Source organism: Paenibacillus nanchangensis (assembly GCF_046543445.1).
In the GTDB taxonomy this organism is placed as follows: Bacteria; Bacillota; Bacilli; order Paenibacillales; family Paenibacillaceae; genus Paenibacillus_AQ; species Paenibacillus_AQ nanchangensis.
This window is the reverse complement of the sequence record NZ_JBHOFD010000005.1, coordinates 1-56910: the sequence shown is the minus strand read 5'-3', so window position 1 is coordinate 56910 and position 56910 is coordinate 1. Positions and strand designations below refer to the sequence as shown.

At 55.7% G+C, this 56910-nt stretch carries 60 protein-coding genes, 1 pseudogene and 1 other annotated feature (1 of these 62 only partly in view); of the genes and pseudogenes, 57 read left to right on the top strand and 4 right to left on the bottom strand.

Annotated elements, in window-relative coordinates:
- The 11 genes from ACE6ED_RS04985 to glpK form a co-directional block, all read left to right on the top strand.
- Positions 1-912 carry the 3' portion of a D-alanyl-D-alanine carboxypeptidase family protein gene (locus ACE6ED_RS04985; protein WP_410826148.1) on the top strand. 279 nt of this gene lie to the left of the window's left edge, so only the last 912 of its 1191 coding nucleotides appear in the window; the start codon falls outside the window, past its left edge; it ends in the stop codon at positions 910-912.
- A 64-nt stretch (positions 913-976) separates the two neighbouring features.
- Complete coding sequence (locus tag ACE6ED_RS04980; RefSeq protein WP_410825956.1) at positions 977-1720, top strand: nucleoside recognition domain-containing protein; 744 nt, start codon at positions 977-979, stop codon at positions 1718-1720.
- Positions 1721-1722: 2 nt separating this feature from the next.
- Positions 1723-2256: a spore maturation protein gene (locus ACE6ED_RS04975; RefSeq protein WP_410825954.1), complete on the top strand. Its 534-nt coding sequence runs from the start codon at positions 1723-1725 to the stop codon at positions 2254-2256.
- 484 nt (positions 2257-2740) lie between these two features.
- Positions 2741-3082, top strand: a complete 342-nt coding sequence (locus ACE6ED_RS04970; RefSeq protein ID WP_410825953.1) for a peptidoglycan recognition protein family protein — start codon at positions 2741-2743, stop codon at positions 3080-3082.
- A 20-nt stretch (positions 3083-3102) separates the two neighbouring features.
- Positions 3103-3861, top strand: a complete 759-nt coding sequence (locus tag ACE6ED_RS04965) for a pseudouridine synthase (protein ID WP_410825951.1) — start codon at positions 3103-3105, stop codon at positions 3859-3861.
- Between the two features lie 108 nt (positions 3862-3969).
- Entirely contained in the window at positions 3970-4494 is a 525-nt protein-coding gene (locus tag ACE6ED_RS04960) for a redoxin domain-containing protein (protein ID WP_410825950.1), read from the top strand.
- A complete protein-coding gene (gene resB / locus ACE6ED_RS04955) occupies positions 4491-6176 on the top strand; it encodes a cytochrome c biogenesis protein ResB (RefSeq protein WP_410825948.1) in 1686 nt (561 codons plus the stop codon). Before ACE6ED_RS04960 ends, resB begins: the two co-directional genes overlap by 4 nt.
- Positions 6173-7435: a cytochrome c biogenesis protein CcsA gene (gene ccsA / locus ACE6ED_RS04950; RefSeq protein WP_410825947.1), complete on the top strand. Its 1263-nt coding sequence runs from the start codon at positions 6173-6175 to the stop codon at positions 7433-7435. Before resB ends, ccsA begins: the two co-directional genes overlap by 4 nt.
- Before the next feature lie 61 nt (positions 7436-7496).
- Positions 7497-8213, top strand: a complete 717-nt coding sequence (locus tag ACE6ED_RS04945) for a response regulator transcription factor (protein ID WP_410825946.1) — start codon at positions 7497-7499, stop codon at positions 8211-8213.
- A gap of 1 nt (position 8214) precedes the next feature.
- The gene (locus ACE6ED_RS04940; protein ID WP_410825944.1) at positions 8215-9651 is read left to right on the top strand and encodes an ATP-binding protein; all 1437 of its coding nucleotides are present in this window, start codon (positions 8215-8217) and stop codon (positions 9649-9651) included.
- Between the two features lie 236 nt (positions 9652-9887).
- Positions 9888-11414 (top strand): glycerol kinase GlpK, encoded by a 1527-nt coding sequence (gene glpK, locus ACE6ED_RS04935; protein WP_410825943.1) that lies wholly within the window; start codon positions 9888-9890, stop codon positions 11412-11414.
- A gap of 144 nt (positions 11415-11558) precedes the next feature.
- Here glpK and ACE6ED_RS04930 read toward each other — a convergent pair whose 3' ends face one another.
- The 3 genes from ACE6ED_RS04930 to ACE6ED_RS04920 form a co-directional block, all read right to left on the bottom strand.
- Positions 11559-12809: a methyl-accepting chemotaxis protein gene (locus ACE6ED_RS04930; protein ID WP_410825941.1), complete on the bottom strand. Its 1251-nt coding sequence runs from the start codon at positions 12807-12809 to the stop codon at positions 11559-11561.
- 294 nt (positions 12810-13103) lie between these two features.
- Positions 13104-14696 carry a phosphoglycerate dehydrogenase gene (gene serA, locus ACE6ED_RS04925; RefSeq protein ID WP_410825939.1) on the bottom strand — a complete coding sequence of 531 codons (1593 nt, stop codon included), beginning with the start codon at positions 14694-14696 and terminating at the stop codon, positions 13104-13106.
- Between the two features lie 227 nt (positions 14697-14923).
- Positions 14924-15154, bottom strand: a binding site (T-box leader).
- Positions 15155-15314: 160 nt separating this feature from the next.
- Positions 15315-16220, bottom strand: a complete 906-nt coding sequence (locus ACE6ED_RS04920; RefSeq protein ID WP_410825937.1) for a hypothetical protein — start codon at positions 16218-16220, stop codon at positions 15315-15317.
- A gap of 115 nt (positions 16221-16335) precedes the next feature.
- Between ACE6ED_RS04920 and ACE6ED_RS04915 the strand changes: the two genes are divergently transcribed.
- From ACE6ED_RS04915 to ACE6ED_RS04905, 3 genes are read left to right on the top strand one after another with little or no spacing between them, the layout of a single operon-like run.
- On the top strand, positions 16336-16935 hold the full coding sequence (locus tag ACE6ED_RS04915; protein ID WP_410825935.1) for a CPBP family intramembrane glutamic endopeptidase: 600 nt from the start codon (positions 16336-16338) through the stop codon (positions 16933-16935).
- On the top strand, positions 16932-17306 hold the full coding sequence (locus ACE6ED_RS04910; protein ID WP_410825934.1) for a hypothetical protein: 375 nt from the start codon (positions 16932-16934) through the stop codon (positions 17304-17306). The genes ACE6ED_RS04915 and ACE6ED_RS04910 overlap by 4 nt, the downstream gene beginning before the upstream one ends.
- A complete protein-coding gene (locus ACE6ED_RS04905; RefSeq protein WP_410825932.1) occupies positions 17300-18130 on the top strand; it encodes a metallophosphoesterase in 831 nt (276 codons plus the stop codon). Before ACE6ED_RS04910 ends, ACE6ED_RS04905 begins: the two co-directional genes overlap by 7 nt.
- Positions 18131-18389: 259 nt before the next feature.
- Here ACE6ED_RS04905 and ACE6ED_RS04900 read toward each other — a convergent pair whose 3' ends face one another.
- Positions 18390-19355 (bottom strand): polysaccharide deacetylase family protein, encoded by a 966-nt coding sequence (locus ACE6ED_RS04900; RefSeq protein WP_410825930.1) that lies wholly within the window; start codon positions 19353-19355, stop codon positions 18390-18392.
- A 94-nt stretch (positions 19356-19449) separates the two neighbouring features.
- On the opposite strand from ACE6ED_RS04900, the gene ACE6ED_RS04895 reads away from it, so the two are divergent.
- From ACE6ED_RS04895 to ACE6ED_RS04685, 43 genes and pseudogenes are all read left to right on the top strand, one after another.
- The gene (locus tag ACE6ED_RS04895; protein ID WP_410825928.1) at positions 19450-19812 is read left to right on the top strand and encodes a hypothetical protein; all 363 of its coding nucleotides are present in this window, start codon (positions 19450-19452) and stop codon (positions 19810-19812) included.
- Positions 19813-19995: 183 nt separating this feature from the next.
- The gene (locus tag ACE6ED_RS04890) at positions 19996-20610 is read left to right on the top strand and encodes a genetic competence negative regulator (protein WP_410825926.1); all 615 of its coding nucleotides are present in this window, start codon (positions 19996-19998) and stop codon (positions 20608-20610) included.
- Positions 20611-20714: 104 nt separating this feature from the next.
- Positions 20715-21410: a glutamic-type intramembrane protease PrsW gene (gene prsW / locus ACE6ED_RS04885; RefSeq protein WP_410825925.1), complete on the top strand. Its 696-nt coding sequence runs from the start codon at positions 20715-20717 to the stop codon at positions 21408-21410.
- A gap of 76 nt (positions 21411-21486) precedes the next feature.
- Positions 21487-21633 (top strand): hypothetical protein, encoded by a 147-nt coding sequence (locus ACE6ED_RS04880; protein WP_410825923.1) that lies wholly within the window; start codon positions 21487-21489, stop codon positions 21631-21633.
- 92 nt (positions 21634-21725) lie between these two features.
- On the top strand, positions 21726-23087 hold the full coding sequence (gene ypeB, locus ACE6ED_RS04875) for a germination protein YpeB (protein ID WP_410825921.1): 1362 nt from the start codon (positions 21726-21728) through the stop codon (positions 23085-23087).
- A gap of 322 nt (positions 23088-23409) precedes the next feature.
- Complete coding sequence (locus ACE6ED_RS04870; protein WP_410825920.1) at positions 23410-24063, top strand: flagellar brake protein; 654 nt, start codon at positions 23410-23412, stop codon at positions 24061-24063.
- Positions 24064-24203: 140 nt separating this feature from the next.
- The gene (gene cmk, locus ACE6ED_RS04865; protein WP_410825919.1) at positions 24204-24911 is read left to right on the top strand and encodes a (d)CMP kinase; all 708 of its coding nucleotides are present in this window, start codon (positions 24204-24206) and stop codon (positions 24909-24911) included.
- Positions 24908-25498 (top strand): lysophospholipid acyltransferase family protein, encoded by a 591-nt coding sequence (locus ACE6ED_RS04860; protein ID WP_410825918.1) that lies wholly within the window; start codon positions 24908-24910, stop codon positions 25496-25498. The genes cmk and ACE6ED_RS04860 overlap by 4 nt, the downstream gene beginning before the upstream one ends.
- A gap of 292 nt (positions 25499-25790) precedes the next feature.
- Entirely contained in the window at positions 25791-26978 is a 1188-nt protein-coding gene (gene rpsA, locus ACE6ED_RS04855; protein WP_410826147.1) for a 30S ribosomal protein S1, read from the top strand.
- Positions 26979-27159: 181 nt separating this feature from the next.
- On the top strand, positions 27160-28482 hold the full coding sequence (gene der / locus ACE6ED_RS04850; protein WP_410825916.1) for a ribosome biogenesis GTPase Der: 1323 nt from the start codon (positions 27160-27162) through the stop codon (positions 28480-28482).
- 11 nt (positions 28483-28493) lie between these two features.
- Positions 28494-29120: a glycerol-3-phosphate 1-O-acyltransferase PlsY gene (plsY, locus tag ACE6ED_RS04845; RefSeq protein ID WP_410825914.1), complete on the top strand. Its 627-nt coding sequence runs from the start codon at positions 28494-28496 to the stop codon at positions 29118-29120.
- The gene (locus ACE6ED_RS04840) at positions 29110-30150 is read left to right on the top strand and encodes an NAD(P)H-dependent glycerol-3-phosphate dehydrogenase (RefSeq protein ID WP_410825913.1); all 1041 of its coding nucleotides are present in this window, start codon (positions 29110-29112) and stop codon (positions 30148-30150) included. Before plsY ends, ACE6ED_RS04840 begins: the two co-directional genes overlap by 11 nt.
- Before the next feature lie 59 nt (positions 30151-30209).
- Positions 30210-30488, top strand: a complete 279-nt coding sequence (locus ACE6ED_RS04835) for a stage VI sporulation protein F (protein ID WP_410825911.1) — start codon at positions 30210-30212, stop codon at positions 30486-30488.
- Between the two features lie 143 nt (positions 30489-30631).
- Complete coding sequence (locus tag ACE6ED_RS04830; RefSeq protein WP_410826146.1) at positions 30632-30802, top strand: DUF2768 family protein; 171 nt, start codon at positions 30632-30634, stop codon at positions 30800-30802.
- A 129-nt stretch (positions 30803-30931) separates the two neighbouring features.
- Positions 30932-31546, top strand: coding sequence for a hypothetical protein (locus ACE6ED_RS04825; RefSeq protein WP_410825910.1), 615 nt, complete (start codon positions 30932-30934; stop codon positions 31544-31546).
- Between the two features lie 48 nt (positions 31547-31594).
- Positions 31595-31966 (top strand): 2Fe-2S iron-sulfur cluster-binding protein, encoded by a 372-nt coding sequence (locus tag ACE6ED_RS04820; protein ID WP_410825908.1) that lies wholly within the window; start codon positions 31595-31597, stop codon positions 31964-31966.
- Between the two features lie 16 nt (positions 31967-31982).
- Complete coding sequence (locus ACE6ED_RS04815) at positions 31983-32795, top strand: DUF3939 domain-containing protein (protein WP_410825907.1); 813 nt, start codon at positions 31983-31985, stop codon at positions 32793-32795.
- A gap of 496 nt (positions 32796-33291) precedes the next feature.
- Positions 33292-34770: a stage IV sporulation protein A gene (spoIVA, locus tag ACE6ED_RS04810; RefSeq protein WP_410825905.1), complete on the top strand. Its 1479-nt coding sequence runs from the start codon at positions 33292-33294 to the stop codon at positions 34768-34770.
- Positions 34771-35145: 375 nt separating this feature from the next.
- A complete protein-coding gene (locus tag ACE6ED_RS04805) occupies positions 35146-35418 on the top strand; it encodes an HU family DNA-binding protein (RefSeq protein WP_038697055.1) in 273 nt (90 codons plus the stop codon).
- A gap of 129 nt (positions 35419-35547) precedes the next feature.
- Positions 35548-35787 (top strand): trp RNA-binding attenuation protein MtrB, encoded by a 240-nt coding sequence (gene mtrB, locus ACE6ED_RS04800; RefSeq protein WP_410825903.1) that lies wholly within the window; start codon positions 35548-35550, stop codon positions 35785-35787.
- 196 nt (positions 35788-35983) lie between these two features.
- Positions 35984-36526 (top strand): hypothetical protein, encoded by a 543-nt coding sequence (locus ACE6ED_RS04795; protein WP_410825901.1) that lies wholly within the window; start codon positions 35984-35986, stop codon positions 36524-36526.
- 112 nt (positions 36527-36638) lie between these two features.
- A complete protein-coding gene (locus ACE6ED_RS04790) occupies positions 36639-37508 on the top strand; it encodes a heptaprenyl diphosphate synthase component 1 (RefSeq protein ID WP_410825900.1) in 870 nt (289 codons plus the stop codon).
- A gap of 4 nt (positions 37509-37512) precedes the next feature.
- Positions 37513-38256 (top strand): demethylmenaquinone methyltransferase, encoded by a 744-nt coding sequence (locus tag ACE6ED_RS04785; protein WP_410825898.1) that lies wholly within the window; start codon positions 37513-37515, stop codon positions 38254-38256.
- 1 nt (position 38257) lies between these two features.
- Positions 38258-39133 carry a UbiA-like polyprenyltransferase gene (locus ACE6ED_RS04780; protein WP_410825896.1) on the top strand — a complete coding sequence of 292 codons (876 nt, stop codon included), beginning with the start codon at positions 38258-38260 and terminating at the stop codon, positions 39131-39133.
- A complete protein-coding gene (locus ACE6ED_RS04775; RefSeq protein WP_410825894.1) occupies positions 39130-39741 on the top strand; it encodes a UbiX family flavin prenyltransferase in 612 nt (203 codons plus the stop codon). The genes ACE6ED_RS04780 and ACE6ED_RS04775 overlap by 4 nt, the downstream gene beginning before the upstream one ends.
- On the top strand, positions 39738-40595 hold the full coding sequence (locus ACE6ED_RS04770; RefSeq protein WP_410825892.1) for a menaquinone biosynthesis protein: 858 nt from the start codon (positions 39738-39740) through the stop codon (positions 40593-40595). The genes ACE6ED_RS04775 and ACE6ED_RS04770 overlap by 4 nt, the downstream gene beginning before the upstream one ends.
- The gene (locus ACE6ED_RS04765; RefSeq protein ID WP_410825890.1) at positions 40592-41560 is read left to right on the top strand and encodes a polyprenyl synthetase family protein; all 969 of its coding nucleotides are present in this window, start codon (positions 40592-40594) and stop codon (positions 41558-41560) included. Before ACE6ED_RS04770 ends, ACE6ED_RS04765 begins: the two co-directional genes overlap by 4 nt.
- 87 nt (positions 41561-41647) lie before the next feature.
- On the top strand, positions 41648-42091 hold the full coding sequence (ndk, locus tag ACE6ED_RS04760) for a nucleoside-diphosphate kinase (RefSeq protein WP_410825888.1): 444 nt from the start codon (positions 41648-41650) through the stop codon (positions 42089-42091).
- Between the two features lie 122 nt (positions 42092-42213).
- Positions 42214-43017: a CheR family methyltransferase gene (locus tag ACE6ED_RS04755; protein ID WP_410825886.1), complete on the top strand. Its 804-nt coding sequence runs from the start codon at positions 42214-42216 to the stop codon at positions 43015-43017.
- Positions 43018-43246: 229 nt separating this feature from the next.
- Positions 43247-43414, top strand: a complete 168-nt coding sequence (locus ACE6ED_RS04750) for a hypothetical protein (RefSeq protein ID WP_410825885.1) — start codon at positions 43247-43249, stop codon at positions 43412-43414.
- A 118-nt stretch (positions 43415-43532) separates the two neighbouring features.
- A complete protein-coding gene (gene aroC, locus ACE6ED_RS04745) occupies positions 43533-44702 on the top strand; it encodes a chorismate synthase (RefSeq protein ID WP_410825883.1) in 1170 nt (389 codons plus the stop codon).
- A 1-nt stretch (position 44703) separates the two neighbouring features.
- The gene (aroB, locus tag ACE6ED_RS04740; protein ID WP_410825881.1) at positions 44704-45807 is read left to right on the top strand and encodes a 3-dehydroquinate synthase; all 1104 of its coding nucleotides are present in this window, start codon (positions 44704-44706) and stop codon (positions 45805-45807) included.
- Positions 45801-46172 (top strand): chorismate mutase, encoded by a 372-nt coding sequence (gene aroH, locus ACE6ED_RS04735; RefSeq protein ID WP_410825879.1) that lies wholly within the window; start codon positions 45801-45803, stop codon positions 46170-46172. The genes aroB and aroH overlap by 7 nt, the downstream gene beginning before the upstream one ends.
- Positions 46173-46609: 437 nt before the next feature.
- Positions 46610-48166 carry an anthranilate synthase component I gene (gene trpE / locus ACE6ED_RS04730; protein WP_410825877.1) on the top strand — a complete coding sequence of 519 codons (1557 nt, stop codon included), beginning with the start codon at positions 46610-46612 and terminating at the stop codon, positions 48164-48166.
- A gap of 215 nt (positions 48167-48381) precedes the next feature.
- Complete coding sequence (trpD, locus tag ACE6ED_RS04725) at positions 48382-49422, top strand: anthranilate phosphoribosyltransferase (protein ID WP_410825876.1); 1041 nt, start codon at positions 48382-48384, stop codon at positions 49420-49422.
- Entirely contained in the window at positions 49412-50242 is an 831-nt protein-coding gene (gene trpC / locus ACE6ED_RS04720; protein WP_410825875.1) for an indole-3-glycerol phosphate synthase TrpC, read from the top strand. Before trpD ends, trpC begins: the two co-directional genes overlap by 11 nt.
- Positions 50235-50915: a phosphoribosylanthranilate isomerase gene (locus tag ACE6ED_RS04715; RefSeq protein ID WP_410825873.1), complete on the top strand. Its 681-nt coding sequence runs from the start codon at positions 50235-50237 to the stop codon at positions 50913-50915. Before trpC ends, ACE6ED_RS04715 begins: the two co-directional genes overlap by 8 nt.
- Positions 50912-52108, top strand: coding sequence for a tryptophan synthase subunit beta (gene trpB / locus ACE6ED_RS04710; RefSeq protein WP_410825871.1), 1197 nt, complete (start codon positions 50912-50914; stop codon positions 52106-52108). Before ACE6ED_RS04715 ends, trpB begins: the two co-directional genes overlap by 4 nt.
- Positions 52105-52929, top strand: a complete 825-nt coding sequence (gene trpA / locus ACE6ED_RS04705) for a tryptophan synthase subunit alpha (RefSeq protein WP_410825869.1) — start codon at positions 52105-52107, stop codon at positions 52927-52929. Before trpB ends, trpA begins: the two co-directional genes overlap by 4 nt.
- A 26-nt stretch (positions 52930-52955) precedes the next feature.
- Positions 52956-54053: a histidinol-phosphate transaminase gene (hisC, locus tag ACE6ED_RS04700; RefSeq protein ID WP_410825867.1), complete on the top strand. Its 1098-nt coding sequence runs from the start codon at positions 52956-52958 to the stop codon at positions 54051-54053.
- A 60-nt stretch (positions 54054-54113) separates the two neighbouring features.
- The gene (locus tag ACE6ED_RS04695; protein ID WP_410825866.1) at positions 54114-55208 is read left to right on the top strand and encodes a prephenate dehydrogenase; all 1095 of its coding nucleotides are present in this window, start codon (positions 54114-54116) and stop codon (positions 55206-55208) included.
- A 927-nt stretch (positions 55209-56135) separates the two neighbouring features.
- Positions 56136-56441: a transposase gene (locus ACE6ED_RS04690; RefSeq protein ID WP_410825864.1), complete on the top strand. Its 306-nt coding sequence runs from the start codon at positions 56136-56138 to the stop codon at positions 56439-56441.
- A gap of 231 nt (positions 56442-56672) precedes the next feature.
- Positions 56673-56910 (top strand): annotated as a pseudogene (locus tag ACE6ED_RS04685) (IS110 family transposase); the annotation flags it as partial.

Below are 56910 nucleotides of genomic sequence, written 5' to 3'. Positions count from 1 at the left end.
GGGCTGATGCTCCGCTCCGGCAACGATGCCGCCACTGCCATAGCGGAGCATGTGGGCGGGTCTGAAGAAGGTTTCGTCTACTTAATGAACACAAAGGCGGAGGAAATCGGGTTGAAACATACACATTTTGCTAATCCGCATGGACTGGATGCGGAAGGACATTATTCCAGCGCAAATGATTTGGCGAAGATGACGGCTTACGCGCTGCGCAACCCGGTCTTCAAGGAAATCGTCAAGACGAACGAGAAGCAGGTGGACAATCCGAACGAGCCGTGGGATTACAAATGGCGCAACAAAAACAAAATGCTGAGGCTGTATGAAGGGGCGGATGGTGTCAAAACCGGGTACACGAAAAAAGCGTTCCGCTGCCTGGTCAGCTCGGCGACCCGCAGCGGCCAGCAGCTTGCCGCGGTCACGCTTGATGACGGCGATGACTGGAACGATCACATGTCGCTTCTGGATTACGGTTTTGCCCGTTATCCGCTGAAGCCGGTGATTGAACGGGGCGAGCGGGTCAGCGGCCACGAGCTTGCTGCGGCATCGGATTTCGTGTACCCGTTTGGCAAAGGAGAATTTGAGCAGCTTACGAAGCGGCTGGTGCTGTACAGTAACAGTGGAAGTAGCAGTAACAGTGGCAGTAGCAGGAGCAGCAAAGGCAGCAGTAGCGGCAGCAACCGAACTAAAGCTGCTACCCCGGGCGGTGCGGCGCTTGGCCCAAAAGGTGTCATTGTCCTGATGTTAGGGGAGCAGGAGATCGGCCGGGTTCCCGTGTATCCGCCGGACCGCCTGCCCCCGGAGCCGGAGGAATATGGCCAGAGCCTGCAATCGGCCTCCCGGCCGCAAGCCCCCGCTTCGTTGTTGGAGGCCTGGATCCGAACGATCCGGGCGCTGTTCGAACGAAGCGCTTCTTAACGACAGCAGCTCCGGCAGGACGTACCGATGCAGGTGCGTTCTGCCGGTACATAAGGAGGACGCTATGATTAACGTCATTTGGCTGGGCATGCTGATTATCGGATTCGGTTTCGCCGCAGCGACCGGCAGGATGGATCTGGTCACAAAAGCGGTGTTCGACGGCGCGCAGACTGGCGTAACGGTCAGCCTTGGACTGATCAGCGTTCTAGCATTCTGGCTCGGCATTATGCGGATTGCAGAGGATGCGGGCCTGCTGCGAAAAATCGCCAAGGTCCTTGGTCCGCTTGTGGCGTTTTTATTTCCGGATGTGCCCAAAGGCCACCCCGCCATGGGGTATATATTGTCCAACATGAGCGCCAATCTGCTGGGGCTGGGCAATGCGGCGACACCGATGGGGATCAAGGCGATGCAGGAGCTGCAGACGCTGAATCCGGACAAGACTACCGCCACGCCGGCCATGTGCACGCTGCTCGCGCTGAACACGGCGAGCATTACACTGATTCCGGCAACGCTAATCGCTATCCGGCTTAATTTCAATTCGGCCGATCCAACCGGGATCGTCGGAACTACACTTGCTGCGACCGCCGTTGCTACCTTGGCCGCTATTGCCGCGGACCGGCTGTGCCGGAGGCTGACATTAAAAAGCGGTCCGCCGCCTGCTCAGCGGCCGCCTGCCGGCCATTCGCCGAAGGACCGGGACGGCCATCCGCTCATAGGCACAGCCGGACCGGCGAGGGGGATGCCGGGGACCGCGGTCTCTCCGCATGACTCCGGAAATGCCGCCGAAGCGGCTGGAAGGAGTGTGTAACGATGTATTCGCTGCTCAGCACGATTTCCATCTGGGCGATTCCCGCTCTAATCGCATTTATTCCATTATATGCATATACCCGCAAAGTCCCTGTGTACGAATCGTTTGTCGAAGGGGCAAAAGAAGGCTTTGGCACGGCCGTTTCGATTATCCCGCCGCTTGTCGGAATGATGGTGGCGATCAGCGTGTTCCGCGCCTCCGGCGCACTCGACTTCCTGGTCAATCTGGCCGCTCCGCTGATGCGGAGTCTCGGCGCGCCGCCGGAAGTGCTGCCGCTTGGCCTGCTGCGCCCACTGACCGGAACCGGTTCGCTTGCATATACAACGGAGCTGATCCGCGTCCATGGTCCCGATTCCCTGATCGGGATGATCGCTTCCACGATTCAGGGCAGCACGGATACAACGCTGTATGTCCTGACCGTGTACTTTGGCGCGGTGGGTATCCGTAACGGACGGTACGCGCTGAAGGTCGGGCTGTTCTCCGACGCCGTCGGCTTTGCCGCTGCAATCTTTATCTGCCTGCTGCTGTTTGGCTGAACCTGAGCCGCCGGGGAAGTGCAGCAGTTCGGCAGAAGCCGAAGCCGCTAAGCTAGCGTCCATGTTCGGCAGAAGCCGAAGCCGCTAAGCTAGCGTCCATGTTCGGCAGAACCCGAAGCCGCCGGGGAAGTGCAGCAGTTCGGCAGAACCGAAAGCCGCTAAGCCAGCATCCCTGTTCGGCAGAACCTGAAGCCGCTAAGCAGCGCCCCTGTTCAACTGAATCCCGATTCCCCGAGCGGATGCCGCTTCTGGCTTAACCCGGAACCGGCATCCGCTGCTTTTCCGCGGTTCCCCCTCCGCCACCCAGACACCGGACCGGCCAATACCCTTCACTTCAACTCAACTCGAAGTCACCCGCCCGCCGTCCTCCTCATATGTTGTAACACACCTGTTTGCAGTTGGATTCGCGTATCTGCAGGAGCCGGAATACCTAAGGCTTCCGCATTGATGTTCCGCTGCCGGCGTTTAGGAGGGGGATGCCGCTATGCCGTATCAAGGGTTTGTCATCCATCATTCCCGCTGCCGGTCCATTAACGGCAAAGGGTTCGACTTCTGGGTCGGGGAGGGGGGCGAAGTATACGCTGCTCCGCTGCTGACCGATCCCGATTACATCCATATTTGTCTGGAAGGGGATTTTCATACGGCTGGCCTCCGGGCAGCCGAAGAACGGCAGGTTCAGCTGTTTGCGGCGGGACGGCTGATCCTTGGCCTCGCGGAGGAGTATGGAATATCGCCGGTCGTGGCTCTGCAGCACTGCGATTCCTGTCCGGGGTTATATTTTCCATGGAATGCGCTTGTGATTTATCCGGCTGATGGGTATCATTAGTCTGAGGTGACCTGTCGAATATGGAACGATTACAGAAAATTTTGGCTCAGGCCGGCGTGGCGTCAAGACGCAAATGCGAGGAACTGATATTGTCCGGCAAAGTAGAAGTCAACGGGGAGATCGTAACCGAACTCGGAACGAAAGCCGACCCCGACAATGATATCATCAAGGTATCCGGCAAACCGATTAAAAGCGAAAGCAAAGTGTACCTGATGTTCAACAAGCCGAAGGGCGTCATCACCAGCGCTTCGGACCCGGCGGGCCGCAAGATTGTGACGGATTACCTGAAAGGCATCAAGGAGCGGGTTTATCCGGTTGGCCGGCTTGACTATGATACCGAAGGGCTGCTGCTGCTGACCAATGACGGCGAGTTCGCCAACCTGCTGACGCATCCAAAGCATCATGTCCCTAAAACTTATTTGGCAACAGTAAAAGGCATACCGCACGGCACCGCGCTGGACAAGCTGAAATCCGGGATCAAACTGGAGGACGGAATGACCGCTCCGGCGGAAGTCGAATACAAAGACATCGACGAAGAAAAAAAGGAAGCGGTAATCAGCATTACGATTCATGAAGGACGCAACCGCCAGGTCCGGCGGATGTTTGAGGCGGTTTCCCATCCTGTCATCCGGCTGAAGCGTATTTCGTTTGGCGATATTTTGCTGCAAAATCTGAAGCGGGGCATGTACCGCCATCTCACGAAAGATGAGATCAATCATTTGAAGCAAATCGCCATGGCGGGGCTGCAAAAAGACCGGGCTCCTCGGAAGGACACATAATATTCAAAATAACGCCCCGCATTTGTGACAATATTCGTTATAATGTTCATAGGATGTTCACACCATGTGGCAAAATTATGAACTACGTCATGAAATGGGGGCTTCTGTGTGGGCAAAGCGAGAAAGCCGGTTCAAGTGATTATTCTCCTCCTGGTCGTGCTGCTGGGCGGCTACGCGGTCGGCACTTCGGTGTTCGGCGGGGGAGCGAAGCCGGAGGCCGGCAGCCGGGCGCCTTCGTTCAAGCTGCTTGGACTGGACGGAGAGACGCATACGATGGATGAATACAAGGATAAGGCCGTTGTGCTTAATTTTTGGGGAACCTGGTGCGGTCCATGCGTCAAAGAGATGCCCGCTCTGCAGGCCCAATATGAGAAATGGAGCAAAGAAGACGTGGTGGTGGTCGGGGTGAATGTCGCCGAAGACCGGCTGACGGTTGAGAATTTCGTCTCCAAGCTGGGCGTTAAGTTCCCGATCCTGCTGGATACCGGAAGGGATGCAGTCCGAAGCTACGGCATCTCCCCGCTGCCTGCCACCTTCTTTATCCGTCCCGGCGGCAAAATTGATACCGTTCACATCGGACAACTGGATCTGGATACGCTTGACCGCCAGATCGGAGAGCTGGTGAACCGATGAGCGGGCGTAAGCCGCTGGTGACCAACTCCAAATGCGAGTGCGGTCATCAGAATCCGGTGGGAACGGTGCTGTGCGAAGCCTGCGGCAAACCGCAGCAGGAGGAGAGCGGGGACAGCGGCGTCCTGGAGATGCGTTATGACGGGATGGCCCGCCGGTCGCAGAAATCGAATCCCGGGCTGATTGATCTGGTGTGGAATTTCTTTTCCTCCGTCAAAGTCGCGATTTATCTCATTGTCCTGACCCTGCTCGGCTCCATGCTGGGGACGATTTTTCCCCAGGAAAGCACTTTTCTGAACGTCGACGCTTCCACCTATTATAAGGAAGAATACGGCTGGTTCGGAGACTTGTACTACAAGCTGGGACTGTCGCATACGTACGAGTCGTGGTGGTTTGTCCTGCTGCTTGTGCTGATTGGCGCGTCGCTGGTCATCTGCAGTCTTGACCGTGTCCTGCCGCTTTACAAGGCGCTCAGCCGGCAGAAGATCCGCAAGCACCGCCAGTTCCTGACCCGGCAGCGGGTGACGCTGACAGCCCCGGTTAGCCGGGAAGGATCGGACTGGGCGAATGAAGCGGCGGAGCTGCTGAAGAAACGGCGGTACCGCGTGAAGGTGGAAGGCGGAGCGCTGCTGGCCGAGAAACAGCGGTTCAGCAGATGGGGGCCTTATGTTATACATATCGGACTGATTATCTTTTTATTGGCGGTTTTGGCCAGAGGCCTGCCTGGGCTGCATATGGATCAGCATTTGGCTTTTCCTCAGGGCGAAGCGACGCCGATCCCCGATACCTCCCTATACCTGAAGAACGAGAAGTTTACCGTTGAATTTTATAGTGAAGCCGAAATGCCGGAAGAATTCCGGGGCAAAAAAGTGCTGCCCAAGCTGTTCGCTACCGACGCAGTCCTGTATGAGTGCACCGCCGGCTGCGGCGATCCCGCGCGGGAGCCTCAACTGGAAGAGGTCGCCCGGCACCGGATCCAGGTAAACGATCCTTTGATATACAAAGGATTGAAAGCGTATCAGTTTGATTACGACCTGACGCCGGTACTGCGCTCGGTCCAACCGTCGCTGGTCGACCGCCGCACGGGCGAGGTGTACGGCAAGTTCAAACTGGAGATCAAAAATTCGGTGCGTACCTACAAGGCCGGGCCCTACACGCTGGAGCTGAAGGAAAAGTACATGGATTTTGGACTCGGCGACGAAGGCCAGCCGGTCTCCAAGTCTCCAAATCCAAACGCGCCTGCGTTTTTGTTCCTGATCAAAGGGCCGGAGCTGCCCGCTGAAGGCCTGCAGTATTTTTATTTTCCGAAGCAGGTTGATAAAGAGCAGTTTCAGCAGGAAGCCATCAATGACCGTTTAGGCGGGGAAGGGCGTTTTCTTGAGCTGGAGGTCGGGGATATGGCGGACGTCGATTTTTCCGAATCGACCACGTTCCTGAATGTCCGGGTTGACCGGGCGATGCCGTTTGTGTGGATTGGTGCGGGCATCGTCATGCTGGGTCTTGTTCTTGGTTTTTACTGGCAGCACCGCCGGATCTGGCTGAATGTGGAGAACGGGGAGCTTGTGCTCGGCGCGCATACGAACAAAAACTGTTTTGGCTTGAGACGGGAAATTGCGTCCTTCCTTAACCGGATGGGCATTGACGCGGATGACAAATCTTTGGATGGCGGGGGAGGTCAAGCATGAGTCTGCTCGATTTCAGCAGCGATATTTTTATCGTAGCCTTTTTTCTTTACTGCGCCGCGTTCCTGCTCTATACGATTGCTATTATGGGCCGCAAGTGGTCGGGACGCAAACCTGAGGAACACACTGCCCGCTGGGGTAAAATCGCCTTTATCAGTTCGTCGCTTGGACTCTTGTGCCACCTGGTGTATTTCTTTACCCGCTGGGCAGGGGCCGGGCATATTCCGGTAAGCAATATGTACGAATTCATGACGTTCCTTTCTATGATGGTTATGGTGGCGTTTACGCTGCTGTATGCGATTTACCGCAAAACGGTGCTTGGTTTGTTCGCCGTCCCCATCTCCATCATCATTATGGCGTATGGCGCGGTGTTTCCGCAGGAAGTACAGCCGCTGATTCCGTCGCTGCAGTCGATCTGGCTTAATATTCACGTTACGCTGGCCGCGCTTGGCGAATCGTTTTTTGCCGTGGGTTTTGCCGCAGGGCTTATGTATCTGCTGCGCACAGTGAAATTCAACAGCGATGCCAAAAGCGACCGGAAACAGCAGCGGCTGGTAGAATTTACGCTGTTCACCATTCTGGTTATCGTCGGTTTTCTGGTGACTGTGTTTGCATTCCGGGGGGCGGGCTATGAATCGGTGTTTGCGGTAAACAAGGTAACGATTGACAGCCCCGGGCAGGAGAATAGTACAATAGAGAATGTGAGTTATAAAATGCCTCCTATTGTGGCACCATACGACAGCAAAATCGACCAATTTCAGCCTTTTCTGGGTCTGAAGGCCCCTCTGTTCGAGGCGCCTTCCTGGATGAACGGCGTTAACGCCGGCCGCAAATTCAACACGGTGCTCTGGTCGATCCTGTCGGGAGCCCTACTCTATGGGCTGCTGCGGCTGATTGCCCGCAAACCGCTGGGCCGGGCTATTCATCCCGCCATGGACGGCATTGACCCGGATGATTTGGACGAAATCACGTACCGGGCCATTGCGATCGGATTTCCGATCTTTACCCTCGGCGCACTGGTCTTCGCCATGATTTGGGCGGAAGTTGCCTGGGGGCGCTTCTGGGGCTGGGACCCAAAAGAAGTGTGGGCGCTTGTCACTTGGCTGTTCTACAGCGCCTACCTGCACCTGCGCCTCGGACGGGGCTGGCAGGGACATAAATCCGCTTGGCTTGCCGTTTTGGGTTTTCTCGTCGTGATGTTTACACTCGTAGGCGTCAACCTGGTGATTGCCGGTTTGCATTCCTACGCAGGCACGGATTAAGCCGTACGGCTGCAAGCATTTTTTTAAAAGAACAGCTTTATTTGATGAAGGGGTTGTAGAGATGGCAGAACATTTGAACCGTATATTGGTGGTTGACGATGAAGAGCGGATTCGCCGGCTGCTCAAAATGTATCTGGAAAAGGAAGGCTACGAAATCGACGAAGCGGAAGACGGCGAAATGGCCCTTCGCAAGGCAACGGCTAACGATTACGGCCTGATTCTGCTGGATGTTATGCTGCCCGGCATCGACGGGATGGAAGTGCTTGCGCGCCTGCGCCAGGTCAAATCCACGCCTGTGCTTATGCTCACCGCCAAAGGGGAAGAAATTAACCGCGTGCAGGGCTTTGAAATGGGTGCGGATGACTATGTAGTCAAACCCTTCAGCCCGCGGGAAGTCATATACCGTGTGAAGGCGATTATGCGCCGTTCTTCCGCGACCGCCTTTTTGTCCAAAGAAAGCAATTCGAGCAATAACATCGTATTCCCGCATCTGGTGATCGAGCATGACGCGCACCGCGTGACCGCCGGAGGCCAGGAAGTCAGCTTGACACCGAAGGAATATGAACTGCTGCATTATCTTGCGATCTCTCCGGACAAAGTATTCTCGCGGGAAGAGCTGCTTAAGGATGTCTGGAACTACGAGTTTTTTGGCGACCTGCGTACGGTGGACACCCATGTCAAGCGGCTGCGCGAGAAGCTGAACAAAGTATCACCGGAATCGGCGGCTATGATTACGACAGTCTGGGGCGTAGGCTACAAGCTAGAGGTGCCAAAATAACGTGAATTTCTGGAGAACGCTTGTCGGCAAGCTGTGGGCCACAATTATTTGCCTTGTCGCTGTCGTGTTGATGACGCTCGGTCTGTTTCTGCTGCCGTATATCGATAGCAATTTCGCCAACTCCGATGCAATCAAGCGTTTGTTCATGTATACCGCCATCATCGGTTTTTCGATGACTACCTTTTTTGCCTTATTTCTATTCACCAAGATTACCCAGCCGATGCAGCGGCTGATTGAAGCGGCCAACTCGATCCGCAGGGGCGAGTACGGAACCCGGCTTAAGCTGGCAACCAGCGACGAGATCGGCGAGCTCGCCACCACCTTCAATCATATGGCCGCCGAGCTGGAGGATACGATCCGCAGCCTGAATCACGAAAAAGGCCATTTATCAAGCGTACTGCGCAGCATGAGCGACGCGGTGATCACCTGCGATAACGAAGGCCGGATCATTTTGACAAATCCGCCGGGCCAGGCTTTGCTCGACCAGTGGAACGAAATTGCCTGGAAAGACGAAGAGCGCTCCGAAGGCACGGCGCTTGAAGCGGGTCCGGGCCTGCTGCCGCCACCGCTTGTTCCGCTGTTCCGGGACACGCTCCGGTTAGGGGGCGATCAACGTTCCAATGTTCACGTGAAACAGGGTGTTTGGTCGGTTCATATGGCGCCGCTGTATTCGGATCAGACGATTCACGGCGCAGTAGCCGTGCTCCGGGATGTGACGGAAGAAGTCCGCCTGGAAAAAATGCGCCGCGATTTCGTGGCCAATGTATCGCATGAAATCCGGACACCGCTGTCCATGATGCAGGGGTACAGTGAGGCGCTGCTGGACGGAATGGCGGCATCGCCGGAAGAAAGCAGTGAATTGATCCAGGTAATTCATGACGAATCGCTGCGGATGGGCAGATTGGTCAAGGACCTGCTTGATTTGGCCCGAATGGAAGCGGGACACACGGATATGATGAAAACGGCCGTGAACCTGAGCGAGCTGCTGGACCGGGTGTACCGGAAATTCTCCGTCCGTGCCAAGGAACAGGATATCACCCTGAAGCTTGAGGAACGGCCGGATGAACTGATGCTAAAAGCGGCCGACGAAGATAAACTGGAGCAGGTGCTGACAAACCTGCTGGATAATGCGTTCCGGCATACGCCTTCCGGACGGGCGATTAGCTTGTCCGCCCGGCTTGGGGAGCTGGACGGTGTTCCATGCGCCGAGCTGGAAATCAGCGACGAAGGGGCGGGAATTCCCAGCGATGACCTGCCGTATATCTTCGACCGTTTTTATAAGGCGGACAAAGCGCGGGTGCGCGGACAATCGGGGGGAACCGGGCTTGGCCTGGCGATCGTCAGAAACATCGTGGACGCCCACCGCGGCACCATTACCGCGGCCAGCAAACTGGGCGAAGGAACAACATTTAAACTTAAGCTTCCTGTCGAACCTTAGATTTTTTTTAATGAATTTGTGAGGCGCCTCTGAATCCGGAGGTGCTTTTTGTTGAATCAAGCCTATAAATCTTGTTCATCGTGGAACAATTGCGGTTCAATGCTGATTGGCTAAACAAAACTGCTAGGCACAAAGCCGCTTGTTTCATCCGGCCGTCGAAGCGGTTACAATGGGAATACGTTATCAAAGGATACAGCCGGTTAGTGAACGGGCGGGAACAGACAAGTCGGGAGGGCATGGATTTGAACAATTATTTGCTTGCATTGGACCAGGGAACAACCAGCTCCAGAGCGATTGTATTTGACAGGAAAGCGGAGATCGTATCGCAGGGCCAGCTGGAGCTGCCGCAGCGGTTCCCGCGCCCCGGCTGGGTGGAGCATGATCCGGTGCAAATTTGGCAGACACAGCTGGATGCAGCGCGTACAGCGATCCGGACGGGCAACATCGACCCGGAGGAACTGGCCGGCATCGGCATTACAAACCAGCGCGAGACAGCGCTTATTTGGGATAAAACGACGGGCGAGCCGGTTTATCCGGCCATCGTCTGGCAGGACCGGCGTACCGCCGAAGCGTGCGAGACGCTTAAGGCGAAGGGGCTGGCAGAGGAAATTTCCCGTAAGACGGGACTTGTGATCGATGCCTATTTTTCGGCTACCAAAATTGCCTGGATACTGGATCATGTTGATGGGGTCAGGGAGAGAGCGGAGAACGGCGAGCTCCTCGCCGGAACGGTTGACAGCTGGCTGATCTGGAAGCTTACCGGCGGACGGGAGCATGTAACGGATGTAACCAACGCATCCAGAACGATGCTGTTTGACCTGCATACCCGCTCCTGGGATGCCGGACTGCTGGATGCGCTCCGGATCCCCGCGTGTTTGCTGCCGGAGGTCCGGATGTCGGGCGGCCATTTCGGTGTCGCGGATGCGCAATGGTTTGGCCGGGAGCTTCCGATTTTGTCTGTGCTGGGCGATCAGCAGGCGGCTTTGTTCGGCCATACGTGTCTTGAAGCGGGCAGCGCAAAAAATACTTATGGCACGGGATGCTTCATTCTAATGAACACGGGCCGGGAAGCGGTCGCCTCACAGCATGGCCTGCTGACAACGGTCGCCTGGGGCATGGGGGATGAGCTCTATTACGCGCTGGAAGGCAGCGTTTTTGTTGCCGGTGCTGCCGTGCAGTGGCTGCAGGAGGGACTTGGCGTAATTGATTCCCCTGCGGTATCCGAACAGGTTGCAGGCGAAGTGGAGGATACAGATGGTGTAGTTGTTGTACCTGCCTTTACAGGACTGGGTGCGCCCTATTGGGATATGTACGCGCGCGGCGCGGTGTTTGGATTAACGCGAGGAACGACATCCGCACATCTCGTCCGGGCGACGCTGGAGTCGCTCGCCTATCAGTCACGTGATGTGATTGGCGCGATGGAGAAGGACGCGGGCATGCCCTTGAAGGAGCTTCGGGTCGATGGCGGTGCAGTCAAAAATAATCTGCTGATGCAGTTTCAAGCCGATATTCTCGGCGAACAGGTGACGCGGACGAGGTATGCGGAGACAACGGCGCTTGGGGCGGCGCTGCTGGCCGGCTTATCGGCGGGTTTTTGGAACCGCGACCAGCTTCAAGCCTTCAATCAGGCGGAGAAGGTATTTGAGCCGCATATGCCCGAAGAGGAACGCGAGCGGCTGTATCAGGTCTGGCAGGATGCCGTGGCGCGGACGATGGGTTGGGAACGGCATGAATTTTCCGCGCGGAAGGGAACCCGCCAGTAGTACCTAGCTCGCCAGTGTGTGTGCTAAAACTCAGAAACAGCAAACCGCATATAGATGCTGTAAACAAAACGCTCCCCGGAAAGGCTGCAGCCATTTTCGGGGAGCGTTCATGTTTCTGTTAGTTAGTACAGGAACTGTAGAGTGTTAGAACTTGAATACGTTAATTGTCTTCTGCAGCTGCAGCACGGCGCGGGTCATCGCTTCGGTCTCTTCGGCCACCTGCTGGATGTTCTCAATCTGCTCATTCATCGCCGCGGAGACTTCTTCCGTCCCGGCTGCCGATTCTTCGGTGATTGCCGAAATGTTCTCGATGGAAGCGGAGATCTTCAGCGCACTCTCCAGCATGACATCGCTTTCGGCTGAAAATTCGGCAATCTGTTCTGTTATGTATTGGACGCTCTCTACAATCTGAGAAAAAATCTGACCGGCTTCAATGATCATCTCGTTCTGCAGCCGGACGACTGCTTCGTTGTCCGCGATGCTGTTGATGGCCTGCCGAATATCCTCTTCGATCGACCGGACAAGCCCGAAAACTTCCTTGGTTGACTGCGTCGATTCTTCGGCCAGCTTCCGTACCTCCTGCGCTACAACGGCAAATCCCCGGCCATGTTCGCCGGCCCGGGCCGCTTCAATAGAGGCGTTCAGGGACAGCAGGTTGGTCTGCTCGGCAATTTCCGAAATTGTCGTGGTAATCATGGTAATGTTACGGGCGTTCTGGGACAGCGCTTCAATGGTGTCGGCCACCTTTTGGGTGGCGGCGATATTCTTGCGCATGCCTTCCGCCTGGGTGTCCACTGATTGGCGGCCTTTTTGGACCAGTTCCAGCATATGCTGAGAACGTTCGTCCATCGTCTTGGTCGAATGGGCGTAATTGCTCACTTTGTGTTCGATCGCCTTAATCGACTCTGTCATGCCGGCAATATCCTCCGAAACTTCGCTTGCGCCAACCGCCAGCTCTCCGGAGGAGGAAGCGACCTGTGCCATTACAATCTTGAGGTTCTGGTTCTTGTCCTCGATTCTCTGGCTTGCATCCATGACCTGCTTCGTGATGCGGGAGGCGTCGGACAAGATCGTCGTCAGCTTGTCGATCATGTTATTGAAGGTGCGGCTGATATCACCCATGGAGCCGCGTTCGTCGGCCCGGCTGGTAAAGTCGCCTTTTGAGATGCTGTGCGTGACATTGGCGATGTCATCGAATGAGGATGAAAGCGTTCTCGAGATTACAACTGACAACGGATATGTCAGCAGGGCGAGCAGAGCCACAAGAATCAGGCCGACCCAAATCTTGCCGATCAGAATAAAGGTGACAAGAACAGGAAAAGCAAACAGGGCGGCGACCATATAACTGCCAACAATGGCCTTCTGCGGAAGCGATAAACGATTCATCCAGGACATAGGCTTAAAGTCCTCCTCTATGTAGTTGTCTTTGTCATATTATAACATTTTAAGTGAGAAAAGGTCTATTGCGAGAATTACGATATTTAAAAACCAAGATAATCGGCCCAGGTCTTAGGGCTGTGTGCTCTGTTTGGAAATAATACTTAAGAGGGGAGGGGACAATGAAAAAAGATTAAAAAAACGCCACGGCGAATGGCCGTGGCGTGCGTGAAATGCGGGTACGGAAGTTCAGCAGCTAGTATGCGTGTACCCTAATATAATGGAGAAAAAATTCAGAATCCAGCGCAAACTCTAGGCAAGCGTAACTTCTTCCGCCGTGTTGATTTCGGGAAGAGCAACGAGTTTGACCAGAACGTCTTTCGGCACCGCTTTGTCGACTGTCAGCAGCATGATGGCCGCGCCGCCGACGATTTTACGGCCAACCTGCATGGAGGCGATGTTTACGTCGTTTTGTCCAAGCAGTGTGCCGACCTGGCCGATGATACCCGGTTTATCGTTATGCGAGATAAAGATTTGGTTGCCTTCCGGCGCGATGTCGACCGGGAACTGGTTCAGCCGGACGATCCGTTCGCCGTAGCCCTGCAGCAGGGTGCCGGCCACAAGTTTTTCTTCGCCGTTTTCCGTCTTCAGCGTGACGGTGATCAGGTTCGTAAAGCCTTTTGTTTTGGAGGCCTTGGTCACAACGACGTTGACATCCCGCGTCTTGGCCAGGTGCATCGAGTTGACGATATTGACGTCTTCCGCAAAATGACGGGAAAGCACGCCCTTGACGATGTACCGGGTAAGCGGCTGCGTGTCCACATCGGACAAGTCGCCGGCATACTCCACCGCGATTTCATGCACAGCATGGTTCGTAATCTGGGAGGCGAAGCTGCCCAGCTTCTCGCCAAGCCCAAAATACGGCTGCAGCTTGCTCATGACTGCCGGTGCGACCGGAGGAATGTTGACGGCATTGACAAACGGCTCATTGCGCAAAATATGCAGGACCTGCTCCGATACGTCAATCGCAACGTTCTCCTGGGCTTCGACGGTGGAAGCGCCAAGATGCGGCGTGACGATGATCTTCGGGTGCTTCAGGAACGGATGGTCCGGCTGCGGCGGCTCCGTTTCAAAAACGTCGAATGCGGCTCCGGCTACGATACCGGCGTCGATGGCTTCCACCAGCGCGCCTTCGTCGATGATGCCGCCCCGCGCACAGTTCACGATGCGCATGCCTTTTTTCATGACCTCAAATTGCGGGCGGCCGATCAGACCGCGCGTTTCCGGAGTCAGCGGAGTGTGTACCGTAATAAAATCGGCCTGACGGACGATGTCGTCAACGGAAGCAAGCTTGACCTCCAGCTTCTCCGCCCGGTCAGCGGTCAGGAACGGATCATACGCCAAAATGCTCATGCCGAACGCTTTGGCGCGTTTGGCGACTTCGCTGCCGATCCGGCCCATGCCGAGCACGCCCAGGGTTTTGGCGCGGAGCTCTACCCCAACAAAAGTTTTGCGGTCCCAGGTGCCGCCGATCGTTTTGGCGTAGGCTTGGGGAATATGGCGGGCGAGCGCCATCATCATCGCAAACGCATGTTCACAGGTTGTAATCGTGTTGCCGTCCGGCGCATTGATAACGACAACGCCGTGTTTGGTGGCTGCTTCAAGGTTGATGTTGTCGACACCGACACCCGCGCGGCCGATGACTTTGAGGTTTTTGCCCGCCTCAATGATTTTTTCGGTCACTGTGGTCTGGCTGCGTACAAGCAGCCCGTCGTATTCGCTGATAATTGCGACCAGCTCGTCTTCGCTAAGCCCGGTCTTTTTTTCCACCTGCACATCCTTGGCTTCCATCAATTGCTGAATTCCCAAATCGCTGATCGGATCCGATACCAACACTTTGAACATCGTTTTACTTGCCTCCTTAGGAATTAAAAGCTGAATATGTCGAGGATGCGCCATAAAGGCGTTCCGCTCTACCGGAAAATCGGGGCAATCAGCCTGGTTGGACTGACGCGCTGAAGCAGGAAAGAACTGGGCTGTACGACGGCCCCAACCCGCCTGCCGGATCGTTACTAGGGTAAGGGGCCGTGTTTGGATAACAAAAAAACTCCCGAACCCATACTGCTGCCGCAATAAGGGACGAGAGTCGTCGTGGTGCCACCCTAATTCACCGCGCCTTGCGGCGCAGCCTCATGGCCTGATAACCAGGCCCACTGGTAACGGAGTTGATCCGATTACACCTACTTCATTACGGTTCGGCGTAATAGCTCAGGAGCGCTTAAGCATACGGTCCGCCGCCGGTTTGCACCATCCACCGGCTCTCTGAAGACTTATCCGAAGCTTTGTTCCATCATCGTCTTTTGAAAGGATTCAGTTGTGCTTGCTTAATTTTTTCATAATGTAACATGGGGCTGCCAGATGTGTCAATAGGTTGAAATTCGCTTTCCTGCATCAACGCGTTAATTCCATTTCGGTTCCGGAATTTGCTAAGATACAAAAAGCATCGTCTGATTGTCCCGCTTCTTACTCATAAAAGAAGGGGACCTGCGGGATGGTCTCGTTCGGATAATACTGTTCCTGCCATTTCAGAAAATCCTGTTCCTGAATCGCGCCAGTGGAAATAAGGACGTTCAGGGCGGACTGCACACTGCCCAGCTTCAGCTCGGCTGCCGTTCCGTTTTGAATCAGGTTGTCGATTTTGGCCGTTACGTCCTGCGGATCGTAAGCCTGGAAGATAGCCCGGTTCAGCATCATCCCGGCAATATGATCGTTTTTAAGCAGCAGCGGCATTTTTTTCCACTCGGCCAGCGTTACCGTTCTGGAATCTCCGGTGGTAGCGGGAATCGCGGAATTTGCTTTTGCGCCCCACTTCAGCATGGAGTCGTAAAAAGCTTTTTGCGCCTGCAGTCCGTATTTTACTCCAGCCTTGGCATAGGTATTTGTCTGCAGCGCCTTCAGCGTTCCGGCGCCCGTGGCGCCCTGCTTGACGCTGCCGGAGGCGTCGGAGAACAGCTTAAGGCTCTTAAGCGCTAAAACCTGAGCTTCCTGAAGCAGCGGCGAATTCGAATACATTGCGTCCGGATTTAATTTAGCGTACTGCTTGTCGGCCAGCGCCTCCATGCTTTTGAGGATCGCCGTGCGTTCCCGGGCGCTGGAACTGCGGGCGAGCTTGTCCGAGAGTACGCTCCAGTCGCGCTTGAATTCCCGGTAAGGCAAAAATACGTTATGATAGAAGGTGACCAGCTCCTGCTGCTGGTAGGAGCCCGAAAACTCCTCGGCTCCCATACCCTTCTTCAGCCCGTCGTATTTGGCTTCGATCCGGTCGGCCCCCACTTTAACGCCCGAGAAAAAAGCGGCGAACCCCAGAATCAGGACCAGGAGGAAGCTAAGTGTATACAGCATAGGACTGCGGGAGGTATGACTGTTCATAGGTAAGATACTCCTTTTTTAAATATATAAAAAATGTTATGATATCGGCTGCGGCCTACGGGCCTGCAGGTGGTACCGCGCTTGGAGCGGAGCAGAGAAAGGTCAGGCAAATCATATGAAAAAATTCAAGTTCAAGCTCGGCGACATCAAGCTGAAGCAGGTGACGCCGGATCAGCTGACCGATAAGCTGCTGCTGATCAACCTTTACATTACGCAGGGTATTACCTTCATTATCGGTTTGGTATGGATTTTATTGCAGGGAAGAAACCCGATCGAAGTGTTAAATTTCCCGTCAAGTGTACAATTTGTGATCTGGGGACTCGGATTGGCCGGAGTGATGCTGATCTGCGACTTTTTGCTGACCTGGGTCGTAAAGGAAGGAAGTATGGATGACGGGGGAATCAACGACATGCTGTTCCGCAACAGGCCGGTGTGGCATATCGTATTTATCTCCGCCATGGTGGCGATTTGCGAAGAGCTGCTGTTCCGGGGAGCCATACAGCATGCATTTGGGCCTTATTGGACCAGTATTTTGTTTGCTTTGATTCATATCCGTTATTTAAGACACTGGATTCCGACAGGCTGGGTCTTTTTGAGCAGTTACGGGCTCGGTTACATCTATATGGTAACGGGTACGTTATGGGCGCCGATCTTATGCCATTTTGTGATCGACCTGTTTTCGGGATTGGTTATCCGTTTCAGGAGGGAAACATGAACAGCGAGTTAAGCCGGGTGAAGTCCCGGAGAAAAGAGCGGGACGGCGGCAAAGCGGAGGCCGCCCGGACCGATACCGCAAGAACCGTTCCGCAGGAAGAACCGGTGACGCTGTCGAGGGTACAGCGCCACGGCGGGCGGAAACAAACGCCAACCCGCGAGGCGGGCCGGACCGCGGGACGCAGCCGCAGAAGTCCCGCTCCGGGCGAAGAAGAGGAGCGGGCGCCGTCGCGGGCGGAGACGCATGCCTCGGACAAAATCCGGTTCAGCAAGATTTTTGTTAATACATTATATGCTTTGTTTTTTATGCTGCTTGTCTTCCTGCTGTATTGGGGGCTTCGGGGCGCGCCGCCCCTGCGCGAGTTATGGTAACGGCGGCATCTGCAGCGGCATGGGCGCTTCTCGCTGCGGGAGCGGCCGGAGCGGCTGCAGCCGGAGGCATGGCCGCCAGCGCGTTTGGACGGGGAGTGACCGAAGCGGAGGTCCGGCTGCGCCGGCTGCCGGCAGCATTTGACGGGATGACGATTTTGTTCATCACCGATATCCACCGGCGGAAGCTGCCGGCCAGCCTGTTTGCCCCGCTGCGGGAACGGGCCGGTGTGGTGCTCGTCGGCGGCGATCTGACCGAACGCGGAGTTCCCCTTGACCGGGTTCGCAGCAACATGGAATTGCTTGCCTCGGTTGCGCCTGTATATGCCGTTCACGGGAACCACGATTACAGGGCGGATACGGAGCAGGTGGACCAGGCGGTCAAGGAGAGCGGAGCGCGGCTGCTGGCGGATGAAAACACCCCGCTGCGGCGGGGCGGGGAGACGCTGTGGCTGACCGGAATCGACTTCCCCCGCCAGGGCTCCAGAGCTTACGGTCCGCTTCCGGCACTCCCGCCGGAGGAGCGGGAAACATGCCGGGTTGTGCTGGTTCACGATCCGCTTTGGCTCTCCATGCAGGAGCGGGTTCCCGCGGAACTCGTGCTTTGCGGCCATACGCACGGAGGGCAGATCCGGCTCCCTCTGCTTGGCGCCAGGCATGCTGATCCGTTCTACGGCCGGTACGAATCGGGATGGCACACCTGGCGGGGCCGCTCGGAAGCGGAATCCGCGCAGGTGCTCATCAGCAGGGGCTTCGGCACCGCCCATGTGCCGCTGCGCCTGCGGTGTCCCGCGGAGTTCCACCTGCTGACACTGCGGAGAAGCTGAAACGGGCAGGGAACAGCAGTGTGCCGGCTGCGGTAACGCAGTCGAGCAAGCGGTCGCTTCCGCTGAAGCCAAGCATCATCGCTGACAAAACCGCGGTAACGAACCCGAGCATACCGGCTCGCATCATTACAGGAACCTAAGCTGAACCATTGGCAGGTATAATAAACGCCGAGCTTACCGCAGGTAAAGATGCAACGGCATAAAAAAACGGGTGACGTGAGGGCTAACCCCTGACGTCACCCGTTTTTTTATGTCTTGGTTACTGTTGTCCCGTCTGAATCGCCCGCGGATCAACAAAGCCGTAGCCCTTGCCCTCCAGCGTAGTTAGCAGCTTGTCCAGCGCCTCGACGGTCCAGGGCAGCTCGTGCATCAAAATGTTGCTGCCGGAATGCAGCTGGTCTGTAACTGTGGAAATCAGCTTCTCTGTCTTGTTCGCGTCTTTCTCTTTCATTTCCCAATCCAGAGACCCGACGGACCAGGTCATGTACAGCATGCCTTCTTCCGCCGCGATCTTACGGCCGACATCGCCTCCAGCGCCATGCGGCGGACGGAAGAACTTCGGCGCTTCTCCGGTCAGGTCCTTAACGGCTTTCTGTACATCGCCGATCTGCTTCCGGACCTCAGCTTCGGATTTGTTCTTGAGCACGATATGGTCCCAGCTGTGATTGCCCAGGATCTGGCCGCGGTCATGAATCAGTTTAAGCAGGCCGGGGTTCTCTTTGACCCGGTAACCGTTGACGAAAAAAATCGCCTTCGCATGGTGTTTGTCCAGCGTATCGATCATGGCGTTAATCATGCCGGCATCCTTTGGGCCGTCGTCGAAGGTAAGCAAAACGACCTTCTTCGGCACGCCTTCCCCAATGGGGACGATGTCATAATTTTTGTTCATTTTGTACGCGACCGCAGGGGCAGCCTGCTGCGTGTCCCCAGCCGGGCTTGCCGAAGGCGCCGGGCTTGCGGTGCCCGCTGCGTCTGCGTCTGCCGATGGGGCGGGAGCTTGGTCCCCCGCAGCCGGTGAAGGTGAAGCCGCGGCAGCGGCGCTGCCCGCAGGGCTTGAAGCCGGTGCGGCCGTGGACGAAGGGGATGCCGAAGCCGTAACGGCAGTTGCCGCGGGAGCGGCCGGGTCCGAGGCGGCCGGCGCAGCCGTGCCATCATTGGAGGATCCGCTGCTGCAGGACGCCAGAAGCAGGGCCGCAAGCAAAAGCACTGCTGTTTGTTTGCCCACAAGAGTTCATCTCGCTTTCCTGTTATTAGCTGTATGAGCAGGATTCAATCCGCAAACACTAGTCATGATTTTACCATACAAGGAGGGTACAGTTGTGAACACTTCGTCATTTTTTTGCGGCGTTCTGATCGGCGCAGCGGTAAGCACGATGATGTCCCGCAAGCGCAGCGGGGGCGGAATGATGTCGTCTCTCATTTCGAGCAACGGTCCGATGGGCAAAGCCGCCGATAAAGTTATGGACATGGCGTCGACCGGATTCGGAAACAGCTCAAAACCGGGTTCCGGTGCAAGTCAAGGCTCATCCATGCCGCAGCACACCAAGCAGGGGGAAAGCCCGGTGCGCTCCAAGGAATCAAACCTGAAGATGCTGAAAGAGTTCATCCGCACCAACCCCGACGTTAAACATGAAGTGGAAGCAATCCTGAAAGAAACGCATACGGCCATACCCGGATTGTAACCAAAACAGGCTCTCGCAGAATCATTTTGGGGAAGGCGACTTTCACAAAATGATTCTTTTTTATTGTGCGTGCATTTGCGGCTGTAAAATGATAACATACATACATAGTAACCATTTTTGGCTCATTACTCGGGACTCATCATACACTATTACCAAATGAGCAATCAAAAGGAGGATCCTGTCATGAGAATAGAACGATTAAGTCAAGATAAGATACGGATTTTCCTCACTTTTGACGACCTGAGCGAACGAGGCATCCAGAAAGAAGACATGTGGCAGGAAGTCCCCAAAGTTCACGACCTGTTTACCGAAATGATGGATCAGGCCTATACGGAACTCGGCTTCGACGCTACCGGTCCCCTTGCCGTTGAGGTGTTCGCGCTGCCCGCTCAGGGCATGGTCGTTATCGTGACCCGCGGGAAATACGATCACGGCCAATACACGGGAGCGGGAGAAGAAGAACTGCCCGAAGAGATTTACGAGATGGAAGTTACGCTCGAGCAGACGGATTCCATTGTATATGCCTTCAAGGATTTCGAGATTCTCGTTGAAGCCGCGCATGTGCTTGCCGGCAATATTACGTCGTCGGGAAAATTGTACTCATATAATGATAAATGGTACCTGTACTTCGATCCGAAGGAAATGGATGAAGCGGACATCCCCGCGCTGGTGGCAGTGCTGGCGGAGTTCGGAGATTCCTCGTCCGTAACCGAAAGCGTGCTTGACGAATACGGCAAGACCGTTATGGCGGAGAACGCGGTGAAAGTGCTCTGCGAGCATTTCAAGCGGCACGATTAAGGCCGCAGCCAGCCGCTCGTCAGGCAACCGTTTGAAGACAGACCGGCTTGTTCGGCGCCATTACCTGCCGTGCAACCACACAAACGTGCAGGGAGGAACGCTCGGTGCTTTGGTTATCCGTAATTTCGTCGGCTGTAGCTCCGGGAGTGGCTTTGCTGACGTATTTTTATCTGAAAGACAAATACGATCAGGAGCCTCTGCATATGGTTGTTAGGGTATTCCTGCTCGGTTTCCTGATCGTGTTTCCTGTCATGATCATTCAGCGCGGCCTGATCCTCGGCTTGGGCGACAACGTGTACGTTCATTCCTTTTTGATCTCCGCCGGCGTTGAAGAAGTATTAAAGTGGTTTGTGCTGTATCATATGATTTACAATCATACTGTTTTTGACGAGCCTTATGATGGGATACTATACGCCGTAGCCATTTCACTTGGTTTTGCCACGATAGAGAACTTGTTCTACGCCTGGTACAGTCACGCCGCAATCGGCTCCATGTTTCTTCGGGCACTTCTGCCTGTATCGGGACATGCCATGTTCGGAGTCATCATGGGCTACCACATGGGCAGGGCGAAGTTTTCGCCGGCGGCCAAGACAAAGGGCATATTGATTCTGTCGCTGGTGCTCCCGCTGATCTGGCACGGTATTTATGATTTTATTTTGTCGTCAATGATGCATTACTGGATTTGGTTTATCGTTCCGCTGATGGCATTCCTGTGGTACGGTACCATGGGCAAGGTGACGCGGGCGAACAACCGCTCCCCCTTCCGTTTCCTGAAACGCGGGGAAGAGGTTAATTTGTAACCTAGTGGGGCACACTGTTTCTCAAAGAGATTCCGTAGGATGCGGAAAACCGCTTAGAGAAGGAGGGTGTCTTTTTTTGCGCGTAAAAGTGCGGATTGTATGCAAAAATTGCGGCGAACGTTATGTGCTCCGGGGGAGCAGGCAAAACGGAGTGATCCAGACGGGATTCAAGCAATGTCTGTGCAGCAGCCGGAGCGGATTTGAAATTGAAGAAGAGTCCTAAAAAGAAGCCCTCTTTCGGAGCGGCATGGTGCATAAGACTTCTTTCCATTAGTCAAACTAAGGGCAACCAGTTTTGGAAAGGAGTCTTGCAGCATGTATAAACGATTGAGCGCTTTTTTATTTCCAGTTACGGCGCTGCTGATGATCGGGGCGCTGGTATGGGGATACCAGGAGAACCGCGAAAAAAATTCGATTCTGATTAAGGCGGAAAACCAGTATCAGCGTGCGTTTCACGATTTGTCTTACCATGTGGACCGGCTGCACGGGGAGCTAGGGAATACGCTTGCGGTTCACTCCAAATCAGACGGAATGCACCGTAAAGGCTTGGCAAATGTATGGCGTCTGACCAGCGAAGCTCAAAACGAGATCAACCAGCTGCCGCTGACGCTTCTCCCGTTCAGCAAAACGGAGGAGTTTCTGTCCAAAATTGCCAGCTTTTCTTATAAAGCCGCCATCCGCGACTTTACCAAAAAACCTCTCACTGACGGCGAGCTTGGCACACTGAAAACCCTGTACGAGAGTTCAGGCCAAATCTCCAAAGATCTTCAGAGCGTGCAGAACAAGGTTATCGCCAACCAGCTGCGGTGGATGGATGTGGAATCCGCGCTTGCGACAGAGGATGCCGCTCAGGATAATACCATCATCGACGGTTTTAAGACGGTGGACAAACGTGTGGCGGGTTATCCCGAATTGAACTGGGGGCCGTCGGTCGCCAGCATCTATGACAAGCGGAGTGTCAAAATGCTGGACGCAAAGCCGGTAACGCCGCAGCAGATTCAGGCAAAAGCGCTGGAATTCGCGGATGCGGGGCCCGGCGCTCAGGCGCAGGTAACCTTAAACGGAAAAGGCACGGAGTATGCCTCCTATACAGCCGTGGTCAGCGGTGCCAAAGGCGCAGCGCCAATCACAATGGATTTTACCGCCCGCGGCGGCCAACTGATTTCCTACAACAATAACCGCGAGGTGGGCGGCAATGCGGCCGTTTCGCTTGAAGACGCGTCGGAGCGGGCAGCCCGTTTTCTAGACCGTAAAGGATACCCGGGCATGAAAGCCGTCAGCGCGGACCGGTTCGACAATCTCGGCAACCTGACATTTGTTCCTGAGCAGAACGGGGTGCTGATCTATCCGGAAAAAATGACGGTACGCGTCGGGCTCGACACAGGCGAGGTCGTCGGCTTCCAGGCCAGCGACTATGTGAACGAGCATACCGGTAACCGCAAGCTGCCGAAACCGGGGATGACATTGGCGGAAGCGCGCGCCAAGCTAAACCCTGATTTCAAGGAAACCTACAACCGTTTGGCCCTGATCGAAAACGACGATGCCGAAAAGGTGCTCTGCTACGAATTCGGGGGAAGAATCAACGGATCGCAATACCGGATCTATCTGAATGCTTCATCCGGTACGGAGGAGACGGTGGAGGAAATCCGGACGCCTGCGGGTACGCAGGAAAGTTAGGCACGGCGGCAATTTGATCCTTGCTGACGGAGCGGGATTACCCAGAGTTCAAAATTAAAGCAGGTCCGGCGAAATGCCGGCCTGCTTTTTTGCTGGACAAAGAGAAGGCAGCAGCAAACCCTTTTGCCGTAATTAGAAGCCAAACTGGGTGCTGCGGTGTTACGCAATAGAGAAGCGGGACTGATCCAAATTTCCTGCGACTTTTTTCATAAAAATGGTTCCCGGGTCTTGGAAAGGCATGGTATACTAACAGCAGTTGATTACACATATATAAACCTGTAAAGTGCAATTTCTGATTACTTCGATGTGGCGGTGAGTATGCTTGTATCCCAAAATTAATGAAACACTATACCTTCACACCGCTTCCGGTGACGAAGAAGAGGCCAACGTCGAATACCGCTCCCGGATCGCGGAAGCTGACGACGAATCGTTCCTGATTGAAGTGCCGATGCGGTCGGACAACGGCCGCATGAAAAAACTGTTTATCGGCGATGAGCTGTCCGTGTTTTTTATGAGCGAAGGCGGCGTCAAAAATTATTTTTCCACCCATGTGATCGGGTTCAAAGAAGATGTAATCCGGATGATCCGGCTGCAGAAGCCGCCGGAGGAATCGATTATGAAAATCCAGCGCCGCAGTTATCTGCGTGTTGCAGCTGAATTGGAGCTTGCGGCCAAGACCCCGGCGGGGCAGCGCTTCCTGGTACGTACGGAAGATATCGGGGGCGGCGGAACGTCGTTTTGGTGCGATCCGAAGGTGAATCTTGAGGTGGGGGACATGCTCTCCTGCTGGCTGCTGCTGACGATGCGGGCCGGAGATCCTGAACATGTGGATTTTGACGGCGAGGTCGTGCGGACCAAGGAACTGGAGAACGGGCGGCTGCTGGCGATGATCAAGATGAACCGGATTTCGGACAGCTCCCGCCAAAAAATCATACGGTTCTGCTTCGAGCGCCAGTTCGATTTCCGCAACCGCTGACGGCCCGGAAGGATGCCTCCCTGACAAAACGACAAGGTCTGTGCGGTTTTGCACTGCAGTGCAAACTGTGATATAATTTCTTATGGTGCAGGCTATGCCTGCTTTTTTCTTGATGAAAGAGTTTGAGGAGGAATCTCCCGTTGGATGGGCAGGGAACGAACACTAACGACAAAATCAACGTCGCCATCGACGGACCTGCCGGAGCGGGCAAAAGCACGGTCGCCCGTTTGGTCGCTCAGAAGCTGTCTTATGTCTATGTCGACACCGGAGCTATGTACCGGGCGATTACCTGGTCGATGATCCAGGATGAAATTGCGCCGGAAAATCACCAAAAGCTGCTTCAAAAGGTGCAAAACATGGTGATTGAATTAATACCCGGAAAAGACATGCAGAAAGTGCTGATCGACGGGGAAGACGTGACGCCTCATCTCCGCAGCCACCAGGTCAGCAGCCTTGTCTCTCAATTCGCCAAAATTCCGCAAATCAGAACCCGTCTTACGGAGCTGCAGCGGAGCATGGCGGAGCGCAAGGGTGTGGTCATGGATGGCCGGGATATCGGAACGACCGTCATTCCCGACGCCGAAGTGAAGGTTTTTATGACGGCGAGTGTGGAAGAACGGGCTCTCCGCCGCTTCAAGGAACTGGGGGATGCCGAAACGGTCAGCCTGGAGCAGCTGGAGAAGGACATCGCTGAACGCGACCGTCTGGATTCCCAGCGCGAGCTGTCGCCGCTGCGTCAAGCCGAGGATGCGGTGCTGCTCGATACGACCTCGATGGATATCCATCAGGTGGTCGAGGCGATTGTGGACCTGTGCAGATCTCATGTTGACGGGGAGAGAACCGAATGAAGATTTACGTTTTTTGCCGGGGTGTGCTCCGCATGCTGTATGCGGTGTTCTATCCGCTGAAAGTGGTAGGGCGGGAGAACATTCCCCGCGAAGGCGGCGTTCTGCTGTGCGCCAACCACATCAGCAACCTGGACCCGATTACGATCGGGATCAAGCTGGAGCGTCAGGTCAAGTACATGGCCAAGGAGGAGCTGTTTAAAGTTCCGGTGCTTGGCTGGCTTGTTGGACAGCTCGGCGCTTTTCCGGTCAAACGCGGCGGTGTGAGCAAGGACGCCATCAAGACGGCGCTCAAGACGCTCCGTGCCGGCGAAATGATGGGTATTTTTCCGGAAGGAACGCGCAACAGCGATTCCGGAGCGGCGAAGAAAGGGGCAGCCAGCTTCGCGCTGCGAAGCGGGGCCGCGGTCATTCCGGCGGCGATCATGGGACCGTATAAGCTGTTCCGCCCGATTACCGTAGTGTACGGGGAGCCGATCGACCTCAGCGCCTTTGAAGGCGCAGGCACCGACCAGCTGGATGCCGTAACGGACCTCATTATGTCCAAGATTCGCGAAATGATAGCCACCGGCAAACCGAGCGGCAGGTAAGCGGTCCGGTGCGAAAGCAGTGCGCTTACATACCTGCATATGGCATAACCGCAATATTTTGGAACATACTAAAGCCTACTGCACACCATGCATATGAGAAACCGACGTTTTGAACTTCGCTCTACGCGGGTTTAAATAAATGGGGTTTTGAATCGAGGAGGGTAATCACATGTCTGAAGAAACAAGAAACCAGGAAACCGCGGAGAATGCAGCCGTGGAAGCCGAGCAAACTGAAACTGCAGCTGTAGAGGAAACTACCGCAGCCGTTCAGGAGAGCCAGGAAGAGAATGAAATGACCAGCCAAGAGGATATGGAACAGCTCATCTCCTTGAAAAAAGGCGACACCGTGAAAGGAACGATCGTCAAAATCGAAGATAACCAAGCTTATGTAAGCATTGGATATAAATACGACGGCGTCATTCCGATTCGCGAACTTTCTTCCGTACAGCTGGACAACGCCGCGGAAGCGGTTGAAGTCGGCCAGGAAGTCGAGTGCAAGGTTGTCAGCATCAACGACAACAAGGAAAGCCTCGTGCTCTCCAAACGTGCGATCGACAGCGAAAAATCGTGGGAAGACCTGGAGAAGCTGTTTGAATCCCAGGAAACCTTTGAAGTTACCGTTGCCGACGTGGTTAAAGGCGGTCTTGTAGCTGACGTAGGCGCCCGCGGATTTATCCCGGCTTCTATGGTTGAGCGTCATTTCGTTGAAGATTTCAGCGATTACAAAGGCCGTACGCTGCGGGTCAAAGTTAAAGAGCTTGACCGCGAGAACGGTAAAGTAATTCTGTCCGCCAAGGAAGTCCTGGAGGAAGAATTCGAAGCCAACAAACAACGCATTATGGGCGAACTGCAGGAAGGCCAAGTGATTGAAGGCACTGTACAGCGTCTGACCCAATTTGGCGCATTCGTTGATGTGGGCGGCGTTGACGGCCTGGTTCACGTTTCCGAAATGGCTTGGCATCATGTGGACAAACCGTCCGACGTGGTTTCCGAAGGCGACTCCGTTCGCGTAAAAGTGCTGAAAGTTGACCCTGAGAAGGGCAAAATCAGCCTGAGCATCAAAGCGGCTACGCCGGGTCCGTGGGAATCGGCAGCCGACCAAATCCAAATCGGCGCGATCGTAACGGGCGAAGTGAAACGCCTCGTGAACTTCGGCGCTTTCGTAGAACTGCTTCCGGGTGTGGAAGGCCTTGTTCATATCTCCCAAATTTCGCACAAACACATCGGAACTCCGCATGAAGTGCTGAAAGAAGGACAAGAGGTTCAAGTTAAGGTTCTGGACTTCAACCCAAGTGAAAAACGTGCTTCCCTGAGCATCAAAGAAACGGAAGAAGCGCCGGCTGCACCGACGCCAAAACCGGAAAGACGCGAAAAAGCGCCTAAAGAAGTGCTCGATAACCCGAACGTATCGCTCAGCAACCAAGGTTTGAGCATTACGCTTGGCGAACGTTTTGGCGACAAACTGAACAAATTCAAGTGATCCTGCTTGAAGATTAACGGGTATACTAATCGGCGAACCCTCTATCCGGGGGTTCGCCGATTGTGTTTTCTCCGCTTGTAAGACGGGCGGGGCGGACAGAGCAGGCAAGGTTCGCGTTAGCCAAGCGTGGCGTTTTTTGCTATGATGGGAAACGTAAGGAAGCGACAGGAGGAATGGATCTATGGCAAGACCCGTAGTGGCCATCGTAGGAAGGCCCAACGTCGGGAAATCGACGATATTCAACCGGCTGATCGGCGATCGGCTGGCAATTGTGGAAGATAAACCGGGGATTACCCGGGACCGGATTTACGGCTCGGCCGAATGGAACGGACAGCCCTTCAGCGTTATCGATACCGGAGGGATTGAAATTGACGGCGAAGACGTTATTCTGAAATCGATCCGCGTTCAAGCGGAGCTGGCGATTGAGGAAGCGGATGTCATCGTCTTTATGTGTGAAGCAAAAAGCGGTGTAACGGGAGCGGACGAGGAAGTAGCACAGATTCTGTTCCGTTCGGGTAAACCGATTGTATTGGCCGTCAATAAGGTCGACAACATGAAGCGGATGGAAGACATCTATGAATTCTACAGCCTTGGCTTCGGCGACCCGATCGGCATTTCGGGCAGCCACGGGACGGGAATCGGCGATCTGCTTGACGCCGTTACCGAAAAGCTGCCTGAACTCCAAGAAGACGAATACGACGAGGATGTGATCCGCGTCGCGCTGATCGGCCGGCCGAACGTGGGGAAATCCTCGCTGGTTAATGCGATCCTTGGCGAAGAGCGGGTTATCGTAAGTGATATAGCGGGCACGACGCGCGATGCGGTGGATACGCCGTTTGAGCATGCGGGCCAGCGCTACGTGCTGATTGATACGGCCGGTATGCGCAAACGCGGCAAAGTATACGAATCCACCGAGAAGTACAGCGTAATGCGGGCAATGCGGGCGATTGAGCGGGCGGATGTTGTGCTTGTCCTCATCAACGGCGAAGAAGGCATTATCGAGCAGGACAAACATATCGCCGGCTACGCGCATGAAGCGGGCAAAGCTTCTATTTTCGTCGTCAATAAATGGGATGTGGTGGAGAAGGACGATAAGACCATGCAGAACTTTGTGAACAAGATCCGCGATCATTTCCTGTTCATGACGTACGCGCCGGTCGTATTCCTGTCTGCCCTGACCAAACAACGGCTGCACAAGCTGCTGCCGGTCGTTCAGCATGCGGCTCAGCAGCATTCACTGCGGATCGCCACCCATTTGATTAACGACGTCATCTCCGACGCGGTTGCGATCAATCCGCCTCCGACGGATAAAGGACGCAGACTGCGGATCAATTACGCTACCCAGGTTGCGGTCAAGCCGCCGACCATCGTGGTGTTTGTAAACGATCCGTCGCTGATGCATTTTTCCTATGAGCGCTATCTGGAGAACAAGATCCGCGGCGCGTTTGATTTTGAGGGGACGCCGATACGTATCTTTACCCGGCGCAAATCCGACGAAGGTTAGGGGAGACGAACGTGGCGCTTGAACTGGTGGTCATTGTAGGAAGTTATCTGCTGGGCTCCGTGAGCTTCAGCGTGCTGCTGGCCAAAATGCTGAAAGGAATCGACATCCGCCAGCATGGCAGCGGCAATGCCGGCGCAACGAATACGCTGCGGGTTCTCGGAAAGGGACCCGCGATTCTTGTACTCGCGCTGGATGTGCTTAAGGGCATCGCTGCGGTATGGCTGGGCATCTGGGCCGGAGGCTGGGGGACTTGGATCCCGGCGCTTTGCGGACTTGCCGCCATCATCGGCCATAATTGGCCGGTTTATTTTCACTTCCGGGGAGGCAAAGGCATCGCCACCACGATCGGCGTCATGGCCACGCTTTGCTTCTGGCCGGCGCTGTACGCGGGGATCATCGCCATTTTGTCCATCGTCGTTACCCGTTATGTTTCGCTTGGCTCGCTGATTTTTGTGGCGCTTACGCCGATTTTTTTGCTGTTTACCGATTATTCGCTGCCGATGCTTTGGAGCAGTCTGATTATCGCCGTGTTCGCCTACTGGAGACACCGCGGCAATATCATGAAGCTGGTCCAGGGACGGGAAAACAAGCTTGGATCTAAAGACAAGTCCAAAGGAGGGAAGCGCGTTGTCCGATAAAGTATCCGTACTGGTAGCGGGCAGCTGGGGAACCGCGCTGGCGGGGGTGCTTGCCTCCAACCACAAAGAAGTGTACTTATGGACCCGCAGTCCCGAACAGGCTGCCGAAATCAATGAACGTCACACCAACAGCCATTATTTACCTGATATCACGCTGCCCGTGAACCTGAAAGCGACCACGGATATGGAACAGGCCGTTACCGGTTCATCCGCGGTCGTTATTGTTGCGCCGTCATCCGGCATGCGGGAGGTTGCCCGCCGGCTGAAGCCGTATTGGCGGGATGAGATGGTCTGCATCCATGCCACCAAAGGTTTTGAAACGGAGACGATGAAACGGATGTCCACCGTCATCTCTGAGGAGCTGGAGTGCGGGGAAGACCGGATCGTTGTGCTGTCCGGGCCAAGCCATGCGGAAGAGGTTGTCAGGAAATGTCCGACCACCGTCGTGGTGGCTTCTCCAAACGAACAGGCGGCGGTGCTTGCGCAGGACCTGTTTATGAACAACGATTTTAGAGTCTATACCAACCGCGATCTCGTAGGCGTCGAGCTGGCCGGCGCGCTGAAAAATATCATTGCCCTTGGGGCGGGCCTTTCGGACGGTCTTGGATTTGGTGATAACGCCAAGGCCGCTCTTTTGACGCGCGGACTGGCCGAAATCTCCCGCGTCGGTGTCGAGCTTGGAGCGAATCCGCTTACGTTTGCGGGTTTGGCCGGGATCGGCGATCTTGTCGTTACGGCGACAAGCCGGCACAGCCGGAACTGGCGTGCGGGCTCCCTGCTCGGCCAAGGCAAGCCGCTGCCCGAAGTGCTGGAATCGATGGGCATGGTCGTGGAAGGAATCCGCACCACGCAAGCCGCCCATGCGATATCGCTAAAGCTGAAGGTACAGATGCCGATTACCGATCAGATGTACCATGTGCTGTTTGAGGGACGAAACCCTAGAACAGCCGTGGAAGCGCTCATGGGGCGTGATCCCAAGACCGAAATGGAGTCAATCTCGCAGGAAATCTGGGAGCAGTGGCACACCTGAACCCGGTCACCTTTTGTCAGCCCCCCTCATATGCTGTACTGGGGATTGACGGAGGAGGGATGAACGTGAACAAGTTTCCCAAAGATGCGCTGAGCGCAATCAACAAAAAGGCGGGAAAAAATATTTCCGAAGGTGCCGTCAAAAAACTGGCGAGCACGGTCAAACCGGGAACCCTGCAGAGTGAAGCCCAGCTCCGCCAGCTGATCAAGCAGGTCTCCGCGATGGCTAAAGTACCTGTCAGCGAAGACACGATCCAGGAAATCATCCGTGCGGTCAAAAAATCGGGCACCAACCCGAGCAGCATGGAAACGCTGATGAAAATGATGATGAAAAAATAGCCGGTGCCGCCAACCGGCGCAGGGAAGCCGCTCGCATTTCGAGCGGCTTTTTTGGATTTGCGTGAAAAGTCCGCTGGTCATGTTATAATATTGCATATCGCAGATAAGAGAAACTGGGGAGGTGCAATTCGGACTTGGATCCAATGACTAAGATGTGGCTGTCTCTGGCCGCCATTCTGATTATGGGTTTGTCCGTATTCCTGATTACGTTCGCACGGAGCAAAACCAAAGGAGTCATTCGCCTTCTGCTGTCCGCTGCCGCGTTCCTGATCATGCTCATCGGACTGCTGAGCGGCTTTGTCTCCATCATGTAGCATGGTCTGCCTATCTGCATCATCGTTGGCATCTTAAGTGCGCACAGATATGAAAACCGTTACATACCCGCCGCGGGGGCAGATGAGCCGCGAACGGCGGGAAAGATTCTGGGGACGGGGCGTGAAGGGATGAATCAAGTGACGATGCCGCCGGCTCTGCTGCAAGCGCTGGCGGAGAGTATCCGGTTGCTGAATACCAGGGAAGACCGCCGGAATACAGTGTGGCTGCTCGGAGGCGGCTGCGGACTGCTGCTGCAGCAGGTAACGAACGGTGTGCCGCCAAAGGATATCGATTTGTACGCGGACCGAAGAGCGGCCGGACGGCTGCACCGGAAACTCAATAGCTGCGGCAGTGAAGCGCCGAAAGAGGACTTCAGCGGGGAATGCCGCTCCCTCCGAAGCAATTATCTCATCCAAGGCGTGCAGGTGGATTTGTCCTGCGGGTATGAAATCCGCAGGCCCGGGGCCGGCTATAAGACGGATACGCGGCTGCTGGCGGCCTTCGCGGCGGAGGCGTGGATGGGAGAGGCCGGGCCGGTGAAGCTGATGCCGCTTGCGCATGAGCTGGTCTGCAACCTGCTTAGAGGGCGGCAGGAACGCTGCGAAGCGATCGCTGCGGTAATGCGGCCGGAGCTCCCTGTACATCTGCCTCTGCTGCGGGAGCTGGTGGCAAGAAACCGCATCGAAGGGCTGTATCTGGGGCAGCTGGGCGAGCTGCTGGGCGGTACGATTAAAAGCGCGTAAGAAATCCCTAGGAAACACCTAAAGAGGCCCAAAGAAAGGAAGTGCACCATGAATCGGCAGCAGGCCGGAAAATGCACGGTAGTGTTTGAGCCTTCGGGACGAAGCGCAGCCGTCCGCAGAGGCGTCACGCTGCTGGAAGCGGCAAGAACAGCAGGGGTGAGCCTTACTACCCGCTGCGGCGGCAAGGCGGGCTGCCTGATGTGCAAGGTGGCCGTGGATCGCACGGCTGCGGAAGCGCTCACCCCTCCGGGCGAACCGGAGCGGAGGAAGCTTGGTCCGTTGCTGGAGTCGGGAATCAGGCTCGCCTGCCAAGCGGCCTTGAAGGCGGACGTGATCGTTACGGTCCCCGAGGACCCGCTGAAAGCGGCTGTGCGGCGCAGGCTAGAAGAAGCGGCCAAAACCGATGACAGCCTGTGGTAGAGAGGAGCGTGAGAACATGCGGACGCTGCAAAGCAAAAATCAGACCTTAACGGACAAAAAGATACACGTCTCCCGCTTACAGCGCGGGTTATGGAAACGCGGCTCCTCCGCGGGTATCTTTCTGCTGCTGGCGGTGGCCTTGTCGGGCTGTCTCTATCCTGGCGGGGAAGAAGCCGGCGGCCCGGCAAGTTATTCGGACAGCGTCAGACGGGTGCAGGGGGCGCTGGACGATTATTACAGCGACAAGTCGGTGCTGCCGATATTGAATGCGGATGAATCGGTACCCCGGTACGAGAAATTCCGGATTAACCTGGATCAGCTCAAACAAACCGGATATTTGGACGACATCCCGGCCACTGCGTTTGAACGGGGAGGACGCGTCTATTTTCTTGTGCAAAATGAAGAAAAAAATCCGACGGTAAAAGTGATGGACCTGCTTACCGTCCAGAAGGTGAACGATATCCAGCGGCTGGTCGACCGGTATAAGTCGGCAAACGGCGGGGCCATTCCGGCCGGAACGGAACGATACCCGGGCATCTATGAAGTGGACAAGGGGCTGGCAGACGCCGGCAAACTTACGGTCGACAGCGTCTATTCCGGCCGTCCGCTGGACATGGTCCTGGATGCCCGCGGCGTTGTGTATGTCGATTACGCTCCCGATATTATCACCGCTTCACAGCAGAAAGAAGGTTCGCTTACAAAGGATGGAGATGCGCGCGAGCTGCTCACCGGGGCATCCGATCATGTCCCTGTTAAATCCCTTCCTTATGTATGGAAGGGGGAGGCTCCAGTCGCTGTGCCGGACACCGGCGAGACTACAGGAGACTAGGCAACAGAGCGGCTAGGCAACAACGCGAAGCGAAACAAACGCCTGCCTGTCTTATCTGTTAATTGCAGGTAGGTTCGGTATCAGCCGTATCACTGAACGGCTTCATAAGCTGCTGCTTCCACGTTAGCGGAAGCAGCAGCTTATTTGCGTCTCCTGCGTTCTATGATTGTTGATCTCCTCATAAGTATAAGAAGAAAGGTTCCGCGTACGGGAAAGCCTGCCCAATGTCCCGCCGCGCCAACCCGGGAAAAACTTGCCTAGCGGGACGCAAAAGCAGTCATAACTCCGAGCCGGATACATAAGATGTTACTAGTCCAAATGCATGTCCGAGCATTCGGAAGACCGGTATGCCGGGCGGCGCGGACAACCGGTACCGGCGGATGCGGCGACGCGGCGCAGGGAAGGACGGACGCCGGCTTCTCCGGCGCAGCGGACAGCGAAGCGGCCGATGCTCTTCAGGCATTTTTCTTCGGAAGCATATGAGGAGGGATCTCTTTTGGAAAAAGTGGATATTTTCAAGGACATTGCCGAACGTACCGGCGGCGACATCTATCTCGGTGTCGTGGGCGCGGTCCGTACGGGAAAATCGACATTCATTAAACGGTTTATGGAAACGGTCGTTCTGCCCAACATCACGAGCGAAGCCGACCGGGTGCGGGCGGTGGATGAACTTCCGCAGAGCGCGGCGGGCAAAACGATCATGACCACGGAGCCCAAATTCGTCCCCAACAACGCGGTGCAGATCAAGGTCGCCGAAGGGCTTGAAGTCAACGTCAGACTGGTCGACTGCGTAGGTTATGCGGTCGAGGGAGCCAAAGGCTACGAGGATGAAAACGGCCCCCGCATGATCTCGACCCCTTGGTTTGAGGAGCCGATTCCATTTCAGGAAGCCGCCGAAATCGGGACCCGCAAAGTCATTCAGGAGCATTCCACGCTTGGCGTCGTCGTAACCACGGACGGTACTATTGCGGAAATCCCGCGTTCCTCCTACGTCGATTCAGAGGAGCGGGTCATTGCGGAGCTGAAAGAGGTCGGCAAGCCGTTTGTGCTGGTCATCAACTCTACCCGGCCCCGCAGCGAGGAAACCCAAGCGCTTAGAGGCGAACTTGCCGACAAATACGATATACCCGTAATGACCTTGAGCGCGGCAAATATGAGCGAAGACGATGTCACAGGCGTGCTGCGCGAAGTGCTGTACGAATTCCCGGTGCACGAAGTGAATGTCAATCTTCCGAGCTGGGTAATGGTGCTGAACGAAAATCACTGGCTCCGCAGCTCTTATGAGAACTCCGTGCGCGATACGGTGAAGGATATCCGCCGTTTGCGGGATGTGGACCGTCTGGTCACCCAGTTCATGGAATACGACTTCATTGAACGGGCGGGCCTCAGCGGCATGAATATGGGCCAGGGCGTAGCCGAAATTGACTTGTTTGCTCCTGAGGAGTTATACGATCGGGTACTGATGGAAGTGGTGGGTGTAGAAATCCGCGGCAAGGACCATCTGCTTCAGCTGATGCAGGATTTTGCCCATGCAAAACGGGAGTACGACCGCTTCTCCGAAGCGCTGGAAATGGTGAAGACCACCGGCTACGGCATCGCCGCGCCTTCGCTGGCTGAAATGGCGCTTGACGAACCCGAACTGATCCGCCAGGGATCGCGGTTCGGCGTGAAGCTGAAAGCGACTGCGCCGTCCATCCATATGATCCGGGTGGATGTAGAATCCGAATTTTCGCCGATTATCGGCACTGAAAAGCAAAGTGAGGAGCTTGTCCGCTACTTGATGCAGGACTTCGAAAACGATCCGATCAAGATTTGGGAGTCGGATATTTTCGGCCGGTCGCTGCACTCCATCGTGAGGGAGGGCATTCAAGGCAAGATTGCCATGATGCCCGACAATGCGCGCTACAAGCTACAGGAAACGCTGGGCCGGATCATTAACGAAGGCTCGGGCGGATTGATCGCCATCATCCTCTAAAGACTCGATATACGCGCCCTGCCGTACGGGAAATGTCCCGGTGCGGCAGGTTTTTGCGTGTTTCCAGGGTTTGAGCGATGCCGATTCATCCAGGGTTACAGAGGTTGTCGTTAGCCTGTCCGGGGGCTGCTGCGGCTGCGCTATCGCCCCGTGTTCCTGCTGCAACATATGTTTCTATCTCCGGTCCTAGTAAGGAGAAGGTCTTTTTTTATGTTACAGCTTGAAATTATAGGAACGCTGTATTACTATAAATTTGTTGCGCGCCGGGGCAGAAATGATCGCGGAAGCTTGCAATAAACCGGATTTTAAAGTATATTTTACGTCGAAACGGAAACAGTGAATGATAGGAAGAGTTCGTCGGGGAGGTGAAAAACAATGAATAAATCCGATTTGATCAATCAAGTCACGGAAGCAACCGAACTTCCTAAGAAGGATGTAACCAAAGCGGTGGACGCTGTATTCGAAGCGATTACGGAAGCCCTGCAGAACGGTGACAAAGTCCAACTGGTAGGATTCGGAAACTTTGAGGTGCGCGAGCGTTCCGCACGTAAAGGCCGCAACCCTCAAACCGGTGAAGAAATCGAAATTCCTTCGAGCAAAGTTCCGGCATTCAAGCCTGGCAAAGCGCTGAAAGACGGAATCAAATAAAGATTTCTACATATCCATCCATAGTCAGCGATATACGACAAATGCCGCCTTGCAGGGCGGCATTTGTCGTATATCCTCCGAGGCAGTATCGGATTAGCGCATATAACAAGCGAGAAAGGGGACCGTGCAATGAACAACGGCGAAAGCCCGGCGGCGTGGGGCGGAGACTATATTGTCGTCAAGGCAAAAGAAAACGGTGTGCAGGTTATCGGATTGACGCGGGGAAACGACACCCGTTTCCATCACACCGAAAAGCTGGATAAAGGCGAAGTGCTGATCGCACAATTTACAGACCACACCTCGGCAATGAAGATTCGCGGCAAAGCGGAGGTTATGACCAAGCATGGCAACCTCGAAAGCGGAAACTGACCGTGTTTTTGGCTCCACAGGAGTCTTGAGACAGCAGGCCATAGACTGAAACCCGTGCCAATGAAAAGTTGAATTTGCAAACAGCGCAGCCAACCCGTTTCCGCCAGTTCTCCTCTAGTCAGGCATAACCTGCCATCTGTCCGAATATATGTGTATAGGCCGAGTACCGAATCGATCCGGGCAAAGGAGGCAGGCTATGAATCGCGCATGGTGGATTGGAGCGGCGCTGCTGCTGTCGGGCTCCTCCGTTATTGTCCTCAGCGGGCTGGAAGCCGGCGAGGCGCCCCTTGGGCCGGAATACTCCGTAATCGAGGCCTTTCGGAGCCAGGCGGGGATTCGGGTTGACGAAGACAATCTCGTCGATGCCCTCTCCGCCGTTCCGCTGACGCTTGCGATCGACAAAGCCGGCTGGAAACCCGGTGTTTTGTCCTTGGATTTGCGCGTGGATACCGCGTCGCCTGCCCGGACCGATGTATACGGCGACATGGCTTGGGCTATGCAATTTGCCTTCCGCGGAACGGAAAATGTGGAGCGGCTGCTGCTCCGCGTGGTGGCCCTGGATCCTTGGACAGAGTCGAAGAGCCTGCTGCTCTCCGCCGATATCCGGCGGGCAGACTGGCGTCCGGAGCTGGCTTCCGAGCTGGTCAAAGCCGGCGAAGGACCGCTGCCTGAAGCGGTCAAACGGCAGTATCGTATCAATGAGTCCCATATATGGAAAAACAGGTTCCGGCTTCCCTGATATGGATGGGAGAACCGGAACCTTGCTGTGTGCGCGCAAAAAAAACATGTGATATAATAGACAGTATTGTGAACAAGCATATTGTCCATACGTCAATGGCTCGGAGGCTGAAATGAAACCGTACCGCATATCGCGCTTGGCTCAACCTTATACTGACTACGACATGATTCGGCGGCATACGGAGCTGCCGCCGTTTCCGGATGCCCGCGCGCAGCTGCTATATATTTTTCTCAAGCACACTTCGTCCGCCGGCGCCGGGTCAGCGGAGCTGTACGCTCTGGTGACCGGCCTGGTCCAGCAGGGGCTTGATACCCATGAGAACATCGACGACCCGGCCGGAGGGGAAGGACGCGATCCGATGCGGAGCCGCCAGCTGAAAGTACTGGCCGGCGATTACTTCAGCAGCTGGTATTATCAGCTGCTGGCAAACAGCGGCGAAATCGAGACGATCGGCACGCTGAGCGAGGCGATCGCGGATTACAACGTCATGAAAGCCCGGCTGGCTGTTTCGGACGGAGAAACGCACCGTTCTCCTGACTCATACCTGAAACACAAGGTTCAGCTGAATATGCGGCTGTTCCTTTCTTTTACACCGCTGATTCACCCGGATTATCAGGCGGTCTGGAACGATCTGCTGTATGCCGTTGCGGCGGGCGAAACCGCGCTGACTGAGCTGCAGCGGGGAGCGGAGCCCGTCTCAGCCCACAACGGTTATTGCTACCTTTGTGCGCTGGAAGCGGGTGACGGCACCGAACGCGAGCTGCTGGAGAGCGGGCGGATGAATGCAAACGAATGGATGAAGCTGAAGCTGCGCACGAAAAGCGACACGCTTTTGGCGGATAAGCTCAGGCAGACGGTTGCAACAGCTTCCGAAGTGCTGAGGCAGGTCCGTCACGAGGCGCTGCTGGAAGAGCTGTCGGCGCTGCTGGAGAATCTCCAGTCAACAAACAAGCAATCGGGACAAGCAGCCGGAGAGGGGTAAATTCATGTCAGAGAAAACAACAACGGCGGCCGGCCCAAACGGGGCCAAACCGAAGGAGCAGTTCGTGCACTCCGTGTTTGAGAGCATCGCCGGCAAATACGATGTGATGAATGACATTATGAGCTTTCGCCGGCACAAATCTTGGCGACGTTTTGCCATGCGTAAAATGAATGTGAGAAACGGCGCCAGTGCCGTAGATTTGTGCTGCGGCACCTGCGACTGGAGCATCGCCATCGCCGAAGCAAGCGGAAACGGCCGCGTCACCGGCCTGGACTTCAGCCAGAGCATGCTGGAGGTGGGCCGGCACAAGGTGGACAAAGCGGGGTTGTCGGACCGGATTCAGCTTGTTCAGGGCAATGCCATGGACCTGCCGTTTGCTGACAATTCGTTTGATTATGCAACAATCGGCTTTGGGCTCCGGAATGTGCCGGACCCGGCCCGGGTGCTCTCCGAGATGAAGCGTGTGGTCAAACCCGGCGGGATGGTGGTTTGTCTGGAGCTGTCCAAACCAACCGCCCAGCCGTTTAAAGGCATTTATTATTTTTATTTCCGTCATCTGCTTCCGCTGCTCGGCAAACTGATTGCCAAGCGGTACGAGCAGTACAAATGGCTCCCCGAATCGCTGGCGATGTTTCCCGGCCGGGCGGAGCTGGCGGAAATGTTCCGGCAAACCGGCCTGACAAAAGTGGAGGCGTTCCCCTTGACCGGTGGCATAGCAGCATTACACATTGGGCTCAAGGAGAATTGAGATGGTTAAGAAAATCGGCATTTTTCTACAAATGATCAAATTTGAACATACGGTATTTGCACTTCCTTTTGCTTTTATGGGCGCCCTGCTTGGATCGGTTGTTATGAACGGCTCGCTGCCGTCATGGGCCCAGATCGGCTGGATCATTATGGCCATGTTTGGCGCGCGCAGCGCAGCCATGGGTCTGAATCGGCTGATCGACCGGATCAGCGATGCCAAAAACCCGCGCACGGCCGGCAGAGCCATTCCCGCCGGGCTGCTGAAGGTCGGCGAAGTGGTCATTTTTATCGCCGTATCGTTCCTGCTGCTGTTCTGGGCGGCGTTTGAGCTGAATCCGCTGTCGGCCAAGCTGCTGCCGATCGCCGTTTTTTTGCTGGTGTTTTATTCGTTTACCAAACGGTTTACATGGGCCTGCCACCTGATCTTGGGACTGACTATCGCTCTGGCTCCACTTGGAGGCTGGGTGGCTGTAACCGGCGTAGTCGATTGGACCTCCATGGTGTTTTATTTGACGATCGTGTTCTGGACCGCAGGTTTTGATGTTATTTACTCCTGCCAGGATGTTGAGTTTGACCGCAAAGAAGGCCTGTACTCCATCCCGGTCCGTTTCGGTGTGGCCAAAGCGCTTGTGATCGCCCGGGTATTCCATGTCCTGACGGCGATCGGATTTGTTTCGCTGCTGTTCATGACGGAGCTCAGCTGGTGGTATGTGGCGGGCATGATTATTGCTTACATCATTTTGTTTTATGAACACTACATTGTGTCCCCAAGCGACCTGAGCCGGCTCCAAACGGCTTTCTTTACCATGAACGGCGTGCTGAGCATCGTGGTGTTTTCCTTTACCCTGATTGACCTGGTGGTGCAGTTCAAGCGATGACAGGCGATCGTACGAAGCATTATGTGATTGGTATCACAGGAGCAAGCGGAGCCGTTTATGGCTTCCGCTTGACTGAAGTGATGCTGTCGATGGGACATACGGTGCATCTTGTGGTCAGCAACGCGGGCTGGAGGGTAATAAAAGAAGAACTGGGCCTTCAGACGTCTGACCGGGACGCAGCGCTTGCGGCAAAATTCAGCGGTCTCCAAGGCCGGCTGATTTATCATCCGGTCGCCGATATCGGCGCTTCCATCGCCAGCGGCTCTTTCCGCGCGGAGGCGATGGTTATCGTTCCTTGTTCGATGGGAACGCTGTCAGCTGTCGCGTCAGGCAGCTCCGATAATTTGATGACGCGAGCGGCAGACGTCATGATGAAAGAGGGCCGTCCGCTGGTTCTGATGCCCCGGGAGACGCCGCTGCACAGCATTCATCTGGAGAACATGCTAAAGCTGTCGCGCTTGGGGGTTCGCCTGATTCCGGCGATGCCTGCGTTTTATTACGGCCCGAAGACTATTGAGGATCTTGTTGACTTTTTAATCGGCAAGGTGCTGGACAGTCTCGGTCTTGAACATCAATTATTCCGCAGATGGGGGGAAGAGGAGCTATGAATGAAGAAGACATACGCATCGGCAAAATCAGCTACACGAATTCGTGGCCGATCTTCCATTATTTTGATCCGTCGGCTTTATCCTTTTCCGCGCAAATGATTACCGCCGTCCCTTCCGTGCTCAACCAAGGCATGAGCGAAGGGTCGATTCATGTCGGGGCTTTGTCGTCATTTGCCTATGCGGAGGCCAGCGACAGACTGCTTCTGCTGCCCGATTTGTCCGTAAGCGCGGACGGCGAGGTCCGGTCGATCCTGCTCTTTACCAAGGACTCCATTGCGCGCGCTGCGGAGGGAACGATTGCGCTGACAAGCACGTCGGCCACTTCGGTCAACCTGCTGCGGATATTGATGGAACGCGCTTTTGGCGGCCGGCCCCGTTATGTGACCGCCGAGCCGGATCTGGATCAAATGATGGAGACAGCCGACGCTTGTCTGCTGATCGGCGATCACGCGATCCGCGCTTCTTGGACGGATAAGGGTTATCAGGTGTACGATCTGGGCAGGCTCTGGAAGGAATGGACCGGCTGCGCGATGACGTTTGCGGTCTGGGCGGTGAACCGGCAGGCCGCCGGGCGTTTGCCGGAGGGTATTGCGGAAATCTACCGCGCGTTTGTGCGCAGCAAACAGAGAGGAACGGAAGCGCTGGAACCGATTGTGACCTCGGCTTGCGCATCCGTCGGCGGCGATCCCGCCTACTGGGATGGATACTTCCGTAATTTGTGTTATGATTTTGGAGAAAGGCAGCAGGAGGGTCTCCGACTTTATTACCGTCATGCTTATGAGATGGGGCTGCTGCCGCGGGAAGTCAAGCCGGAGCTATGGAGCCATAATCTGCTGACACGGGTGAACGAATGAAACGACTGGATATGCTCGGACTACTTGGTAAAGACATGGATAAAATCGAAAAAGAGCTGTACCGGAGCGTGCAGGGCGACGACGCTCTTCTGACCGAGACGTCGCTGCATCTGCTGAAAGCCGGGGGCAAGCGGCTGCGCCCTGTTTTTGTGCTGATGGGCGGAAAATTCGGCAGCTACGATCTGGACAAGCTGAAAGCGGTGGCGGTGCCGCTGGAGCTGATACACAGCGCATCCCTTGTGCATGACGATGTAATTGACGACGCGTCCACCCGGCGCGGAGAACCCACCGTCAAAGCAAAGTGGGGCGACAAGATCGCCATGTATACCGGCGACTACATATACGCCAAAGCGCTTATGCTCACCACCCGGTTGAAAAATCCGGAAATTCACCGGATCCTCTCGAAGGCGATGGTCGAAATGTCCATTGGTGAAATGGAGCAGATCCGCGATTTTTTCAACAGCGAGCAGAACGAACGGCGTTACCTGCGCCGCATCCGCCGCAAAACCGCGCTTCTGATAGCGATTAGCTGCCAGCTGGGGGCGCTTGCGGCGGACGCCGAGCCTAGAGTGGCTAGGCTGCTGTACAGCTACGGGTACAACGTGGGCATGGCCTTTCAGATCCGCGACGATCTGCTTGATCTCTCCGGCACGGAGAAGCAGATCGGCAAGCCGCCCGGCAGCGATATCCGGCAAGGGAATATCACGCTGCCTGTGATCTACTCGCTCCGCGACGGACGGCTGCGGGAGCCGCTGCTGGAGGAGCTGGAGGGAATCCGCCTCGGCACCCGCAGCAGCGGCCGGGCTATCGATCTCGTACTGTCCGGACAGGGCATAGCGAAAGCGGAGGAGCTGGCTTCCCGCTATATCGCCAAGGCGCTGAAGGCGCTAGATATGCTGCCCGACAACCGCATGAAGCGCAATTTGCGGGACATCGCTTTTTTTGTTACTGGAAGGTCGTATTGATCTTTAGGAACGCCGCCTGCCGGCCGATGATATAGTATGCGGTCCAAAGGCGCCAACCATATTTCATGAGAATCGGAGAGTGTGCCCATGGAAAAGACGTTTCTGATGATTAAGCCCGACGGAGTTCAACGCGGATTAATCGGCCGCATTGTTGCCCGCTTGGAGGACAAAGGGTTTACGCTGACAGCAGCCAAGCTGGTCAGGGTAACGGAGGAGCAGGCCAAACGGCATTACGCGGAGCATGAAGGCAAAGACTTTTTCCAAGAGCTGGTGGGATTCATAACTTCGGGTCCCGTGTTTGCGATGGTGTGGGAAGGCGATGATATTGTTGCGCTGTCCCGGATACTGATCGGCAAGACCCGCGTTGGAGAAGCGCTGCCCGGCACGATCCGCGGCGATTTCGCCAGCCATACTCCCCTGAATCTGATCCACGGATCCGATTCGCCTGAAAGCGCCGAGAGGGAAATCGCCAATTTCTTCTCTCCGGAGGAACTGGTGCAGTACCGCAAAGACATAGCGACCTGGATGTAACTTGTATGCCTATAACGCTTACTCCTGAGTGTTCACGCCTGTGAACTCCCCTCTGGGATTGGCGTGCTCCACCTGTTGGGATAGGGTACATATGCAGCCGGGCTGAAGGCAGGGGAAAACCGATGTTGGAACGTGAAGAAGCGTTTGCTGATCCCGATTACACGGCGTTTATCGCCAACGTGAACAAAAGCACGGGGATCGACCTGGCGCAATACAAAGAAGCGCAGATGAAACGCAGGCTTACTACGCTGCGGATGAAGAACGGGTATCATACGTTCACCGATTTTTTTGCGGCAATGATGAAAGACAAAGTGCTGTTCTACGAATTTTTGGACCGGATGACGATCAATGTGTCGGAATTCTGGCGCAACCCGAACCGGTGGGAGGTGCTCAGGGACACGATCCTGCCGGAAATTCAGGCAGGCGGCCGGGGGCGGCTGAAGCTGTGGAGCGCCGCATGTTCCACGGGGGAGGAGCCTTATACGCTGTCCATGATTTTGTCGGACAAAGGGCTGCAGGGCCAATCGTCGATTTTGGCTACCGATATTGACGACGGTGCGTTGTCCAAGGCGAAAAACGGCCTTTATCTGGAGCGGTCGCTGAAGGACGTACCTAAGGATGTGGCCGCACGTTACTTCAAGCCGGATGGGCCGATGTACCGGATCAGCGATACGCTCAAAAAGAACATTGACTTCCGCAAGCAGAACTTGCTGCTGGATACGTTTGACACCGGCTTTGACCTGATCGTGTGCCGGAATGTCATGATTTATTTTACGGAAGAAGCCAAAAACAAGCTGTATCACAAGTTTGCGGCGAGCCTCCGTCCAGGCGGATATCTGTTTGTGGGCAGTACGGAACAAATTTTTACGCCGGGGCAATACGGCTTTGAGTCAACCGAAACCTTTTTTTACCGCAAAAAATTATAAACCAAGCTTTACCCGACGGCCGGACGCCTTGTTGTCCGGCTGTTTGTGTTTGCGCAGGCGTATACGGCGTTTGAGCCGGCAGCGTTTGCGTTTCGGCTGTTGTGCCTGCTCAGCTTAAGCCTTAAGTGTCTCACCCTGGAGGTGAACCGGCATGCAAGTATACTTTGTCATCCCCTCAGCGATACTGGGAAGGATAGAAGACTGAGCAGAGGAAGGATACAGGGACGACATGAACAAGGAGTCAGTTATTGACGCATACCGACGCGGGTACCTAACGATTCGGGAATGCGGGCAGATTCTTGGGCTGGAGGAGGCGCAGCTGCTTGCTTATTTGCAATCTGAGCCGGGCGATGAGCTGCGGTTTGCGGAGCGGTTGAAGCAGGCCGGGGGACGCTAGGGGAATAATCTGCTCCCTGCGCTAATCGAGGCTTTCCTTGTCAAATGCGCAGGCGCTATACTATAATGAGCAAAGATTATAGATTTTAGCGGTTTAAAGTGCGAAGGGGGAACGCAGCATGAGTTTACGCTATTTAACGGCGGGGGAAACGCACGGACCCCAGCTCACAGCTATTATTGAAGGACTGCCGAGCAATTTGAAGCTCGATTTTGAGGCACTGAACCACCAGCTCCAGCGGCGGCAAAAAGGGTACGGCCGCGGCAGACGGATGCAGATCGAACAAGATACCGCGCAAATTGTTGGCGGTGTCCGGCACGGCTTCACCACCGGCGCGCCGGTGGCGCTTGTTGTGGAGAACAAGGACTGGACCCACTGGCGCAATATTATGAACGTTGAGCCGATTCCCGGCAGCAACGAGGAGAAGCGGCGGGTAAACCGTCCGCGCCCGGGGCATGCGGACTTAAACGGCGGCCTGAAATATAATCTGACGGACCTGCGCAACGTGCTGGAGCGATCCAGCGCGCGGGAGACGGCGGCAAGAGTTGCCTGCGGTGCCGTGGCACGGCAGTTTCTCGAAGCTTTTGGCGTTAAAGTGGCCGGCCAGGTGATCCGGATCGGCGAAATCGAAGCGCCGGCGAACAACCTGTCTGTAGAGGAGCTTGCCCGGATTACGGAAGCTTCGTCCGTCCGCGTGGCCGATCAAGAAACGGAACGCAAGATGGAAGCCTACATCGACCAGATCAAAGAAGAAGGCGATTCGGTAGGCGGCATCGTGGAATGTATCGTGGAGGGCCTCCCGGTCGGGCTGGGCAGCCATGTGCAGGCGGACCGCAAGCTGGACGCTGCTATTGCCGGGGCGGTTATGTCAATCAACGCGTTTAAAGGCGTGGAAATCGGCATCGGCTTTGAAGCAGGCAAGCTGCGCGGCTCGCAGGTGCACGACGAGATTTTGTATGAAGCCGAACGCGGGTATTTTCGCGCCAGCAACCGGCTCGGCGGCTTCGAAGGCGGCATGACCAACGGCATGCCGGTTGTTGTCCGGGGTGTGATGAAGCCGATCCCGACACTGTACAAACCGCTCCGCAGTGTGGATATCGACACGAAGGAGCCGTTTACCGCACAGGTGGAACGTTCGGATGCCTGCGCAGTGCCGGCCGCTTCTGTCGTACTGGAGAATGTGGTTGTCTGGGAAATCGCCAAGGCGTTCCTCGACAAGTTCGGCGGCGATTCGATGGAAGAGATCCGGGCTAACTACAACAATTACCTGGCTCAATTGGAGAGCTATTAAGATGCGAACATTGAATGTTGATCTGGGCAGCCGTTCGTATCCGATTCATATCGGGACCGCGCTGCTGTCCCGGATGGGCGAATTTTGCACTGAAGCGGGACTGTCTACGAAAAGCCCGCTGCTTATCGTAAGCGACAGCGAGGTTGCCCCGCGGCATCTGGCACCGCTCAAAGCCTCGCTGGAACAAGCAGGCTTTAAGGTCGCGCTGCACGTCATTCCCTCCGGTGAAGCTTCTAAGAACCTGGAGGTATACCAGGAAGTCATGACGACGGCGATCCAGGCGGGGCTTGACCGGCGTTCGGCGGTGCTGGCGCTGGGAGGCGGCGTGGTGGGCGATTTGGCTGGTTTTGTGGCGGCGACTTACATGCGCGGCGTTGGTTTTATCCAGCTGCCGACAACGATTTTGGCGCACGACAGCAGTGTCGGCGGAAAGGTCGCCGTTAACCATCCGCTCGCCAAAAACATGATCGGCGCTTTTTACCAGCCGCTTATGGTGGTGTACGATCTGGACACCCTGATGACCCTGCCGCCGCGTGAAGTCTCTTCGGGGCTGGCGGAGGTAGTCAAGCACGGTCTGATCCGGGACCGGGACTTCGCTTACTGGTGCCTGGAGCATGCTGCGGAGCTGACGTCGCTCAGCCGCGAAGCGCTGGCCTATGCGCTTGAGCGGGGCTGCTCGATCAAAGCCGGGGTGGTTGCGGTGGATGAAACGGAACAGGGTCTTCGCGCCATTTTGAATCTGGGGCATACGATTGGACATGCAATTGAAGCCGTTTCGGGTTACGGCGTCGTCCTGCACGGCGAAGCCATTGCGATCGGTATGGCGGGAGCCGCTTTACTGGCCGTCCAGAGGGGCGCGGACCGAACTGTGTATGAAGACACGGTGGCCATGCTGACAGCGTTGGGCCTGCCAGTCACGCTTCCCGAAGCGTACGGGGAAGAGGAGCTGCTGGAAGCGATGCGGCATGACAAAAAGTTCAAGGAAGGCCGGATGACCTTTATCGTGCCGGAATCGGTCGGCGAAGTCAGGATTGTGGACGATATTCCGGAGGGCGCCGTGCGCGAAGTGATCCGGCAGCTGAAAAAGGAGGGGAGCCCTTGGTAAACCGTGGAATCCGCGGGGCGACTACGGTCACCCGCAACGATGAACAGGAGATTTTACGCGAGACGGTGGTGCTGCTGCGGGAAATTGTAGAGCGCAACCAGGTGATCGCAGAAGATATTTGCAGTGTGTGGATTACGATGACTCACGATTTGGACGCCACGTTTCCGGCGCGGGCGATCCGCGAGCTGGAAGGCTGGGATCTGGTCCCGTTGATGTGTTCTACAGAGATTCCGGTCAAGGGAAGTCTGCCGCGCTGCATCCGTTTGATGGTCCAGGTAAATACGAACCTGAGCCAGCGCGAAATCAAGCATGTATATCTGAACGAAGCGCAGAAGCTGCGGCCGGATTTATCCCAAACGACCTGAACGGTCAAATCCGGGGTTGTCAGCGGCTAAGTTCATCATGTATAGTAGGGATAGCCGAGAAGAAAGTAGCAGTTTGAGCAGAGCAAAGCAGAGTAGAGTTGAGATGAGACGAGAGCAAGACAATTCATGGATCAGAGCAGGTGTGACAGGCAGCCTTTACCAAGAGCCCGTTCAACTTAATGCCGCTGATGCCATGCTATAAGATACGATATCGTCTTCCGTCATGAGATGATGGAGCGGTACTGTTGTAATCACTTGCTCAGGGATACACGATAATCCCAGAGTTTGTTGAACCGATGGTTCCTGCGCGTGAAGACGCTTATTCGTACACGTCCTATTTCAATAATCTAATGTGAGCCTCTGCCTTTGGCAGGGGCTTTTTGATGTTTCTTGCGGCTTTATCACCAGAATTCGAAGACCCCAAGGAGGGACCACACATGACCACCCCCGGTATTGAACAGGTAATCGCGATGTCGAAGCAATACAATTTGATTCCGGTCGTAAAAAGACTGCTGGCCGACATGGAGACGCCGATCCGGATTTTTCAGCGCTTTTCCCAAAGAGACCGGGCGTTTCTGCTGGAAAGCGTGGAGGGCGGCATCCAGTGGGCGCGTTATTCGTTTATCGGCAGCGATCCCTTCCTGATGATATCCGGCAAAAAAGGGGCCATTGAGGTCGAATGCCGGGGCGAGCGCCGGACGTTAAACGGCAAACCCGTTGAAGAACTGAAGGCGCTGCTCCGCTCCTACCGGAGTCCGAAGCTGGACGATCTGCCGCCGTTCACCGGGGGAGCCATCGGATTTTTTGGTTACGATCTGCTGCAGTATTACGAAAAGCTGCCGGCCCATGCGGCCGACGACCTGCAGATGGACGACATTCGGTTTATGTTTTGCGACCGGCTGATTGTATTCGATCACGTGAAGCAGCAGATTTTGCTGGTCGGCAATCTTCATGTCGAAGAGGGTGACACGGACGCCCGGATCGGCGAGAAATACCAGGAGCTGAGCAAGGCGCTGGAAGAAGCGGCGGAGGAGCTGCACCGCGAAGGCCCCAAAGAGAACCTGAACCGCCGCACCATTCCGGGCGACATTGAGCTCGGCGACATCCGCTCCAACCAGACCAAGGAGCAGTACATGTCGAACGTGGAGCAGGCCAAGGAGTACATCCGGGCGGGGGACATTTTTCAGGTGGTGCTCTCCCAGCGGTTTCATATCGACACGGAGGTATCACCGCTGCATGTATACCGCGTACTGCGGACGCTCAATCCTTCGCCTTATATGTACTATTTAAAAATGGATGAGGAAATCATCGTCGGTACCTCTCCCGAAGCGTTGGTCAAAGTGGACGCCGGGCGGGTTGAAACCCGGCCGATCGCCGGCACGAGGCCGCGGGGCGCAACCGATGCGGAAGACCGCAGCTTGGCCGCGGAGCTGCTGGAGGATGAGAAGGAACGGGCGGAACATCTAATGCTGGTTGATTTGGGCCGCAACGACCTTGGCCGGGTATCGGAATTCGGGACGGTCAAATGCGACGCGTTTATGGAAATCGAGCGTTACTCCCACGTCATGCACATGGTTTCGAACGTGTCCGGCAAGCTGCGGGACGACAAGGACTTCTTTGACGCGTTTCTGTCGTGTCTGCCCGCCGGAACCGTATCGGGTGCGCCAAAGCTGCGGGCGATGGAGATCATCGCCGAGCTGGAGCGGGAGGCAAGAGGGGCTTACGCCGGCGCGATCGGGTATCTCGGATTTTCAGGCAGCATGGACTCCTGCATCACGATCCGGACGATTATTTTTCGCAAAGGCAGGGCTTATGTCCAGGCAGGCGCGGGCATCGTCTGGGATTCGGTTCCGGAGAAGGAATACGAAGAAACGGTCAACAAAGCCAAAGGCATGCTGAAAGCGATCCGGATGGCGGAAGCGATGTTCCCGCAGCCTGAGCGGACCGGGCAAGTGATTAACCAGGATTATATGTACGAATATACACAGGGCTGAACCAGCCTGATGATATAAAAGAAGACGAAACACAGGATAACGGAATATCGGGGCACCGGGAAGCGAAATAACGGAAACCGAATTAACAGAAACCGAAATAACAGAAACCGAAATAACGGAAACCGAAATAACGGAAACCATAGTAACGGAACACCCGGACACCGGACCGCGGAAGGCGCGGATTTCCGGCAACAAACCACGAGGAGGACGATTCGATGAATACGAACGAGCGGGTACAGGCGGGAATCGCGGCGGCGGTTGCCGGAACAAATCTGACGCGGCTTGAGGCGCGTGGAGTAATGGATGCGATCATGACGGGGGAAGCTACTCCGGCACAAATCGGATCGCTGCTGACGGCGCTGCGGATTAAAGGCGAGACGGTTGAGGAGATTACCGGATTCGCCGAAGCGATGCGCGGTGCGGGCACCCGGGTCACGACGGAGCCGGCGCGGCTCCTGGACACCTGCGGAACCGGGGGATCGGGCATCCACAAGTTCAATATCTCCACGGCGTCGGCAATGATCTCCGCAGCAGCATCCGTCCGAGTGGCCAAACATGGCAACCGGTCGGCATCGGGACGTGCGGGAAGCGCGGACGTGCTGGAGGCGCTAGGAGTGAACATTCATCTTAGCGCTGAGCAGGCGCGGCGGTGCCTGGACCGCATCGGCATCTGCTTCCTGTTCGCGCAGCTGTATCATCCTTCGATGAAATATGCCGCAGCGCCGCGTAAGGAACTGGGTTTCCGGACGGTGTTCAATATGCTTGGCCCGCTGACCAATCCGGCGGGAGCGGACCGGCAGGTGCTCGGCATCTATGATTTGTCCCGGACCGAAACGATTGCATGTGTGCTCCGCGAGCTAGGCTCAAAGCGGGCCATGGTTGTCAGCAGTCTGGACGGGCTTGATGAGATCAGTGTATCGGCGCCGACACGGGTGTCCGAGCTGAAAGGCGGCGAAGTCCGCACGTACGAGATTGTACCTGAGGATCTGGGGCTGTCCAGCCATCCGCTTCAGGCGGTGCTCGGCGGTGACGCGACCGAAAATGCAGCGATTATCCGCTCGGTATTCGCCGGCGACCGGTCGCCATACCGCGATATCGTGTTGGCCAATGCGGGCGCCTGCATTTATGTGGCCGGACTTGCGGAAACACTGCAGGACGGAGTGCGGCAGGCCGCCGACACCGTCGATTCGGGTAAAGCTATGGAGAAACTGCGGCAGCTGGCCGCCATGACGGAGGAACTGAACTATGTATCTTGATCGGATTGTTGCCACCAAAAAAATGGAAGTCGAAGAGCTTGCGCGGACCTTCTCTCTCACCGAAGCCGAGCGCTCCATCGCCGGGCTGGCCGCTACCCGGGGGTTCCGCGACGCACTGACCCGGCGGCGGACACGAGGCCTCGGGCTGATCGCCGAAGTCAAAAAGGCTTCGCCGTCCAAAGGCCTGATCCGTGAAGATTTTGACCCGGTGGAAATCGCCCGGGCTTATGAAACGGCAGGAGCCGACTGCGTGTCGGTGCTGACGGACCGGACTTATTTTCAGGGAAGCGGGAAGTATCTTCAGAATATAAAAGCGGCGGTCAGCCTGCCGCTGCTGCGCAAGGACTTTATCATCGACGAGCGTCAAATCTTCGAGGCCAGGCTGCTTGGTGCGGACGCGGTGCTGCTGATCGCCGCTATTCTGGACGCGGCGCAGCTGGCGGCGTATACAGATACGGCGGAATCGCTTGGCCTCGACGTGCTGATTGAGGTGCATGACCGGGCCGAGCTGGAGACGGTGCTGGGGACGGGGAAAGCGGAGAATCCGGGAGTGCTGATCGGCATTAATAACCGGAATCTGCATACTTTTGAAACCAGTCTGGAAGCCACAGGCGAGCTGGCCCCGCTTATCCCGGCCGGCGTGCCAGTTATCAGTGAAAGCGGCATCTCCCGGCCGGAGGATTTGGAGCTTCTGGCTTCTTACGGGGCCCATGGCCTGCTTGTGGGCGAATATTTTATGCGTAAAGACGATGTGGCCCAGGCGGTCCGCACGTTAATGGAGCCTGTGTCCAAACGAAAGGATGCGCCGGCACATGGGTGAGACGAAGGTAAAAATTTGTGGACTTCAGGGCGTTGAAGTGCTAAAATCTATGATACGCTTACCCGTTGATTATATTGGCTTTGTTTTTGCTCCCAGCCGGCGCCGGGTCGAACCGGAACAGGCAGCGGCACTTGCCGCCCTGCTGCGGGAGTGGCCGGAAGACGCCGTTCCCGGAGCGGTCGGCGTGTTCCGCAATCCTTCGCCGGATGAGCTGCGGCAGACGCTGGATACCGTCCCGCTTGATGTCGTGCAGCTGCACGGGAACGAGCGTCCGGAGCTGTGCAGGGAACTGCGGAGAGCCTACCCGGAACTGCGAATCTGGAAAGTTATCTCGGAGCCGGACTCCGCAGAGACGCAGGCGGCTGGGCCGGAAGAGACGCTCGGCCTGTATGCCGGATGTGTTGATGCCGTACTGCTTGACACGTACGATCCGCATCAGGGCGGAGGCTCAGGGCGGACCTTCGCCTGGGACCGGATCCCGGCTTACCGGGAGCAGGCGTCCCGGATGGGACTCCCGCTAATGGTTGCCGGAGGCCTTAACCCGGACAACGTCGGCGAACTGCTGCAAGGGTACGAGCCGTGGGGCGTTGACGTATCCAGCGGCGTCGAGACGGACGGAGTCAAAGACATAGCAAAAATTACAGCATTTATCGAAAGGGTGAAGCAGCCATGATTCAAGTACCGGATGAACGCGGACGTTTCGGCGCTTTTGGAGGACGATTTGTGCCTGAAACGTTGATGAACGCGCTGATTGAGCTGGAGGAGGCGTACAAGAAGCATTCGGCCGACCCGGCCTTTCAAGAAGAGCTTGCCTATCTGCTGAAGCAGTATTCGGGCAGAGAGACGCCGCTGTATTACGCGGAGCGCCTGAGCAACGAATTGGGCGGAGCTAAGATCTATTTAAAACGTGAAGACCTGAACCATACGGGAGCCCACAAAATCAACAATGCTCTTGCTCAAGGTCTGCTGGCGAAAGCTATGGGCAAAAATAAGGTAATTGCCGAGACCGGAGCCGGCCAGCACGGCGTTGCCACAGCGACCGTGGCCGCTCTGCTCGGCCTGGAATGCAAGGTTTTCATGGGTGAAGAAGACACACGCCGGCAGCAGCTGAATGTCTTCCGCATGAAGCTGCTAGGCGCGGAAGTAGTTCCGGTGACCTCGGGATCGAAGACACTGAAGGATGCCGGTAATGAAGCGCTGCGCTACTGGGTCAGCCATGTGGACGATACGTTTTATGTGCTCGGCTCAGCGGTGGGTCCACATCCTTACCCGATGATGGTCCGCAACTTCCAGCGGGTGATCGGCGATGAGACGAGACGGCAGATCCTTGAAGCGGAAGGCAGGCTGCCGGATGTGCTTGTCGCAGCCGTCGGCGGCGGCAGCAACGCGATCGGCATGTTTTATCCGTTTGTTGAGGACGGGGTGCGGATGATCGGCGTGGAAGCGGCCGGCCGGGGGATCGATACGCCGTATCACGCGGCAACGATGAGTAAAGGCACCCACGGCGTGTTCCAAGGCTCCATGAGTTACTTGCTGCAGGACGAGTACGGGCAGGTGCAGGAAGCCCATTCCATCTCGGCGGGCCTGGATTATCCGGGCGTCGGGCCAGAGCATTCCTACCTCAAAGACATCAAGCGTGCGGAATACGTTCCGATTACGGACGCGGAAGCGCTTGATGCGCTTAAGCTGCTGTGCGTGACGGAAGGCATTATTCCCGCCCTCGAATCGGCGCATGCCATTGCCCATGTCGCCAAACTGGCGCCTGAACTCCCCAAAGATCAGATCGTTGTCATCTGTCTGTCGGGACGCGGCGACAAGGATGTCGAATCGATTATGGCTTATACGGAAGGAGGCGGGGCGAAATGACGACCGAAACCCGCAGCAATGCGATGGACCAGGCATTCGCCCGGCTGAAACAGGAAGGCCGCACCGCGCTGATTCCGTTCCTGACGGTCGGCGATCCTGATGTGGAGACGACGGTTGCGATCATCTCCGAGCTGGAAGCGGCGGGAGCCGACGTGCTGGAGCTGGGCGTCCCTTATTCGGACCCGCTGGCGGACGGACCTGTCATCCAGCGAGCTTCGTCCAGGGCGCTGAAGAATGGAGTAACGCTTCGCACCTGTCTTACTGTCGCGCGCCAGTCCCGGGAATCGGGATGCGGACTGCCGTTTATTTTGTTCACTTATTACAACCCGGTGCTGCAAATGGGATTGGATACGTTTTTCCGCGAGGTTGCCGCGCATGAGGTCAGCGGCCTGATTATTCCTGATCTGCCGGTGGAAGAATCTGAAGAGGTGCGGGAACGCTGCGCCGAAGCGGGCATTCACTTGATTCCGCTTGTTGCTCCGACCTCCAGCGAGCGGATCGCACGGATCGTCGGCGGGGCGTCGGGGTTTGTCTACTGCGTCTCCTCCCTTGGCGTGACGGGCGAACGTTCGTCCTTCCACGAAGGTGTGGAGCAGTTTATTGCCGAAGTGCGCCGGAATACCGACCTGCCGGTGGCGGTCGGGTTCGGCATTTCGAGCGGCGAGCAGGTCGCCCGCTTCGCCCGCATCTGCGACGGAGTAGTGGTCGGCAGCGCCATCGTGCGCAAGGTCGAGAAGGTCATTCCGCTGCTGAACGATCCGGCACAGCGCGCGGACGGACTTTTACAAATCCGCAATTTTGTGGCACAGTTAAAAGCATAACAACCGAACGAGAGCGAGGACTGTACATGAAGCCGAAACCGCATGTAGTCAATTTGCCGGTCTACAAGCCGGGCAAACCCATCGAGGAAGTCAAGCGGGAGCTTGGCCTGGAGGATGTAATCAAGCTGGCCTCCAATGAGAATCCTTACGGCACTTCTCCCGCCGCCAAAGCGGCGATCACCGCCGAGCTGGACCAGCTGTTCCTGTACCCTGACGGAGCAGCAGCCGAGCTGTCGGCCGCTCTTGCCCGGCATCTGGGCGTAAAGGAAGAGAACCTGATTTTCGGCTGCGGCTCTGATGAAGTGATTGCGCTGATCGCGCGGGCCTTTTTCCTGCCGGGAGACGAAACCGTGATGGCGGATCAGACCTTTTCGGTGTACAAAAGCAATGCGGATATCGAAGGCGCGGTCAGCATTGAAGTCCCGCTCAAGGACGGCGTACACGATTTGGATGCCATGCTGGCAGCGATTACGCCGCGCACAAAGATTGTCTGGGTCTGCAATCCCAATAATCCGACGGGAACGATCGTTTCGGATGCGGCGTTGACCTCCTTTCTGGACGCGGTACCGGCCGGCTGCATGGTGGTTCTTGACGAGGCTTACGCCGAATACGTAACGGACCTTTCTTTTTCGGACGGAATCAAACTGCTTGAGCGTTACCCGAATCTGGTTCTGCTGCGGACCTTTTCCAAAATTTATGGTCTGGCCGCGCTGCGGATCGGCTACGGTGTGGGTTCACCCGAAGTCATCAAGCTGATTAATCAGGTACGCGAGCCGTTTAATACCTCCCGGCTGGCCCAGGCTGCGGCACTCGCCGCGTTGTCGGATCAGGCGTTTATCGAGAACTGCCGCAAGCTGAACAGCCTTGGCATCGCAATGCTCCAGGGAGAGTTCAAGCGGCTTGGATTACACGCTTTTCCGGCGCACGGGAACTTTATTCTGGTCGATGTCCGCCGTCCGGGGGCCGAGATCTTCGAAGGGCTGCTTAAACGCGGGATCATCGTAAGACCGGGCTTCGGCAAATACCCGACCTGCATCCGGGTGACCGTTGGCTCCGAAGAACAAAACCGGGCATTCATTAACGCGCTGGAACAGGTCCTTAATGAACTGGGTGTAAACGCCTAACGAAATTCGATGGGTCGGCCCCGATCAGGATATCTACTTGAGGCAGGAGCGTAAGCAGTCATGACAACCAAAATCGCAATATTCGGAGTGGGCCTCATCGGGGGCTCACTTGCGCTGTGTTTTAAAGGCAAAGAAGGACTTCACGTCACAGGCTATGCCCATCAGGAAGAATTGGCGCAAAAATACAGGGAGCGGGGTGTCGTCGACCATGCGACGGTATCCGTTGAGGAAGCCGCATTGGACGCGGACTTCATCTTCCTGTGCGTGCCGGTCAGCCTGCTGGAAAGCTATTTGCGGCGCCTAAGCGAGCTGCCGCTTAAGCCCGGCTGCATCATTACTGATGTGGGCAGTACCAAAGCGAGTATCGCGGCTTGCGCCGCTGCGCTGTCCCTGCCGGACGCGTATTTTATCGGCGGCCATCCGATGGCCGGGTCGGAGCGTTCCGGTGTTGAGGCGGCATCATCAGTCTTATTTGAAAATGCGTATTATGTGCTGACGCCGCCGCCCGGTGTTCCCGAAGAGGCCTGCGGAGCGCTGGAACAGCTGCTGGTACACACCAAAGCGCAGATCGTGCGGCTGGACCCGGAGCGGCATGACGAAATTGTTGGAGCGATCAGTCATCTGCCGCACATTATCGCAGTAGCGCTGGTTAATCAGATTCACGGCTATGACGAGCAGGATTCCCTGTACAGCATGCTTGCGGCAGGGGGCTTTCGGGACATTACCCGGATCGCGTCCAGCGACCCGCTCATCTGGCGTGATATTCTGATTAACAACCGTGATGTGATTTTGCGGCTGCTCCGGGACTGGAATAGTGAAGTTGCGGCATTCGCCGGACTGCTTGAACGTGAAGACGGCGCGGGGATTGAAGCGGCTTTTGCGGAAGCAAACCGGTTCCGCGGGCGGCTGCCGGAGCGGCGTAAAGGGGTGATCGCGGCGACCTTTGATTTGTATATCGATGTGCCTGACCATCCGGGGATTATCGGCCGAATCGCAACCGAACTGGGGGACAGGGAGATCAACCTGAGCAACATGCAGATTATCGAGAGCCGGGAAGATGTTCCCGGAATTCTCCGTCTGTCTTTCCGGCAGGAGAGCTATCTGGAGCAGGCTAGAGAGCTGCTGCAGGGGCAGGGCTACACGGTCTATCAATAACCGGTCCTACTGACACTGGTTGCCTCGGGCGAGGACTGTGTACTGCAGCCGCTGCGTGGCAGGGCTTTATAAATGACGGCGGTACATACTGTTGAGGGTGTACTGACAGCTTTGCTATGACGGCGTTGCGCACAGTTTTCAGGGTGTGCTGACAACTTTGTTATGACGGCAGTGCTCACAGTTCAAGTTGTGCTGACAGCTTGGCTTAAGATGGCAAGCTGCTGCAACTACTTTAAGAAGTGCAAGGCAGTTATTCTATGAATTATCATCGTGCAGACCTATCGTGCAGACCTATCGTGCAGACCTATCGTGCAGACCTATCGTGCAGACCTTCAATGAGAAGGTCTTTTTTTAATGGGCGGCCGGACAACTGGGGGAAAGGCGAAACAAAAGAAAGGCGGATTAAAAAAAAGTCAAAGCGCTTTCAAAAAGATTTGAAATTAGGGTTGACAGAATGAAAACGGATACATATAATAAAAGTACAGTATGGTTTCTCTCCACTCCTATCCAAAACTGTACGGTTCCTGAATTCAGTGAACTGTAGGCCGCTTTTGTAAGCGGTCTTTTTTTTGTTTTTTTTCGCTTGTGTTAGGGTGTGTACGCAAACTGTAAATTGAGGAATTAATTTGTAAAATATGAGCTGTGAGTCGAAGATACGAGATAACAGACCGAGAGTGGGAAGTCGTCGTTCAGTCGTTCAGATGTTTTACCGCCAGCCCGAAAATCACAAGGAGGTCGACCACCTAAAGACCGTCGCCAGATGCTCGTCCTGTGGGTTGCCTGAACCGGCACATCATGGCGTGATTTACCCGGTAATTATGGCCATTGGTCTTGGTCTTCCGCCTATAGCTTTTTATGGCGCTTTCAGAAGGCGGGAATCTGGGATGAAATCTGAAGCATGTTACCATTGAACCCGATTTTGAGCAGATGATGATGGATACAACCATAGTCCGAGTTAATCAGCATGGGGCCGACGCAAAAGGAGTAAAGCAAGCAAGCGATCGAACGTTCCCAAGGCGGTTAACCGCCAGGATTCATGCCGTAGTCGATGCACTGGGAAACCCGCTACGCTTTGAATTAACACCTGGGCAATCACACGATTCCGTGATGGGTTACGAAATGATATCAACCCTGGACATACAGAAACGAGAAGTTTGCATTACCACAGACCGCGATACAGAGGTCTTTGCGGACCCAGCGGACCTTATTTCTGAAATTCTTAGGCTTTGGTAGGCCTGACGGACTCAAGATCCGTTAATCGTACCGAAACTTACAAATTAAGGAATATCTGCGTAAATAGGTGCTTCTGAGTCCGCAACTTTGCCAAAACACGCAATAATCAGCAATTAAAATTCCTGTAGGTGCTAACATTTGGCCTTTGAAACAAAAGGAGTGCCTCTAGTACGATGGGGTTGGATAACGGGTCAAAAGCCCTGAAAACCCACCATAGGAGGACACTCTACAATGAAGTTTAAAGCATCTCAGGCTGTAAATCAACGGATTGAAAGAATATCCACAAATCACCTGGTCGTAGGCATCGACATTGCCAAAGAAGTCCATGTTGCTGCTGCTGTTAATTTCCGGGGAATTCAACAGGGACGGGTGCTGAGCTTTCCCAATAACCTCGACGGCGCTGAGCAGCTATTGCGCTGGATCGACGAGCTGCAGGCACAGAGCGGACTCAGTGAAGTCATTTTTGGCG

Excerpts from the sequence above, each read along its gene's own strand:
- ACE6ED_RS04980 (WP_410825956.1), top strand. The coding sequence starts at position 977 with ATGATTAACGTCATTTGGCTGGGCATGCTGATTATCGGATTCGGTTTC.
- ACE6ED_RS04975 (WP_410825954.1), top strand. The coding sequence starts at position 1,723 with ATGTATTCGCTGCTCAGCACGATTTCCATCTGGGCGATTCCCGCTCTA.
- ACE6ED_RS04970 (WP_410825953.1), top strand. The coding sequence starts at position 2,741 with ATGCCGTATCAAGGGTTTGTCATCCATCATTCCCGCTGCCGGTCCATT.
- ACE6ED_RS04965 (WP_410825951.1), top strand. The coding sequence starts at position 3,103 with ATGGAACGATTACAGAAAATTTTGGCTCAGGCCGGCGTGGCGTCAAGA.
- resB (WP_410825948.1), top strand. The coding sequence starts at position 4,491 with ATGAGCGGGCGTAAGCCGCTGGTGACCAACTCCAAATGCGAGTGCGGT.
- ccsA (WP_410825947.1), top strand. The coding sequence starts at position 6,173 with ATGAGTCTGCTCGATTTCAGCAGCGATATTTTTATCGTAGCCTTTTTT.
- ACE6ED_RS04945 (WP_410825946.1), top strand. The coding sequence starts at position 7,497 with ATGGCAGAACATTTGAACCGTATATTGGTGGTTGACGATGAAGAGCGG.
- glpK (WP_410825943.1), top strand. The coding sequence starts at position 9,888 with ATGGATTTGAACAATTATTTGCTTGCATTGGACCAGGGAACAACCAGC.
- ACE6ED_RS04930 (WP_410825941.1), bottom strand. The coding sequence starts at position 12,809 with ATGTCCTGGATGAATCGTTTATCGCTTCCGCAGAAGGCCATTGTTGGC.
- serA (WP_410825939.1), bottom strand. The coding sequence starts at position 14,696 with ATGTTCAAAGTGTTGGTATCGGATCCGATCAGCGATTTGGGAATTCAG.
- ACE6ED_RS04920 (WP_410825937.1), bottom strand. The coding sequence starts at position 16,220 with ATGAACAGTCATACCTCCCGCAGTCCTATGCTGTATACACTTAGCTTC.
- ACE6ED_RS04915 (WP_410825935.1), top strand. The coding sequence starts at position 16,336 with ATGAAAAAATTCAAGTTCAAGCTCGGCGACATCAAGCTGAAGCAGGTG.
- ACE6ED_RS04910 (WP_410825934.1), top strand. The coding sequence starts at position 16,932 with ATGAACAGCGAGTTAAGCCGGGTGAAGTCCCGGAGAAAAGAGCGGGAC.
- ACE6ED_RS04905 (WP_410825932.1), top strand. The coding sequence starts at position 17,300 with ATGGTAACGGCGGCATCTGCAGCGGCATGGGCGCTTCTCGCTGCGGGA.
- ACE6ED_RS04890 (WP_410825926.1), top strand. The coding sequence starts at position 19,996 with ATGAGAATAGAACGATTAAGTCAAGATAAGATACGGATTTTCCTCACT.
- ypeB (WP_410825921.1), top strand. The coding sequence starts at position 21,726 with ATGTATAAACGATTGAGCGCTTTTTTATTTCCAGTTACGGCGCTGCTG.
- ACE6ED_RS04860 (WP_410825918.1), top strand. The coding sequence starts at position 24,908 with ATGAAGATTTACGTTTTTTGCCGGGGTGTGCTCCGCATGCTGTATGCG.
- rpsA (WP_410826147.1), top strand. The coding sequence starts at position 25,791 with ATGACCAGCCAAGAGGATATGGAACAGCTCATCTCCTTGAAAAAAGGC.
- der (WP_410825916.1), top strand. The coding sequence starts at position 27,160 with ATGGCAAGACCCGTAGTGGCCATCGTAGGAAGGCCCAACGTCGGGAAA.
- ACE6ED_RS04835 (WP_410825911.1), top strand. The coding sequence starts at position 30,210 with ATGAACGTGAACAAGTTTCCCAAAGATGCGCTGAGCGCAATCAACAAA.
- ACE6ED_RS04830 (WP_410826146.1), top strand. The coding sequence starts at position 30,632 with ATGACTAAGATGTGGCTGTCTCTGGCCGCCATTCTGATTATGGGTTTG.
- ACE6ED_RS04825 (WP_410825910.1), top strand. The coding sequence starts at position 30,932 with ATGAATCAAGTGACGATGCCGCCGGCTCTGCTGCAAGCGCTGGCGGAG.
- ACE6ED_RS04820 (WP_410825908.1), top strand. The coding sequence starts at position 31,595 with ATGAATCGGCAGCAGGCCGGAAAATGCACGGTAGTGTTTGAGCCTTCG.
- ACE6ED_RS04815 (WP_410825907.1), top strand. The coding sequence starts at position 31,983 with ATGCGGACGCTGCAAAGCAAAAATCAGACCTTAACGGACAAAAAGATA.
- ACE6ED_RS04805 (WP_038697055.1), top strand. The coding sequence starts at position 35,146 with ATGAATAAATCCGATTTGATCAATCAAGTCACGGAAGCAACCGAACTT.
- mtrB (WP_410825903.1), top strand. The coding sequence starts at position 35,548 with ATGAACAACGGCGAAAGCCCGGCGGCGTGGGGCGGAGACTATATTGTC.
- ACE6ED_RS04795 (WP_410825901.1), top strand. The coding sequence starts at position 35,984 with ATGAATCGCGCATGGTGGATTGGAGCGGCGCTGCTGCTGTCGGGCTCC.
- ACE6ED_RS04790 (WP_410825900.1), top strand. The coding sequence starts at position 36,639 with ATGAAACCGTACCGCATATCGCGCTTGGCTCAACCTTATACTGACTAC.
- ACE6ED_RS04785 (WP_410825898.1), top strand. The coding sequence starts at position 37,513 with ATGTCAGAGAAAACAACAACGGCGGCCGGCCCAAACGGGGCCAAACCG.
- ACE6ED_RS04780 (WP_410825896.1), top strand. The coding sequence starts at position 38,258 with ATGGTTAAGAAAATCGGCATTTTTCTACAAATGATCAAATTTGAACAT.
- ACE6ED_RS04775 (WP_410825894.1), top strand. The coding sequence starts at position 39,130 with ATGACAGGCGATCGTACGAAGCATTATGTGATTGGTATCACAGGAGCA.
- ACE6ED_RS04770 (WP_410825892.1), top strand. The coding sequence starts at position 39,738 with ATGAATGAAGAAGACATACGCATCGGCAAAATCAGCTACACGAATTCG.
- ACE6ED_RS04765 (WP_410825890.1), top strand. The coding sequence starts at position 40,592 with ATGAAACGACTGGATATGCTCGGACTACTTGGTAAAGACATGGATAAA.
- ndk (WP_410825888.1), top strand. The coding sequence starts at position 41,648 with ATGGAAAAGACGTTTCTGATGATTAAGCCCGACGGAGTTCAACGCGGA.
- ACE6ED_RS04755 (WP_410825886.1), top strand. The coding sequence starts at position 42,214 with ATGTTGGAACGTGAAGAAGCGTTTGCTGATCCCGATTACACGGCGTTT.
- ACE6ED_RS04750 (WP_410825885.1), top strand. The coding sequence starts at position 43,247 with ATGAACAAGGAGTCAGTTATTGACGCATACCGACGCGGGTACCTAACG.
- aroC (WP_410825883.1), top strand. The coding sequence starts at position 43,533 with ATGAGTTTACGCTATTTAACGGCGGGGGAAACGCACGGACCCCAGCTC.
- aroB (WP_410825881.1), top strand. The coding sequence starts at position 44,704 with ATGCGAACATTGAATGTTGATCTGGGCAGCCGTTCGTATCCGATTCAT.
- trpE (WP_410825877.1), top strand. The coding sequence starts at position 46,610 with ATGACCACCCCCGGTATTGAACAGGTAATCGCGATGTCGAAGCAATAC.
- trpD (WP_410825876.1), top strand. The coding sequence starts at position 48,382 with ATGAATACGAACGAGCGGGTACAGGCGGGAATCGCGGCGGCGGTTGCC.
- trpC (WP_410825875.1), top strand. The coding sequence starts at position 49,412 with ATGTATCTTGATCGGATTGTTGCCACCAAAAAAATGGAAGTCGAAGAG.
- ACE6ED_RS04715 (WP_410825873.1), top strand. The coding sequence starts at position 50,235 with ATGGGTGAGACGAAGGTAAAAATTTGTGGACTTCAGGGCGTTGAAGTG.
- trpB (WP_410825871.1), top strand. The coding sequence starts at position 50,912 with ATGATTCAAGTACCGGATGAACGCGGACGTTTCGGCGCTTTTGGAGGA.
- trpA (WP_410825869.1), top strand. The coding sequence starts at position 52,105 with ATGACGACCGAAACCCGCAGCAATGCGATGGACCAGGCATTCGCCCGG.
- hisC (WP_410825867.1), top strand. The coding sequence starts at position 52,956 with ATGAAGCCGAAACCGCATGTAGTCAATTTGCCGGTCTACAAGCCGGGC.
- ACE6ED_RS04695 (WP_410825866.1), top strand. The coding sequence starts at position 54,114 with ATGACAACCAAAATCGCAATATTCGGAGTGGGCCTCATCGGGGGCTCA.
- ACE6ED_RS04690 (WP_410825864.1), top strand. The coding sequence starts at position 56,136 with ATGATGATGGATACAACCATAGTCCGAGTTAATCAGCATGGGGCCGAC.